Annotated in this window: 50 protein-coding genes, 1 pseudogene and 1 riboswitch (1 of these 52 only partly in view); of the genes and pseudogenes, 28 read left to right on the top strand and 23 right to left on the bottom strand. The window is 76.7% G+C overall.

What is annotated here, in order from left to right:
- The 13 genes from ACZ6O2_RS19585 to ACZ6O2_RS19525 form a co-directional block, all read right to left on the bottom strand.
- Positions 1-121 carry the 5' end (the start) of a phage tail protein gene (locus tag ACZ6O2_RS19585; RefSeq protein ID WP_357460080.1) on the bottom strand. Its footprint begins 395 nt before the window's first position, so the window shows 121 of its 516 coding nt (coding positions 1-121); its start codon is at positions 119-121; its stop codon lies off the left edge, out of view.
- On the bottom strand, positions 102-2,696 hold the full coding sequence (locus ACZ6O2_RS19580) for a putative baseplate assembly protein (protein ID WP_466023806.1): 2,595 nt from the start codon (positions 2,694-2,696) through the stop codon (positions 102-104). The genes ACZ6O2_RS19585 and ACZ6O2_RS19580 overlap by 20 nt, the downstream gene beginning before the upstream one ends.
- Positions 2,693-3,169 carry a GPW/gp25 family protein gene (locus ACZ6O2_RS19575; protein ID WP_466023805.1) on the bottom strand — a complete coding sequence of 159 codons (477 nt, stop codon included), beginning with the start codon at positions 3,167-3,169 and terminating at the stop codon, positions 2,693-2,695. The genes ACZ6O2_RS19580 and ACZ6O2_RS19575 overlap by 4 nt, the downstream gene beginning before the upstream one ends.
- Positions 3,166-3,504, bottom strand: coding sequence for a hypothetical protein (locus ACZ6O2_RS19570; RefSeq protein ID WP_350707374.1), 339 nt, complete (start codon positions 3,502-3,504; stop codon positions 3,166-3,168). The genes ACZ6O2_RS19575 and ACZ6O2_RS19570 overlap by 4 nt, the downstream gene beginning before the upstream one ends.
- Positions 3,504-5,093, bottom strand: coding sequence for a contractile injection system protein, VgrG/Pvc8 family (locus ACZ6O2_RS19565; RefSeq protein ID WP_466023804.1), 1,590 nt, complete (start codon positions 5,091-5,093; stop codon positions 3,504-3,506). Before ACZ6O2_RS19565 ends, ACZ6O2_RS19570 begins: the two co-directional genes overlap by 1 nt.
- Complete coding sequence (locus ACZ6O2_RS19560) at positions 5,090-5,833, bottom strand: CIS tube protein (protein ID WP_350707378.1); 744 nt, start codon at positions 5,831-5,833, stop codon at positions 5,090-5,092. The genes ACZ6O2_RS19565 and ACZ6O2_RS19560 overlap by 4 nt, the downstream gene beginning before the upstream one ends.
- A gap of 1,638 nt (positions 5,834-7,471) precedes the next feature.
- Positions 7,472-7,954 carry a phage tail protein gene (locus ACZ6O2_RS19555; protein WP_466023803.1) on the bottom strand — a complete coding sequence of 161 codons (483 nt, stop codon included), beginning with the start codon at positions 7,952-7,954 and terminating at the stop codon, positions 7,472-7,474.
- Position 7,955: 1 nt separating this feature from the next.
- Positions 7,956-9,233: a phage tail sheath family protein gene (locus tag ACZ6O2_RS19550; protein WP_466023802.1), complete on the bottom strand. Its 1,278-nt coding sequence runs from the start codon at positions 9,231-9,233 to the stop codon at positions 7,956-7,958.
- Positions 9,234-9,288: 55 nt separating this feature from the next.
- Positions 9,289-9,984, bottom strand: coding sequence for a carboxypeptidase-like regulatory domain-containing protein (locus tag ACZ6O2_RS19545; protein WP_466023801.1), 696 nt, complete (start codon positions 9,982-9,984; stop codon positions 9,289-9,291).
- A complete protein-coding gene (locus ACZ6O2_RS19540; RefSeq protein ID WP_466023800.1) occupies positions 9,981-10,589 on the bottom strand; it encodes a glycine zipper family protein in 609 nt (202 codons plus the stop codon). Before ACZ6O2_RS19540 ends, ACZ6O2_RS19545 begins: the two co-directional genes overlap by 4 nt.
- Before the next feature lie 11 nt (positions 10,590-10,600).
- Complete coding sequence (locus ACZ6O2_RS19535) at positions 10,601-10,945, bottom strand: hypothetical protein (RefSeq protein ID WP_350681930.1); 345 nt, start codon at positions 10,943-10,945, stop codon at positions 10,601-10,603.
- Positions 10,946-11,073: 128 nt separating this feature from the next.
- Positions 11,074-11,928, bottom strand: coding sequence for an LppM family (lipo)protein (locus ACZ6O2_RS19530; protein WP_466023799.1), 855 nt, complete (start codon positions 11,926-11,928; stop codon positions 11,074-11,076).
- Positions 11,929-12,083: 155 nt separating this feature from the next.
- Positions 12,084-13,016: an AraC family transcriptional regulator gene (locus ACZ6O2_RS19525; RefSeq protein WP_466023798.1), complete on the bottom strand. Its 933-nt coding sequence runs from the start codon at positions 13,014-13,016 to the stop codon at positions 12,084-12,086.
- Between the two features lie 255 nt (positions 13,017-13,271).
- On the opposite strand from ACZ6O2_RS19525, the gene ACZ6O2_RS19520 reads away from it, so the two are divergent.
- The gene (locus tag ACZ6O2_RS19520; protein ID WP_466023797.1) at positions 13,272-14,618 is read left to right on the top strand and encodes a multicopper oxidase family protein; all 1,347 of its coding nucleotides are present in this window, start codon (positions 13,272-13,274) and stop codon (positions 14,616-14,618) included.
- Between the two features lie 27 nt (positions 14,619-14,645).
- On the opposite strand, the gene ACZ6O2_RS19515 is transcribed toward ACZ6O2_RS19520, so the two are convergent.
- Both ACZ6O2_RS19515 and ACZ6O2_RS19510 read right to left on the bottom strand, forming a co-directional pair.
- Positions 14,646-15,350 carry an alpha/beta hydrolase gene (locus tag ACZ6O2_RS19515; RefSeq protein ID WP_466023796.1) on the bottom strand — a complete coding sequence of 235 codons (705 nt, stop codon included), beginning with the start codon at positions 15,348-15,350 and terminating at the stop codon, positions 14,646-14,648.
- A gap of 113 nt (positions 15,351-15,463) precedes the next feature.
- Entirely contained in the window at positions 15,464-16,450 is a 987-nt protein-coding gene (locus ACZ6O2_RS19510) for a LacI family DNA-binding transcriptional regulator (RefSeq protein ID WP_466023795.1), read from the bottom strand.
- A 157-nt stretch (positions 16,451-16,607) separates the two neighbouring features.
- Here ACZ6O2_RS19510 and ACZ6O2_RS19505 point away from each other — a divergent pair, with 157 nt between their 5' ends.
- Positions 16,608-17,828 carry an MFS transporter gene (locus ACZ6O2_RS19505; protein ID WP_350707396.1) on the top strand — a complete coding sequence of 407 codons (1,221 nt, stop codon included), beginning with the start codon at positions 16,608-16,610 and terminating at the stop codon, positions 17,826-17,828.
- 93 nt (positions 17,829-17,921) lie between these two features.
- The gene (locus ACZ6O2_RS19500) at positions 17,922-18,257 is read left to right on the top strand and encodes a hypothetical protein (RefSeq protein WP_350707398.1); all 336 of its coding nucleotides are present in this window, start codon (positions 17,922-17,924) and stop codon (positions 18,255-18,257) included.
- Positions 18,258-18,276: 19 nt separating this feature from the next.
- Here ACZ6O2_RS19500 and ACZ6O2_RS19495 read toward each other — a convergent pair whose 3' ends face one another.
- Both ACZ6O2_RS19495 and ACZ6O2_RS19490 read right to left on the bottom strand, forming a co-directional pair.
- Positions 18,277-19,026, bottom strand: a complete 750-nt coding sequence (locus tag ACZ6O2_RS19495) for an MBL fold metallo-hydrolase (RefSeq protein ID WP_466023794.1) — start codon at positions 19,024-19,026, stop codon at positions 18,277-18,279.
- A 39-nt stretch (positions 19,027-19,065) separates the two neighbouring features.
- Entirely contained in the window at positions 19,066-20,514 is a 1,449-nt protein-coding gene (locus ACZ6O2_RS19490; RefSeq protein ID WP_466023793.1) for a serine hydrolase domain-containing protein, read from the bottom strand.
- 108 nt (positions 20,515-20,622) lie between these two features.
- Between ACZ6O2_RS19490 and ACZ6O2_RS19485 the strand changes: the two genes are divergently transcribed.
- From ACZ6O2_RS19485 to cobA, 15 genes and pseudogenes are all read left to right on the top strand, one after another.
- Positions 20,623-21,774, top strand: a complete 1,152-nt coding sequence (locus tag ACZ6O2_RS19485) for a sensor histidine kinase (RefSeq protein WP_350707404.1) — start codon at positions 20,623-20,625, stop codon at positions 21,772-21,774.
- Positions 21,767-22,423, top strand: a complete 657-nt coding sequence (locus ACZ6O2_RS19480; RefSeq protein ID WP_350707406.1) for a response regulator transcription factor — start codon at positions 21,767-21,769, stop codon at positions 22,421-22,423. The genes ACZ6O2_RS19485 and ACZ6O2_RS19480 overlap by 8 nt, the downstream gene beginning before the upstream one ends.
- Before the next feature lie 111 nt (positions 22,424-22,534).
- Positions 22,535-22,664: riboswitch (cobalamin riboswitch) on the top strand.
- Between the two features lie 366 nt (positions 22,665-23,030).
- Positions 23,031-26,699: a cobaltochelatase subunit CobN gene (gene cobN, locus ACZ6O2_RS19475; protein ID WP_466023792.1), complete on the top strand. Its 3,669-nt coding sequence runs from the start codon at positions 23,031-23,033 to the stop codon at positions 26,697-26,699.
- Positions 26,696-28,882, top strand: coding sequence for a VWA domain-containing protein (locus tag ACZ6O2_RS19470; protein ID WP_466023791.1), 2,187 nt, complete (start codon positions 26,696-26,698; stop codon positions 28,880-28,882). Before cobN ends, ACZ6O2_RS19470 begins: the two co-directional genes overlap by 4 nt.
- Positions 28,882-29,493, top strand: a complete 612-nt coding sequence (cobO, locus tag ACZ6O2_RS19465) for a cob(I)yrinic acid a,c-diamide adenosyltransferase (protein ID WP_350707412.1) — start codon at positions 28,882-28,884, stop codon at positions 29,491-29,493. The genes ACZ6O2_RS19470 and cobO overlap by 1 nt, the downstream gene beginning before the upstream one ends.
- A complete protein-coding gene (locus ACZ6O2_RS19460; RefSeq protein WP_466023790.1) occupies positions 29,490-30,857 on the top strand; it encodes a cobyrinate a,c-diamide synthase in 1,368 nt (455 codons plus the stop codon). Before cobO ends, ACZ6O2_RS19460 begins: the two co-directional genes overlap by 4 nt.
- Positions 30,858-30,907: 50 nt before the next feature.
- Entirely contained in the window at positions 30,908-31,693 is a 786-nt protein-coding gene (cobI, locus tag ACZ6O2_RS19455) for a precorrin-2 C(20)-methyltransferase (protein WP_466023848.1), read from the top strand.
- Positions 31,690-32,571 carry a precorrin-4 C(11)-methyltransferase gene (cobM, locus tag ACZ6O2_RS19450; protein WP_466023789.1) on the top strand — a complete coding sequence of 294 codons (882 nt, stop codon included), beginning with the start codon at positions 31,690-31,692 and terminating at the stop codon, positions 32,569-32,571. Before cobI ends, cobM begins: the two co-directional genes overlap by 4 nt.
- Positions 32,568-33,713: a cobalt-precorrin-5B (C(1))-methyltransferase gene (locus ACZ6O2_RS19445; RefSeq protein ID WP_350707417.1), complete on the top strand. Its 1,146-nt coding sequence runs from the start codon at positions 32,568-32,570 to the stop codon at positions 33,711-33,713. The genes cobM and ACZ6O2_RS19445 overlap by 4 nt, the downstream gene beginning before the upstream one ends.
- The gene (gene cbiE, locus ACZ6O2_RS19440; protein WP_466023788.1) at positions 33,701-34,942 is read left to right on the top strand and encodes a precorrin-6y C5,15-methyltransferase (decarboxylating) subunit CbiE; all 1,242 of its coding nucleotides are present in this window, start codon (positions 33,701-33,703) and stop codon (positions 34,940-34,942) included. The genes ACZ6O2_RS19445 and cbiE overlap by 13 nt, the downstream gene beginning before the upstream one ends.
- On the top strand, positions 34,939-36,741 hold the full coding sequence (cobJ, locus tag ACZ6O2_RS19435; RefSeq protein ID WP_466023787.1) for a precorrin-3B C(17)-methyltransferase: 1,803 nt from the start codon (positions 34,939-34,941) through the stop codon (positions 36,739-36,741). The genes cbiE and cobJ overlap by 4 nt, the downstream gene beginning before the upstream one ends.
- Positions 36,729-36,952 (top strand): annotated as a pseudogene (locus ACZ6O2_RS19430) (DUF362 domain-containing protein); the annotation flags it as partial. The gene cobJ and the pseudogene ACZ6O2_RS19430, both read left to right, overlap by 13 nt.
- A gap of 48 nt (positions 36,953-37,000) precedes the next feature.
- Complete coding sequence (locus ACZ6O2_RS19425) at positions 37,001-38,008, top strand: HoxN/HupN/NixA family nickel/cobalt transporter (RefSeq protein ID WP_466023847.1); 1,008 nt, start codon at positions 37,001-37,003, stop codon at positions 38,006-38,008.
- Entirely contained in the window at positions 38,005-38,598 is a 594-nt protein-coding gene (locus ACZ6O2_RS19420; protein WP_466023786.1) for a precorrin-8X methylmutase, read from the top strand. Before ACZ6O2_RS19425 ends, ACZ6O2_RS19420 begins: the two co-directional genes overlap by 4 nt.
- The gene (gene cobA, locus ACZ6O2_RS19415; protein ID WP_466023785.1) at positions 38,595-40,304 is read left to right on the top strand and encodes a uroporphyrinogen-III C-methyltransferase; all 1,710 of its coding nucleotides are present in this window, start codon (positions 38,595-38,597) and stop codon (positions 40,302-40,304) included. The genes ACZ6O2_RS19420 and cobA overlap by 4 nt, the downstream gene beginning before the upstream one ends.
- Here the strand turns inward: cobA and crcB are convergent.
- The 3 genes from crcB to ACZ6O2_RS19400 all read right to left on the bottom strand — a co-directional run bounded on the left by crcB (position 40,274) and on the right by ACZ6O2_RS19400 (position 41,966).
- Positions 40,274-40,636: a fluoride efflux transporter CrcB gene (gene crcB / locus ACZ6O2_RS19410; RefSeq protein WP_350707431.1), complete on the bottom strand. Its 363-nt coding sequence runs from the start codon at positions 40,634-40,636 to the stop codon at positions 40,274-40,276. The genes cobA and crcB overlap by 31 nt on opposite strands.
- Positions 40,633-41,139, bottom strand: a complete 507-nt coding sequence (locus tag ACZ6O2_RS19405; protein WP_466023784.1) for a fluoride efflux transporter FluC — start codon at positions 41,137-41,139, stop codon at positions 40,633-40,635. The genes crcB and ACZ6O2_RS19405 overlap by 4 nt, the downstream gene beginning before the upstream one ends.
- A 68-nt stretch (positions 41,140-41,207) precedes the next feature.
- On the bottom strand, positions 41,208-41,966 hold the full coding sequence (locus ACZ6O2_RS19400) for a methyltransferase domain-containing protein (protein ID WP_466023783.1): 759 nt from the start codon (positions 41,964-41,966) through the stop codon (positions 41,208-41,210).
- Between the two features lie 55 nt (positions 41,967-42,021).
- Between ACZ6O2_RS19400 and ACZ6O2_RS19395 the strand changes: the two genes are divergently transcribed.
- The 7 genes from ACZ6O2_RS19395 (at position 42,022) to ACZ6O2_RS19365 (ending at position 47,733) form a co-directional block, all read left to right on the top strand.
- Positions 42,022-42,450, top strand: a complete 429-nt coding sequence (locus ACZ6O2_RS19395; protein WP_466023782.1) for a MarR family winged helix-turn-helix transcriptional regulator — start codon at positions 42,022-42,024, stop codon at positions 42,448-42,450.
- A gap of 99 nt (positions 42,451-42,549) precedes the next feature.
- Positions 42,550-42,990, top strand: a complete 441-nt coding sequence (locus ACZ6O2_RS19390) for a DUF6766 family protein (protein ID WP_466023781.1) — start codon at positions 42,550-42,552, stop codon at positions 42,988-42,990.
- A 58-nt stretch (positions 42,991-43,048) separates the two neighbouring features.
- Complete coding sequence (locus tag ACZ6O2_RS19385; RefSeq protein ID WP_466023780.1) at positions 43,049-44,047, top strand: zinc-binding dehydrogenase; 999 nt, start codon at positions 43,049-43,051, stop codon at positions 44,045-44,047.
- Positions 44,048-44,208: 161 nt separating this feature from the next.
- Positions 44,209-45,516 (top strand): phenylacetate--CoA ligase PaaK, encoded by a 1,308-nt coding sequence (paaK, locus tag ACZ6O2_RS19380; RefSeq protein ID WP_350707441.1) that lies wholly within the window; start codon positions 44,209-44,211, stop codon positions 45,514-45,516.
- A gap of 1 nt (position 45,517) precedes the next feature.
- Positions 45,518-45,925, top strand: a complete 408-nt coding sequence (gene paaI, locus ACZ6O2_RS19375) for a hydroxyphenylacetyl-CoA thioesterase PaaI (protein WP_466023779.1) — start codon at positions 45,518-45,520, stop codon at positions 45,923-45,925.
- Positions 45,926-45,998: 73 nt separating this feature from the next.
- The gene (locus ACZ6O2_RS19370; protein WP_466023778.1) at positions 45,999-47,108 is read left to right on the top strand and encodes a nucleotide disphospho-sugar-binding domain-containing protein; all 1,110 of its coding nucleotides are present in this window, start codon (positions 45,999-46,001) and stop codon (positions 47,106-47,108) included.
- Positions 47,109-47,166: 58 nt separating this feature from the next.
- Positions 47,167-47,733 (top strand): dienelactone hydrolase family protein, encoded by a 567-nt coding sequence (locus ACZ6O2_RS19365; protein WP_350707447.1) that lies wholly within the window; start codon positions 47,167-47,169, stop codon positions 47,731-47,733.
- Between the two features lie 157 nt (positions 47,734-47,890).
- On the opposite strand, the gene ACZ6O2_RS19360 is transcribed toward ACZ6O2_RS19365, so the two are convergent.
- The gene (locus ACZ6O2_RS19360; RefSeq protein ID WP_350707449.1) at positions 47,891-48,784 is read right to left on the bottom strand and encodes an aldo/keto reductase; all 894 of its coding nucleotides are present in this window, start codon (positions 48,782-48,784) and stop codon (positions 47,891-47,893) included.
- A gap of 110 nt (positions 48,785-48,894) precedes the next feature.
- Entirely contained in the window at positions 48,895-50,961 is a 2,067-nt protein-coding gene (locus ACZ6O2_RS19355; RefSeq protein ID WP_466023777.1) for an AAA family ATPase, read from the bottom strand.
- Between the two features lie 261 nt (positions 50,962-51,222).
- Here ACZ6O2_RS19355 and ACZ6O2_RS19350 point away from each other — a divergent pair, with 261 nt between their 5' ends.
- Together ACZ6O2_RS19350 and ACZ6O2_RS19345 are read left to right on the top strand one after the other, a co-directional pair.
- Positions 51,223-54,117, top strand: a complete 2,895-nt coding sequence (locus ACZ6O2_RS19350) for a helix-turn-helix transcriptional regulator (RefSeq protein ID WP_466023776.1) — start codon at positions 51,223-51,225, stop codon at positions 54,115-54,117.
- 106 nt (positions 54,118-54,223) lie between these two features.
- Complete coding sequence (locus ACZ6O2_RS19345; protein WP_350707455.1) at positions 54,224-54,994, top strand: DUF5995 family protein; 771 nt, start codon at positions 54,224-54,226, stop codon at positions 54,992-54,994.
- Positions 54,995-55,155: 161 nt separating this feature from the next.
- Here the strand turns inward: ACZ6O2_RS19345 and ACZ6O2_RS19340 are convergent, their stop codons facing one another.
- Entirely contained in the window at positions 55,156-55,704 is a 549-nt protein-coding gene (locus ACZ6O2_RS19340) for a CGNR zinc finger domain-containing protein (protein ID WP_466023775.1), read from the bottom strand.
- A 116-nt stretch (positions 55,705-55,820) separates the two neighbouring features.
- Between ACZ6O2_RS19340 and ACZ6O2_RS19335 the strand changes: the two genes are divergently transcribed.
- Positions 55,821-56,693 (top strand): alpha/beta hydrolase family protein, encoded by an 873-nt coding sequence (locus tag ACZ6O2_RS19335; RefSeq protein ID WP_466023774.1) that lies wholly within the window; start codon positions 55,821-55,823, stop codon positions 56,691-56,693.
- Positions 56,694-56,820: the final 127 nt, after the last annotated feature.

Below are 56,820 nucleotides of genomic sequence, written 5' to 3'. Positions count from 1 at the left end.
CCGCCTCGTCCGGGGCGTGCAGCGCCTCCATGACGTCCAGCAGCGCCCACAGCACGCTGCCCGGCACGCAGGCCCGCTGGTACGCCGCGGGCAGCAGCCGCTCAATCGCCGCGCGTCGCATCCTGCCGCACCACCTCGATGTCGTGCTCGCCGGAGCAGAGCAGCCACGTGTCGGGAACGGTCACCACGTCGGCGGTGGCCTGGTTGGCGCTGGCCGCCCAGTCGACCGCGTCGGTGCTGCGGTGCACCCCGCGCTCGCCGCCGGCCAGGATGAGCCGGTCCGGGCCGCCGGTCGCGGCGACGGCGTCCACCGGCACGAACCGGGTGCGGTCCCGCAGCGGCAGCCCGCAGTTGACCGACACCGGCGCCCACTGCGGCGCGGCGGCGAGGGTGTCCAGCCGCAGCACCCCGCCGCTCTGCGTCGCCGCGACCGCGAGCGGCCCGGAGAACGCGAGGTCCCGGCAGGTGCCGCCGATCCAGCCGGACTGCACCGCCTGCCACTGCACGTCGGACTCGAACAGCCGGGCCCGGCGGCAGCCCTGCCCGGGCTTCTTCGGGTCCGGCTCGCCCGCGCCGCTCCACAGCAGGGTGGCCGGGCCGTCGTACTGGACGGCGAGCACGCGGTTGTCGACGTTGGCCAGCCCGACGTGGGCGAAGCTGCCCGGGCGGCCGGCCTGGGTGGACAGGTAGACCCCGAACCCGGCCTGCGCGGCCACCGCCACGCCCGGCGCGCCCCGCTCGGAGACGAACGCGCGGACGGCGTAGAAGCCCCGGTCGGCGTCGCCGGGGTCGACCAGGATCTGCAACGGCACCGCGCCGGGCAGCAGGGAGACCTCGTACAGGCCGGTGTCGGTGGCGACCAGCAGCGCGCCCGCACCGTCCCGGTCGATCCAGGCCAGGTCGGACACCCGCGAGTCCAGGTCGGTCAGCATCGACCACGTCTCGCCGAGGTCGGTGCTCAGGTGCACCCGGGACCCGCCGTCGGCCCGGACGGTGGCGACCGCCACCGAGCCGGGCCGGGGCACGATGCCGGGGCGCACCGGGGCGGGGGCGGGCGTCACCCGCAGCACCGTCTCGCCGTCGGCGAACCGGCCGGCCGGCTCCCAGCCGGCGCCCGCGTTGGTGGAGCGGAACAGCACCGGCCCGCGCCCGGCGTACCAGGTCCGCGGCTGGTACTGGTCCACGGCGAGGGTACGCACCTGGGCGTCGGGCGCCTCGTTGACGACGAAGCGGACCGACTCGACGTAACGCACCCCCGGCTCGGCGTGCTCCAGCAGCCGGTACACGTTGGACGCGCGCAGCGGCTCGCCGAACGCCCAGCCGGCCGGGTTGAGCGGGGTCGGCAGCGGGCTGAGCGTGGAGTGCAGCCGGTCGTGGATGCGCCGTCGGACCGCCTCGACGTCCTCCTCCCGGCGCACCACCACCCGGGCGCGGACCGACACCGCCTTGTAGCGGGCCCAGGTCGCCCGGCAGGAGGTGCCCAGGGCGCGGCGGCGCTCCAGGTCCGCCTCGACCCGGGCCCGGGCCTGGTCCACCTCGTGCTCCCGCAGCACCGCCACCGGCAGCCGCCCACCCGGCCGGGCCGCCTCCGGCACGTACGGCACCAGCACCACCTCCACCTCGCCGGGCCGGGCGAAGCTGTAGACGGCGGCGCGGGTGAAGGCGCGCGCCCGGGCCACGGCCCCGGAGCCGGTGGCGAGCACCTCGAAGTCCCGCGCGGTGACCGCCCGCTGCTGGGCGAAGAACTCGTACGGGCCGCGCAGCAGCGCCGACTCCATGGACTCCATCTCCCGCCCGCCGGCCGCTGGCGCGGGGTTGTCGACGCGGACCCCGGGCAGCGGGTCGCGCAGGCTGGTCAGCGTGCCGACCGCCACGTTGCCCGCCGGCCCGCCGCCGGCCCGGTACCACAGCCGCACCTGCCGCCCGGCCGGCGGCACGGCGGCGACGGTCACCGGACCCGTCGCCGGGTCGGCGGGGTCGCGCACGTCCAGGGCGGGGGCGAAGGTGACCGTGCCGGAGCAGCGGTCGACGAGGTAGACCCTGTCCTGCGGGCCGAGCCCGGCGAAGCTGTCCACCGGCCGCCAGATCTCGAACGTGCGGCCCTCGTGCTCCCGCGCGGCGGCGCCCAGCTCCACCGTCCCGGCCGGCACCTCGACGCCGAGCAGCAGGTCCAGCGGCTCGGCGGTGCGCGCCAGCGGCGCCCGGGCGGCGCGCAGCACCTGACCGGGCTGGCCGGTGCCGACCCCGAGCAGTTCCGCCTCCACCGGCTCGCAGTGGTGCATCCGGACGGTGACCTCGCCCTGCCCGGCCGGCAGCAGCGCCGGCTCGGTGGTGACGAAGACGACCGGCCGGGGGTCGGCCCCGCGCGCGGCGGCCACCCGGATGCCGGCCGGGATCCGGACCGGCCCGCGGTCGCCGCCGGACCGGGTGAACCGGACGTCCGCCCAGGCCACCGTCGGGGCGTGCCGGGTCACCCCGAGCAGGTTCAGGAACGCCACGTACGCCTTCTCGGGCAACTGGTTGAGCCGGTAGATCATCACCTCGGTGAGGTGCGCGAACGCCTCCAGCAGCGCGATGCCCGGATCATGCGCGGACAGGTCCGTCCAGTCCGGGCAGGACTGCCGGATCCGCTCCCGGGCCTCGGTGACCAGGTCCAGGAAGGCACGGTCGTCCAGGTGCGGCACGGGCAGGGTCACGACGCTCCTCCCTCCGGTGGCACCCGGCCGTCGGCCGGGCGGTGACCGGCCTCCCGCTCCGGGTCGTCGGCGGGCAGCAGGTCGACGGAGAACACTAACTGCCCCGGCGCGAGGCTCGCCCGGATCCGGTAGTCGAGCCGGATCACCAGCCGCCACTCCTCGTCGGGGTCGGGGCCGGCGTCGACGTCGACGACCTCCACCCGGGGCTCCCACCGGGCGACAGCCGCCCGGACGTAGTGGATGGCCAGCCCGGCGGTGGTGTCGTCGTTCGGCGCGAAGACGAGGCGGTGCAGCCGGGAGCCGTACCCCGGACGCATCAGCCGCTCGCCCGGGGTCGTGGACAGCAGCAGGAACAACGCCTGGCGTACGGTCTCGTCACCCTCGGTCATGGCGAGGCCGCCGGCGGCGGTCAGCGCGAGCCCGCCGCCCCGCCCGGGCTCGAAGCCGGCGCCGACGAACCGGAAGGCCCTCACCGGTCCGCCCCCAGGAAGCCCTGCCGGGGGTCGCGTACCCGGTGGTGCACCAGACCGGGCGGGGTGCCGTCGGTGAACCCGTCGAGGTGGGACAGGACCACCCGCCGGCCGCCGACGCGCACCCAGTCGCTGTAGCCGACCCGCACCCGCAGGGTCCTCCCGCACGGCTTGATCGTCGGCCCGTAGTTCGGGCAGGCGGTGATCTCCCGGCCCTCCGGGTCGTCGTCCACCAGCACCGGCACGCCGGCGACGGTCACCCAGTCCTGCGAGGCCCGGTTGCCGACCCGCCCGTCGTGGTCGCACCTGATCACCGAGTCGCGATGGATCCAGCGCATCAGCCGCCTCCTTCGTGGTGGGCGCGGGCCAGCGTCCGGGCCCGCTGCGCGGCGGTCGCCGGATCCTCGGCCGCCTCCGCGTGCAGGAAGTCCACGCTGCGGGCGCGCACGACCATGGCCCGGCCGGGAGCGGAGAGCACCAGGTCGGTCGCGGCGTGCAGGGTGGCCAGTTCGGGGGTCAGCTCCAGCCAACTGCCGCCCTCGGTGGCCAGCCGCAGGCTCCGCGCGGCGTCGTCGACCACGATCGACTGGCCGCGCGCCGTCCGCAGCGACCAGCGCCGCGCCCGCCCGTCGTCGACCCCCGCGTCGTACGCGCCGGCGGCGCCGAACAGCGCGCCGAGCACGATCCCGGACGCCGGCTCGCCCCCGGGCAGCACCACCAGCACGGCGTCCTCGGGGTCGGGCAGCGCCACGAGGCCCTTGCCGGGGCCGGCACCCGGGCAGAGCACGGCCAGCCACCCGGCGTCGAGCCCCCCGTACGCGGGCAGCTCGACCCGGGCCCGGCCCAGCCCCTCGGGGTCGGCGACGTCGGTGACCCGGCCGAGGGTGACCACGGCCGGGGCGGGCGGCCCGGCCGGCGGGGCCGGGGGAGGGGCGGTGGAGAACCGGCTCAGCTGGCCGGCGGCGTCGACGGTGTGCACCACCTCGGTCAGCACGTACGTCCCCTCGACGGCGGCGGGCACGCCGGTGAGCGCGATCCGCCGGCCGGGCCGCAGCCCGGGGTCGACGTCGGCCACCCCCTCGGCGGTGACCAGGGCGGCGACCCGCGCGTCCAGCCGTGCCTGGGCGAGCGCGGCCAACTCGTCGTCGCCCCGCCCGGGCTGGTCCACGGCGGTCCGTACGCCGTCCGCGCCCACCTCGGCCGGGTCGGGGTCGGCGACGATCCGCCGGCCGCTGCGGGCCGTGCCCACCTGCTGGCTGATCGGCTCGGCCCGCTGCGGGTGCCAGCCCAGCGCGCTGCTCTCCCCGCCGGCCGTGTCGAGGTTGGTCGACAGCCGCAGCGAGTGCAGCCCCCGGCCCAGCTCCAGGCCGACCGGCTCGCCGTGGCCCTCCAGGGTCAGCAGACGCAGCCGGTCGCCGTCGGCGACCACGTGCAGGCCGGCCCGCCCGGTCACCTCCCGCAGCAGTTCCAGGTCGCTGTGCCGATGCTGCGACAGCCGCTCCAGCCGTGGGCCGTCGGCCTCGGCGTGCACGGTCAGCCCGACGTCCCCGCACAGCTCGCGGGCCAGGTCGGCGGCGGTCACCGCCTCGAACACCCGCAGCCGCTGCCGCCGGCGCAGCCGGTGCAGCGCGTCGTACGCCCGCACCCGCAGCAGCGCCGCGCCGTCGGCCGCGTACTCGACCTCGACGCAGGTGACCTCGCCGGCGAAGAGGGCGTCGGGATGACCGTCCAGGCGTAGCTCCAGGCTCGCCCCGGTGCGCACCGGTGGGGTGAGCGCGGCGGAGCCGGGCGCGGTGGTCAGCGCCACCTCGCACTGCGTCGGCTGGTCGAGCCGGGCCGCCACCCGGGCCGACACCAGCCGGCGGGCCGCCCCGTCCGGCAGCGGAGCCCCGTCGAGCAGCACGGCGAGCGCGCGCGGGGCGGTCACGGCGCACCCGCCGGGTGGGCGGCCGGGGCCGGCTGCGGCGGCACCGCCAGCGGCGTACCGGGTGGCACGGTGAGCGGGTCGGTGATCCGGTTGTGCTCGGCCAGCAGCCGCCACCGCAGCGGCGAGCCGAGCGCGTCGTGGGCGAGCAGGTCGAAGCGTACGCCCGAGTGGTCTGGCCCGGTCGCGCCGTCGCCGGCGGCCACCACGGCGCTGCCCGGCGCGGCGGTCGGGGTGCTCGCCGCGGCGAGTTCCTCCGCGAAGCCCTCCCGCGCCCGGTCGGCGTCCTCCGCGACCCGGACCAGCTTCAGCCGCAGCCAGGACCGGCGCGGCGAGCCGGTGGCGGTGAACGCGTCGAAGCGCTCGGCCACCGCGACGACGACGCCCGGCACGTTCCAGGTCTTGCCCCAGACCAGCCGTACCAGCGGCGGCCGGAGCCAGCCGTGCTCGGTGGCGGAGTTCTCGGCGAGCATCCACAGCGGGCGGGTGAGCGCCCGTACGTCGGTCGGTCGGACCTGACCCTCGGCGAAGTCCACGTCGAACAGCAGGTCCAGCACCAGCTCGGTGCGGCCCCCGCCGGTGAAGACCAGCGGGTCGTCGGCGAGCCCGGCCCCGGTGAGCTGCCCGCCCGCCGCGCCCCGGTGGCGCACCCCGGCCAGCCGGGTCACCTGCACCGTCTCCGGGTTGAGCAGGCAGTCCACCCGCTCGCCGGTGGCGTCGATGAGGAAGGCGACCCGTTCCATCAGCCACCCGCCTGTTCCCGGTCCAGCCGGCGGACGCGCTCGTCGTCGAGGGCGGGCGCGGGCACCGTCCACAGCAGCCGGTCGTCCGGCAGCGTCGGCCACGGCCCGTCGACCCGCTCCGACCCGCCGGCGCGCGCTGGTCCCGCACCGTCGGCGTCGGGCAGTGCCGGCCAGGGCGCGGTCCCGTCCGGCCGCTGGTGCGGACGCCCGGGCGCGGGTCCTGGCCGGTCGGCGCCCGGGCATCCCGTCCCGCCGCACGCCCCCGCTCCTGTTCCCGCCCCCGTTCGTGCTTCCGCTGCCGCTCCTGCTTTCGCTGCCGCTCCTGCTTTCGCTGCCGCTCCTGCTTCCGTCCCCGCTCCGGCCGCGCCGGGCCCGGCCGGTGGGTCCGCCCACGCCCCGCCCAGACCGCCCGGCCACGTCAACCCCGCCCCGGTCGCGCCGCCGGACGCCGCGGATCCTGGTACGTGACGGCTCCTCCAGCGCCCGTTCCGTACCAGGATCTCGGGCGACAGCTCGTCCGCGTCGCCTGACTGGGCGGTGCGGGGGTGGGACGGAGCGGCGGGTGCGGCCGTCGTGCGGTCAGGCGCGTCCGATCGCGGGTAGCCGGGCGGTGCCGTGTCCGTGGCGTTCGGCAGGGGCCGGCTCCCTGAGGTTTCCGCCGCGCGGACCGGTGTCACGCCCGCCGCGCCCGACGTCGTCCCCCGGTCGGGTGCCGCGCCCGTCGGGCCGTGGGCGTCCCGGTCGCCGGCCGACCACGGGCCCGTGCTGCCGACGGCGGGGCTGGTGGCGGCGGGGCTGGCGGCGGCCGGTGTGCCGGGGCGCGTCACCGCCCCGGGCGGGGGAACCGCCGGTCGGAGCACGGGCCGGTCGGCCACCGCCGACGGTCGGCCGACCGGTCCACCCCCTGGTCCACCTGCCCGGCCGCCGACTGCCGACGGGTCTCCCGGCCAGCCCTGCCCGCTCGACGGGACGCCTCGGCCCGGCCAGGGGTCTCCGCTCGACCGTCGGCCGCCGCTTCGCCGACTGCCCTCTGCCGGCCGGGCGTCCTCGTCCCGGCGGCCCGACGTCGACGGGTACGAGCGGGCAACGGTAGCCCGCGTCGAGCCCCACCCGGGTCCGGCGGCGGGCGGTCGTGGACCGGCCGTCCAGGGCGGCCCGTCGCCCGGCGGATCGTCAGCGGGGCGAGTCGCGCGGTGGCCCGCGCCGGCCGGGTGGCTCGCGCCGGGGTCGGCGTCAACGGGCCGGCTCGCGCCGGGGGCGGCGTCAACGGGGCGGCTCGGGCCGTGGTCCGGCCCAACGGTGCGGCTCGCGCCGTGGTCCGGCCCAACGGGGTGACTCGCGCCGTGGTCGGCGTCGACGGGCGGCAGGGGAGCGGGACCGGTCGGGCCGGGGTCCAGGTCGAGGTCGCGCAGCAGGCCGGGGGCGTGCGCGGACACCACCCGCAGCCAGTGCTCCGGGGGCTGGCCGGGTCGGCGTGCCGGCGCCGCCGTCCCCGTCGCCACGGCCGGCGACCGGCCGGGCGGGTACCGGTCATCGGGCGGGGGCGGCGGGCCGGATGCGGCCGGTCCGGCGGAGTCGACCAGCCGGGCCAGTTCGTCGACCGCCGTGGCCGTCGCGCGCAGCCGGGCGGCCAGCCAGCTACGCGGTGGTCGGCGCGGCGGCACCGCCGGTCTCCAGTTCGAGGCTCTCGTACCGCAGGGTGAGCGCCGCGATCGCCAGCTCCTGGCCGAGGGTGTTCAGGTGGGTGCCACGCCACCTCGTCGGCCAGGCGTTGATCAGGTTCCAGCGCAGCACCTCCGCCGTGCCGGCCGCGTCCAGCAGCACGATCGAGACGTTGCGCCGGCTCACCGTGCCCCGGGCCACCGCGTACGTCCAGTCCCACAGCTCCCGGGAGGCGGTGAGCCCGAAGTGCAGGGTCACCGGCGCGTACTCCACCTGGCCGGGGACCATCCGGATGCGGTCGTTGCCCTGTTCCCGGTACGGCACGCCGGGGATGGTCATCTCCAGACCGCTGACCTCGGTGAAGTGGCCGTTGGTCACGCCGTTGACGAGGAGCTTGAAGTTGTAGGCCCGGTACGGGTCGACCGGGGCGCCCGGCTGCGGGGTGGCGGTGGTCGGCATGTCAGCCTCCGATCGTCTCGGTCTCGGCGCCGCCGGCCCACTGGCTCAGCTTGAACACCACGAACTCCGCCGGCTTGACCACCGCGATGCCGATGTGGGCGACGACCATGCCCGCGTCGCGGACGTCCGCCGGGTTGGTCTCCTCGTCGCACTTGACGAAGAACGCCTCCTCGGGCGTACGCCCCAGCAGCGCGCCGTCGCGCCAGACCCGGGTGAGGAAGGCGCCGATGTCGCGGCGGATGGACCGCCAGAGGGTGAAGTCGTTCGGCTCGAAGACCATCCACCGGGTGCCGTTGGCGATCGCCTGCTCGATGGCGATGCAGAGCCGGCGGACGTTGAGGTAGCGCCATTCGCTGGCCTCGGCGGCGAGGGTGCGGGCGCCCCAGACCCGGATGCCCTCGCCCGGGAAGTAGCGGATCACGTTGACGCCCTTGGGGTTGAGCACGTCGTGCTCGGGCCGGGTGACCAGGTGGGCGAGGTCGACGGCGCCGCGTACGGGCTCGTTGGCCGGCGCCTTGTGGACCCCGCGCAGGGCGTCCGTGCGGGCCCAGATGCCGGCCATGTGCCCGCTCGGCGGGGTGAGCACCAGCTCGCCGTTGAGCGGGTCGCGTACCCGCAGCCAGGGATGGTAGAGCGCGCCGAAGTCGGACTGCCGGGGCCGGCACGCCGTCGGCGCCTCGTCCCCCGACGCGGACCCGCCGGAGCCGGACCCCGGGCCGCCGGAGCCCGCCGAGCCGGACCCACCGGATCCGCCGGAGTCCTCGGCCGGCTTGGGCGGCTTGCCGGTGGACGGTGTCGCCACCCTGGTCAGCGCCGAGATGTCCGTGACGTCCGGGGGCGGGTCGCAGATCGCCACCATCGTGCGCGTCCGCTCCGCCATGCTGAGCAGCGCCTCGTGTGAGACCGGGTCGTGGAAGCCGGGCGCGGCCAGGATGGAGACCTCGTCGACGGCCTCCAGCAGTTGCAGGCCGCCGCGCCGCTTCCCGGTGCCGGTGATCTCGCCGTCCGCGCCGACGTTGACGACCCAGCAGCGGCTGCCGCCGTTGTCGAGGAAGCCGAAGACGGCCCGGGCCAGTGGGGTGCTCTCCAGGCGGTCCCCGTTGGCGTAGAGCCGCAGGAACTCGGTCCAGTTGTTGACCGCGACGGCTCTGCCGAGCTGCGCGGCGGGGTCCGGGGCGACCCCGACGAAGGCGGCCGTGCTGGTGCTGGCCGGTCCGATCGGGCGGGCGCCGCCGGGGACCTCCTCAACGTAGATGCCGGGCGAGAAGTAGGTGGGCATCGGTCCTCCCGGTGCGGTTCGCGGCCGGCGGCGCGGGACGTCCGCCGGAACGGGGTCAGCGGGGCGGGGGTGCGCAGACGATGACGATGTCGGGCTCGGTCGGGTCGACCTCGGCGGTGAGGACCCGCCCCCGGCCGGTGAGCCGCAGCCGTACCGGACCGGGCTGGTCGGGGTCGTGCGGCACCCCGACGACGCGGAACCGGCCGGCGGGGTCGGTCGTGGTGGCGCACGCCGTGCCGACGACCTCGATCCGCACGGCCGCGAGGGGCTGCTGCTCGGGCCCGACCACCCGGCCGTCGAAGGCCAGCATCTCGAGCTGCCGCAGCCGCAGCGGCCGCAGCACCGGCGGCGCCGGCGGCGTCGGGTGGGTGACCTGGGCCGGCACGTCGATGAGCAGGGCCGGGCGGGGTCCGGTGCCGAACGCCGCCCAGAGCCGCGGGTCGCCGGCCTCCAGCACGACGGCGCGCTCCCCGCCGGCGGTCGCGGCGGCGAGCACCCGGTCCAACCCGGGCAGCGCCGCCGGCCCGCCGGCGCAGAGCAGGTAGCGGACGGTGAAGCGGTACGGCTCGCGGCCGCCGCTGCCCCGGGTCTGCCGGGCCGGGCGCAGCTCCATCGGCCAGAGCGTGAGCCGGGCGGGGTCGTCGTCGGGGCGCGGCGGACCGACCGGGACGGGTTCCCCCGCCGCCCCGGCCAGCCAGGCGGCCAGTTCGGCGGTGGCCGTCTCGATCGGGCCGCGCCCCGGCGTGGTCATCGCGGCGGCGTCCCCTGGACGCGGTACGCGATGGCCTCGTTCCACACGTGCGGGTAGACGCCGATCTCGAAGTACCGGGTGAACCGGTTGATGGGTGCGTTGGTGTGGTCGTGGTAGAGCAGCCAGACCGGGGCGATGGTGAACAGCACGTAGTTGGCGAGCACCAGCGGGATGTAGAGCGGGCCGAGGATGCGCGCCTGGAGGATGTGCACGTCCTCGTGCCGCTGGATGCCCGGCCCGGAGCCGGCGCAGACCGTGCCGATGGTGGTGGCGTACCGGGGGGAGACGCCCTCGACCACGTTGACCCGGCAGCTGTGCTGCGAGGTGGGCCGGTCCAGCGAGTGCCCGACGAGCACGTGCCCGGCCAGGTAGACCGCGCCGACGACGGTGTTGAGCAGGCTCCAGGTGTGGTCGACGACGAACAGGAGGACGCCCTTCGGGTCCGGGCCGTAGACCCGGGCCGAGGCGACCGCCCAGCCGAAGATCCCGCCGACGAGCAGGCCGGCGACCGCGCCGATCAGCAGCCCGACGGTGCCGCCGGCCAGTTGGCCGAGGACCGCGCCGGTGACCACGTGTGCGACGGTGCTGAGGATTCCGTAGATCATGACGGCTCACCTCATACCCACGAGCGGAGGATGCGGGGCTCGCGTCCCTGCGCGAGCTGGGTCGGCGACGCCTGGGTCGCCTGCCGGTTGCCGGGCGGGAGCTGGTTGATGCCCAGCGCGGCGGAGAAGATGACCAGCCCGTTGAAGAACGCGATGATCCACTTCTCGGCGCCGGCGTCCGTGGCGAACGCCGCGGTGAGGTAGGACAGCGCGAGCGCGATGCCCAGCGCGATCCACTTGCGGGCCTTGTCGCCGCTCGGGCCGATCAGCCCGCCGATGACGTTGGTGGCGAGCAGCGTCGCGGCGCTCGCGCCGGTGAGGCTGCCCAGGGCGGCCCAGGTGAAGAGATCGTTCATCGCCGATCTCCCTTCGGTTGTGCGGTGGTGCGACCGGGGTGTGGTGGTGGTGAGGCCGGCGGCTCCGGGGAGTCTCCGACGGGCCCGGTCCGCCGCCGGCGGGCGGCGGGCGGGAAGGGGTGGGGGCCTCAGGCGGGCCCCGGTGGGCCGGCCGCCGTCGGGTCACCGGGCGACTGGCCCGGCGCGGCCGTCGGGCCGGTCGTCTGGCCCGGCGCGGCCGTCGGGCCGGTCGCCTGGGTCGGCACGACCGGGCCGCCGGCCGCCGGCGCCGGCCGGCGCGTACGCCGCAGCAGCAGGACGACCACGACGGCGGCGAGCAGCAGGAGCGCTGCCGCGCCGGCGACCAGCAGCCAGGGGAACGCGCCGCCGCCGTCGTCGCCCGCCGCAGGGGAGGCCGACGGCCTCGGCGGGGCCTCCGCGACCGCCCGCAGTTCGGTCGGCTTCTCCTGGTTGCTGCCGACCTTCCAACTGACCGACCGGCCGTTGACCGTGCCGTTGGTGTCGAGGACCCGGCCGGGGAAGGTCACCGATATCTCGAACGACATCAACCGCATGAACGCCTGCTGATTCTGCGGATTCTGTTCCGCCACCTTCCCGCCGTATTTCTTCGGGTCGAGGGGAAGGGTGAAGCGGTAGAGATCGTCCTCCCGGACGAGCCGCACGCTCTCGCTGTTGAAATCGCGCAGCGGGGTGTTCCGATAGGTGATCTGGGAACCGAAGAGCTTGGCGTCCTCGTAGCGGGTCTCCTCGCCCGACGGCAGGGCGGGAATGTTCTTCCGCAGCTCGGCGAAGCCGGCCTCGACGGTGCGGTTGCCCGAGGTCAGCACGCTCTTCTGGGCGGTCAGCAGGAGTTGGCCGTCGACCGTGTCGTCGGCGTTGACGGTCAGTCCGAGATTCAGTTGCATGCAGCCGGTCAGCGCGGCCGCCAGAACGAGACACGCCGCGCCGCGGAGTGTCCTGCCGCGGATGAGTCCCGTATTCATGGGCATAGTGTGTGTGATCCAGATCACTACCATCAGTCAGCGATCAGTCACAACGAAGTCGCCGATCTTACCGGCCCGCTGTCCCCTTCGGCTGAGGTCGGAAATCGCCGAAATCGATATCCTGAAGGTTTGGCCCAGGCTGCCGTTTCTGCCGGTCAGGAGGTGGCGAGGCGGTGGTCGCGCGGGGTGACCCCGCGGACCCGGCGGAACGCCGTGCTCAGCGCGAACGGGCTGCCGTAGCCGACCTTGCGGGCGACCGCGCCCAGGGTGGCGTCCGGCTCGCGGAGCAGGTCGGCGGCGAGCGCCAGCCGCCACCCGGTCAGGAACGTCATCGGCGGCTCGCCGACCAGCTCCGTGAACCGGCGGGCCAGCGCCGCCCGGGAGACGCCCACCTCGGCCGCGAGGGAGGCGACCGTCCACGGCCGGGCCGGGTCGTTCTGGAGCAGCCGCAGCGCCGGGCCGACCACCGGATCGGCCGCGGCGACGTACCAGGCGGGCGCGGCCCCGGGCCGGGCGAACCAGGTGCGCAGCGCGGCGATCAGCACCAGGTCGAGCAGCCGGTCGAGGACCGCCTCCTGGCCTGGCGCGTCCCGGGTGACCTCCTCGGCGAGCAGGGGCACCAGCGGGCTGTGCCACTCCTCGCCCCCGACCACGAGCAGCGGCGGCAGGGCGGTGAGCAGCCGCCGGCTCAGCTCCCCGGGAAGCTGGTAGGTGCCGGTCAGCAGCACGGTCGCGCCGTCCGAGCCCGTGCCCCAGGTGCGTACGCCCAGCGACATCGTCTCGGCCAGCGGCTCCCCGCGCAGCGTGGTGCACCGCTGCCCGGGATGGATGACCACCTGCGGCGGGGTGGCCGGGTCGTCCGCCACGAGATAGCCGTCGGGCCCACGCAGCACCGCCACGTCGCCCGGCCCCAGCGCGGCGGGTGCGCCGTCGTCGGGCACCACCCAGGCCGCGCCGCGGACCAGGGCGACCACGGTCAGCGGGGCGCGGTCCTCGATGCGCAGCGCGAACGGGGGATCCAGCAGCGACCGGAGCAGGAAGGCGCCCCGGGCCCGCGGCCCGTCGAGCAGCCCGGTGAGCGGATCCATGCGGCCGAGCGTAGGCGAACGCTCGTGCCGGCTGACCGCCCGGCAAGGGTTTCCCCGGTCGATCTCTCCGGGTGTGGTCGGGGTCGGTCCCCGATGTCGCGCGGCGCAGCCGCAAGGATGATCGTCACCGTGAAGCGTCGTGATCTTCTTGTGCTCGCCGGTCTGGCCGCCCTGAGCGGATGTGGAAGCCCCGGTTCGGGGTCGAAGGGAAACTCCGGCACCCTGAGTTTCGCCAACCGGTTGAGGGTGCCGCCGTTGCTGGAACCGACCACGGCGAAGGACGGGACGAAGCAGTTCTCGTTGCGGATGCAGCAGGGGCAGGCCGAGCTGCTGCCCGGCAAGCGGACCACGACGTGGGGATTCAACGGCGCACTCCTCGGCCCGACAGTACGGGCGAAGCGGGGCGACCGCGTCGCGATGCGCGTGCACAACCAGCTCGGCGAAACGAGCACCGTGCACTGGCACGGCATGCGGCTGCCCGCCGTGATGGACGGCGGCCCCCACCAGATGATCGAGCCGGGCCGCACCTGGGCTCCGCATTGGACCATCGACCAGCCGGCCGCCACATCCTGGTACCACCCGCACCTGCACGGCAGCACCGCCAAGCACGTCTACCGCGGCCTGGCCGGCCTCTTTCTCGTCGACGACTCTGAGACGGCCGCACTGGGACTACCCTCGACCTACGGCGTCGACGACGTTCCGCTCATCCTCCAGGACAAGATCCTCGACCCGGGCGGCGCGCTGCTGGAGGACCCCAAGCCGACGTGGGGCTTCATCGGCGACCAGATCCTGGTCAACGGGGTCTACGACCCCTTCTTCGAGGTCACCACCACGTTGCTGCGGCTGCGCATCCTCAACGGCTCCAACGCCCGGATGTACAACGTCGAGTTCGCCGACCGGCGTCGCTTCCAGGTGATCGGCACCGACGCCGGGCTGCTGGCGGCGCCGGTGACGGTCGACCGCGTGCAGGTGAGCCCGGGCGAGCGGCTGGAGATCGTGGTCGAGTTCGCCCCGCGGGACCAGGTCGTGCTGCGCAGCGTCACCGGCGACCACGGCATCGACGAAGGAGACTACGACCTGCTGAAGTTCCTCGCGGCGGACACGCTCGCGCCGCGGCCGGCGGTGCCGCAGCGGCTGGCCATCACGCCGCCTGTCGAGGTGCCCGCCGGCGCCCGGGAGCGCAGGTTCCGGCTCAGCGGCAGCGACGAGATCAACGGGCGGGAGATGGACATGGCCCGCATCGACGAGGTCGTGCCCGCGGGGGCACGGGAGATCTGGCACGTCGAAAACACCGTGTACGCGCACAACTTCCACATCCACGAGGTGGCGTTCCGGATCCTGGACACCGACGGGAAGCAGCCGCCGGCGTACCTGCAGGGCCCGAAGGACACGGTGTTCGTCCCCGGCAAGTCGACGGTGCGGCTCGCTGTCCACTTCGGTCACTTCACCGATCCGAAGACGCCCTACATGTACCACTGCCACATCCTCCGGCACGAGGACGAGGGCATGATGGGCCAGTTCGTGATCGTGAAGCCCGGGACCGAGGCGTCAGTGGCCCGCACACTGCCGATTCAGCACGGCCATCACGGCCATCACGGCTGAGCCGCCGCTGTCGGCGGGAGGGGCGGCTCACTCGGTGATCGTCAGCCAGTCGGCGGCGCGGTGGCGGATGTCGCCGGGCACCTCGTGCGGGCCCGCGAACTCGTCGTAGGTCACGTCGTAGCCGAGCGAACGCAGCCGGGGCACCAGGCGGCGACTGCACACGTCGACCGGCAGGACCGGGTCGTCGGCGCCGTGCGAGACGTAGACGCGGGGGCGGCCGTGGGTGACCAGCGGCGCGGCGAAGCCGGGGGAGAAGGCCACCACCGCGTCGACCAGGTCGCCGTTGGTCAGGCCCAGCGAGAGGGCGTACGAGGCGCCGTCGGAGAACCCGCCGAACGCCACCTGCCCGACGGGGTAACCGGCGAAGGCCGTGGCCAGCAGCCCGTCGATCCGTCGGACGTCCACCCCGAAGCCCTCCACGATCAGGTCCCAGCTGCTCGACGCCGCCTGCGGGGCCACCAGCAGCAGTTGGTGCGCGTCGGCGACCGGCAGCAGCAGGTCCAGGCCCTGCCGGGCCGAGCCGCCGGCCCCGTGCAGCAGCAGCACCAGCCGGTACGGGCGGCCGTCGACCGGCTCCGGGGCGTACACCATCGCCAGCGGACCGCCGTCGGCGTCGGTCAGCGTCACCATGCCGGTGGCCGCCCGGGTGACGGGTGGCGCCGGACGCGCGGTGAGCCGGCCGTGCCGTGGGTTCTCCTCCGGCTGCCGGTGCGGCGCGGCGGGTTCGGCCACGGGATCACCGCTCCTCGTCCTCGGCGGGGGTGGGCGCCAGCGGTTACCCCGCTGCCCCGGGGTTAACCCTGCCGGGCCGCCTCCGGCGCGGTCAGCGGCCCTGCCGGGCCGGCTCACCCGCTGACCCGGCGGACCAGCCGGGACGGGAACACCGTCGCCGGCGGCACCGGCCGTCCGGCCAGCACGGCGGTCGCCGCCGCCGTGGCGATCCGCCCCACCGGGTGCGTCGCCGTGGTCAGCGCGGGGGTGGTCATCGCGGCGAGCGGGATGTCGTCGAAGCCGGTGACGGCGATGTCCCCGGGCACCTGGACGCCGTCGCCGCGCAGCCCGTCGATCACCCCGAGCGCGGTGGCGTCGCTGATCCCGACGATCGCGTCCGTGTCCGGCCAGCGCGCCAGCACCTCCCGGGCCGCCGCCCGGCCCCGGCCCGCGCTGAAGTCCCCCGGCACCAGCCGCACCGGCAGGCCCGCGTCGCGCACCACCCGGCGGTAGGCGCCCACCGACCGGCCGGCGCAGGACAGCCAGCGGGGGCCGGTCACCATCGCGATGCGGCGGCGGCCGGTGGCGTACAGGTGCCGCACCACGGCCTCCGTGCCGCCGCCGTTGTCCACGTCGAAGGCGGGTACGAGGGCGGAACCGATGCCGATCGAGGCCACCCGGCCGCGCAGCGCCGCCGGGACCGCCCGGAGCACCGCCTCGGTGGTGTTGACCAGGATGATCCCGCCGACGCTGCGGTCCTCGGCCAGCCGGCGCAGCCCGGCCGGCTCCCGCCTCGGGAGCCAGTGCAGCGCGACCCCGAGCCCGTACGGCGCGCAGACCCGGGCGGCCGCGCCGACCACCCGGTCGACGTACGGGTCGTCGAGGACGGTCGGGGCGACGCCGCACACCGCGACCACCAGCCGCACACCGGTGCCCCGGACCAGCGCGCGGGCGGCCAGGTTCGGTGCGTACCCGAGCCGGTCGGCGGCGGCGGTGACCCGGTCGCGGGCGGTGGGCGAGGCGTAGCCGGTGCCGGCGATCACCCGCGAGGCGGTGGCCCGGGAGACGCCCGCCGCCCGGGCGACGTCGTCGAGTGTGGGCGGTCGGCCAGCCGTCGTCATACCTGTCCTCCCCGTGGTCGCCGTCCCGGCGCGGACGGTCGACGCGCATCATCTCCCTCGCGCGTCGGCGACGGTAAGGGGTGGCAGGCGATTGTCCTGGCAGCGCTCTCAGGTGTGGGATCGTGCGGCAGACCGCCCGAGGCGAGAGGACGCCACCGTGAGCCGCACCACCGCCCCGCCCGCCGCGCCGACCCCGGCCGTACCCCGGGCGGTGCTGGCCGCCCGCACCGGCGTGGCGGTCGTGTTCGCGCTCAACGGCTTGGCCGTCGCCACCTGGTTCTCCCGGGTGCCCGCCGTCCGGGACGCGCTGGGGCTCAGCGCGGGCCGGCTCGGGCTGCTCCTGCTCGCCATGTCCGTCGGCGCGCTGCTCGCGATGCCCACCGCCGGCCTGGTGGCCCAGCGGCTCGGGGCGGCCCGCACGGTGGCCCTCGGCTGCCTGCTCGTCGCGGCCGGCCTGACCGTGGCCGGGGTCGCCGCCCCGGCCGGTTCCCTGGTCGGGGTCGCGGTCGGGTTGTGCGCTCTCGGCTACGGCTCCGGCATCTGCGACGTCGCCATGAACGTCGAGGGTGCGGCGGTCGAGCGGCGGCTCGGACGCACGATCATGCCGCGCTTCCACGCCGCGTGGAGCCTCGGCTCCGTGGCCGGCGCCGGGCTCGGCGCGGGGGCGGCCCGCCTCGGCCTGCCGGTCGCGGCGCACCTCGCCGCGCTGGCGGCGGTGGTGCTCTGCGGCACGCTGCTGGCCGTCCGGTCGTTCCTGCCGGCGGCCGAGAGCGGCACCGCCTCCGCGTCGGCGGCCCCGGCCGAGCGCCGCCGCGACCTGCTCGCCGCCTGGCGGGAGCCGCGCACGCTGCTCATCGGCCTGCTGGTGCTGGTGTCGGCGTTCGCCGAGGGCAGCGCCAACGACTGGCTCGCCGTCGCCTTCATCGACGGACACGGCCTCAGCGAGGCGGCCGGGGCGGCCGTGTTCGGGGTCTTCGTCGTCGGCATGACCCTGGGCCGCACGGCGGGCACCGTCGCGCTGGACCGGTGGGGCCGGGTGCCCGTCCTGTCCGGCACGATCCTGCTCGCCACCGTCGGCGCGGGCGTGGCGGTGCTCGCCGGCTCCGGGCCGGTGGCGGTTGCCGGCGTCGCGCTCTGGGGGATCGGCGCGTCGCTCGGCTTCCCGGTCGGGATGAGCGCGGCGGCCGACGACGAGCGGCGGGCGCCGGCCCGGGTCAGCGTGGTCGCCGTGATCGGCTACACGGCGTTCCTCGCCGGCCCGCCGCTGCTCGGCCTGCTCGGCGACCGGGTCGGCACGCTGCCCGCCCTGCTCGTGGTGCCGGTGCTGCTGCTGCCCACCCTCGCCCTGGTGCCGGCCACCCGCCCGCCGGCCCGCTGACGCGGCACCTCCGCAGGGCACTCACACCCGGCTCGCAGCCGCGTCCCAGGAAACGGTGCTGCACTGGGAGGACGCCGAGGAGAGGAGCGGGGGATGGGCTGGTTCAGTCGACGGCCGCGCGGCACCGACGCGGCCCCCACGAAGCTCGACCGCGAGGCCACCCGCGAGGACCTGGCCGCGCTGGAGGCGTTCGTCACCAGCCGCCGGGGCGTGGAGTTCTACCTGGAGCCGGAGACCACGGCGACCGACACCACCGTGGTGGCGATCGCCCACGACGGCGAGTGGATCCGCCGCCGCACCGGCTCGCCGCGCGCCGCCGGGTCGATCGCCCGCAAGCACGCGGTGCCGCTGTACGAGGCCGCCCGCACCGGCTACCCGGAGCGGATGCGGGCCTGGAACCGGGCCCACCCGGAGCGCCGCGTCCGCTGAGCGTGGCGCCGCCGCGGCGTCACCGGGCGGCGGCGACCGCCGCGCGTGCCTCGTCCAGCGTCATCGGCGGCTGGTGGCTCGCGACGTACCAGTGGACGTCGTCGGCCAGCAGCCGGCGTACCAGGGCGAGGTCGGGCTGGTCCTCGGGGGTGCGCAGGTGCGCCGGCGGCGGATAGAAGCAGTCGCCGAGCAGCAGCACGCCCGAGTCCGGCACCGCCACCACCGTCGAGTCCGGCGCGTGGGCGCCCCCGACGTGCCGCACCCGTACGCCGACCGGCAGCTCCAACTCGTCGGTGAAGGTCCGGGTCGGCGGCAGCACCGCGAAGCCGTCCCACGAGTCGACCGCCAGCGCCCGGGCCCGGAAACTCGGGCCGAGCCGCGGGTTCGCCCGCACCTGCTCCCGCAGGTACCGGTGGCTCCACGGCCGGGCCGCCTCCTCGCGCAGCAGCCGTTCGCCGGCGACGTGGCCGACGATCTCCACGTCGGGCCAGGCGCAGGCGCCCCACACGTGGTCCCAGTGGTGGTGCGTGTAGACCAGCCAGCGGGGCGGGGGCAACCCGGCGGCGGCCAGCGCGGACCGGATCTCCCGGGCGTGCGCGGGGCTCTGCCCCGCGTCGACCAGCACGCTGCCCCGCTCGTCGGCGACCAGCGCGACGCCGGCCTGCACGCTGGCCGGATCCGGGTCCCCGGGGCAGATCCAGACACGCCCGGCGAGGTGCTGAAACGCCATGTCGATGATGACGTGCTCCTCTCCGTCGATGGTGGACATCCGCCCGCCGCCGTAGATCGTAGACCGGAGGCGCTGTCGTCAGCCGCGCCTGCTACGTCCGAGTCCGACGAGCCGGGCCACGAGGACGGCGGCGCAGCCGAGCGTCGCGGTGACCAGCAGCACCATGAACGTCGGATAGATGTACGCCACCTGGATCCAGGCGACGTCACGACCCCGGTAGAGCCAACCGACCACCCGGTGGATCGAGGCGAGCAGCGGCAGCGGCGCGAGCAGCGGAAGCAGCCGCACCAGCGTCCAGGGGCGTACCGGCCGGCCGGTGGCCCAGCGGCGTGACCGGAGCACGCCCAGGCCGGCGAGTGCGGCGGAGGCGACCGCCAGCACCAGCAGCACGGCGTCGACGACCACGAGCGGCGTGCCCGCCGAGGACGCCGGCGTTCCCTCGATCAGCGCGATGAGCCGCTCGGCGAGGGCCGACGCGTGGCCGTACGCCAGTCCGGTGTTCGCCATGACCGCGACCCCGTAGCCGGACGCGGGCAGCAGCGCCTGGTACGCCGTCGAGGTGAACAGGTCGCCGCTGTGCGCGATCATCGGCGCCCCCGACCCGGTCTTCTCCACGAACCAGCCGAGGGCGTAGGCGTCGGAGACCGCGGACGGGCGGTGCAGCGTGGCGAGGCCCGCCGGGGAGACGACCGCCGTGCCCTCCGGACCGCGGCCCTGGTTGCCCTGCGCGATCAGCCACGCCGCCATGTCGTGCGCCGAGCTGAGCACCCCGCCGGAGCCGTTGCCGAAGGCCGGCGGCTCGGGCAGGGCGACCGGCCTGCCGAGGATCATGAGGTGGCCGCGCGCGCTCGACGGCAGGTCGGCGGCCACGTCGAGGGTGCGACTGTCGGTCATGCCGAGCGGGGCGAAGACCCGCGTCCGCAGGTACTCGTCGAACGGCAGCCCGCTGACCACCTCGACCAGTCGCGCGGCCACCTGGAAGTTCGGGTTGTGGTACTCCCACCTCGTGCCGGGGACGGCGGCCAACCGGGCCGTACGCATCCCCGCGACGGCCTCCCGCAGCGAACCCGGCTGCCGCCTGCTGAACGCGGGGAACGTCGTGTCCGACATCCCGGAGGTCTGGTCGAGCAGCTGCCGCACGGTGATCCGGGCCGCCCGGGGGTCGTCCATCGTGAACTCCGGCAGGTGCCGGTGGACCGGGCCGTCGAGTTCCACCCGGCCCGCCTCGACCAGCTGCATCACGGCGAGGGCGGTGAACGACTTGCTCACCGACGCCACGGCCATCGGGGTGCGCGCCGTGATCGGGTCGCCGGCGGGGGTGCGGCCGTACCCGGCGGCGTGCACCACCTCGGTCCCCCGGGTGACGGCCACCGCGGCGCCGGGCAGCCCGGTGGCGTCGCGGTACTGGCGGACGGCGGCGTCGACGGCGGCGGCGCCGATCCCGGCCGGGGGCGCGGCCGGGGCCGCCGGGGCGGGCGGCGCGGCGAGCGCCACCGCACCGGCCAGGACGAGGAGTCGCGTGATCATGGTCGGAGTTTCGGCCGGTCGGGGACCCCGCACATCGGATCGTGGTCCGAACCCGGGATCGGACCGTGGTCCGACGCCCGGCGGCCGGCCGGTGGATACGGTGGTCCGGTGGTCACCTCGGGGCGGCTCGGGCTGCGGCAGTTGATGGCGTTCGACGCGCTGGTGGGCGTCGCCCTCGTGCTCCTCACGGTGTTCCGGACGCCCGGCGCCCCGGCGCTCGCCGGTGGCCTGGCGGTGCTGTTCGGGGCTCCGCTCGCCGTCCGCCGGCGCTGGCCGGCGCCGGTGCTCGCCGTCGTGGTGCTGGCGGGGGCGGTGGCGGTCGCCGTCGGGGTGGCCGGCGACGCGGTGGTGTTCGCGGTCGCGTTCGCGCTCTACCCGGTCGCGCTGGCCACCTCCACCCGGGACGGCGTGTCGGCGCTCGTCGTGGTGCTGGCCGCCCTCACGGGCGCGGGGCTGGCGGGCGGCACGGTCCCCGGGCTGCCGATCGTCCCGACCCGGGCGGGGGAGGAGTCGTTCGCCGCCACGCCGGTTCCGGTCCTGCTCTACGCCGCGACCGTCGTCGCCGCTTCGTGGGCGCTCGCCCGCGCGGTGCGCGCCCGTCGACGTCACGTCGCCCAACTCGCCGCGTCGCGTGCCGACCAGGCGGTGGCCGAGGAACGGTTGCGCATCGCCCGGGACATCCACGACGTGGTCGGGCACAGCCTCAGCCTGATCGCCATGAAGGCGGCCGTCGCCAACCACCTGGCGGACAGCCATCCCGAGCAGGGCCGGGCCGCCCTGGGCACGATCGAGCGGGTCAGCCGGAGCGCGCTCGACGACATCCGGGTCGTGCTCGGCGCGCTGCGCGACCCGGCCGACACCGCGCCGAGCTTCGCCGAACTCGACCGGCTGGTCGAGGCCGTCCGGTCCGCCGGTGTCACCGTCGACGTCGACGGGGCGGCCGACCTGACCCGGGTGCCCGCGGCCGTGCAGGCCTCGGCGTACCGCATCGTGCAGGAGGCGCTCACCAACGTGCTGCGCCACGCCGGCCCGACCCGCTGTCGGCTCGCCGTGGCGGTCGAGCCCGGGGTGCTGGCGGTCGCCGTCGTCGACGACGGGGGGTCGGGGCGCGCCGTCGGGCCGCCCGGCCACGGGCTGCGGGGCATGCGCGAGCGTGCCGTGATGCACGGCGGTGCCCTGGAGGCCGGCGTCGAGCCCGGCGGCGGCTTCGCCGTGCGCGCCCGGCTGCCGTTCACTCCGGCGGTGTCGGACGATGGGTGAGCCCGTACGCGTGCTCCTGGCCGACGACGACGTGCTGCTGCGCGGCACCCTCCGGCTGCTGGTCGACGCCACCCCGGGAATGACCGTGGTGGCCGAGGCGGGCACCGGCCGGGCGGCCGTCGAACTCGCGGGGACGTACGCGCCCGAGGTGGTGCTGATGGACGTCCGGATGCCCGAGATGGACGGCATCACCGCCACCGAGCAGGTCACCGCCGGCCGGGACGCGCCCCGGGTGCTCGTCCTCACCACCTTCGACCTCGACGATCACGTGTACCGGGCGCTGCGGGCCGGGGCGAGCGGCTTCCTGCTCAAGGACACGTCCCCCGTCCGGCTGCTCGACGCGATCAGGGTGGTCGCCGCGGGCGAGGCGCTGCTGGCCCCCAGCGTCACCCGTCGGCTCATCGCCGAGTTCACCCGGATGCCGGCGGCCCGACGGGTGCCGGGACGGCTCGACGGGGTGACCCCGCGGGAGCGGGAGGTGTTGACGTTGATCACCCGTGGGATGTCCAACACCGAGATCGAGCAGCACCTGCACCTCAGCCGGGGCACCGTCAAGACGCACATCGGCCGGTTGCTGACGAAGCTGGGCGTCCGCGACCGGGCGCAACTGGTGATCGCGGGCTACGAGTCGGGGCTCGCCGACCGGTGAGGTGACGTCGACCGTCGCGCACGCCGCGCCGGCCCGGCGGGTCGGCGTCCGATCCCGTCGCGTTGACCTGGGGACCGGGGGTGTGGCAGCATTCGCGGCCTGACGGCAGTGAAGGAAGCCGGTGCGATTCCGGCGCGGTCCCGCCACTGTCACCGGGGAGCGATCCCCCCTCGTGAGTCACGGCCGTGCGTGCGCGGTTGGAAGACCGGGGGTGAGCGTCGATCCGGGAGCCAGGATACTTCGGCCGTCGGGAGTGACCCCAGGGCGTGGACACCCGAGGAGGACCCGATGACGCACCGCGTCTCCGCCATCGACGATCATCGTCGCATCGTGCCCGGCCGCGCCAGCGCGCCGGCGAGCAGCCGCGTTTCCGCAGCCCCGTCCGGCCGCCGCGCCGCGCGTCCGGCCGGCCGTGGTGTGCCCGCCCCCGGCCGCCCCGCAGCGGTCGGACGCGTCGCCCGTCCCTGACGCCCGCACCGCGCCGCCCGACCCCGCCGGCCCGCCGGTGAGCCGCTTCCCGGCCCGCCGTACCCGCTGAACCGCGCCCACCCCTCGTACCGCCCGATCGTCCTCGCGTCGATCCGGGCGTCACTCTCCGGAGCCGTCCGTGCGCATCCTGCTGCTGTCCACCGCCGACACCGACCTGCTCGCCGCCCGCGCCAGCGGCGCCGACTACCGCCTCGCCAACCCCGCCCGGGTCGCCGCCGACGCCGTGCCCGCGCTGCTCGACGGCGTGGACCTCGCGGTCGTACGCCTGCTCGGCGGCCGGCAGGCGTGGCCGGACGGGCTCGCCACGGTGCTGGCCTCCGGCGTGCCCACGGTCGTGCTCAGCGGCGAGGCCCTGCCGGACGCGGAACTGATGGCGGCCTCCACCGTCCCCGCCGGGGTGGCCACCCAGGCGCTGGCCTACCTGGTCGAGGGCGGCCCCGGGAACCTCGCCCAGCTCGCCCGGTTCCTCTCCGACACGGTGCTGCTCACCGGCGAGGGGTTCGCCCCGCCCGCGCCGACCCCGACGTACGGCGTCCACGGTGACCGTCCCGTGCGGCCCGACCGGCCGACCGTCGGGATCGTCTTCTACCGGGCGCACGCCCTCGCCGGCAACACCGGCTTCGTCGACGCCCTCGCCGACGCCGTCGACGCGGCCGGCGGCAACCCGCTACCGATCTTCTGCGGCTCGCTGCGCGGCCTCACCGCCGGCGCGGGACCGCTCGGGCTCTTCGGCCGCTGCGACGCCCTGCTGGTCACCGTGCTCGCCGCCGGCGGCACGGTCGCCGCCGACGCCTCCGGCGGGGGCGACGAGGACGCCTGGGACGTGGGGGCGCTCGCCGCCCTCGACGTGCCGGTGATCCAGGCGCTCTGCCTCACCAGCACCCGCGAGCAGTGGGCCGGCAGCGACGCCGGACTGTCCCCGCTGGACGCCGCGATGCAGGTGGCCATCCCCGAGTTCGACGGCCGGATCGTCACCGTGCCGTTCTCGTTCAAGCGGATCGACGCCGACGGGCTCTCCGGCTACGTCGCCGACCCGGAGCGGGCCGCCCGGGTGGCCGGCATCGCCGTGCGGCACGCCCGGCTGCGGCACGTGCCCAACGCCGACAAGCGGCTCGCGGTCGTGCTCAGCTCCTACCCGACGAAGCACTCCCGGGTCGGCAACGCCGTCGGCCTGGACACCCCGGCCTCGGCGGTCCGGCTGCTGGCCGCCCTCGCCGAGGCCGGCTACCACCTCGGCGACGCCCCGGTGCCCGACGACGGGGACGCGCTCATCCACGCCCTCATCGCCGCCGGGGGACACGACGTCGAGTGGCTCACCCCGGAACAGCTCGCCGCCGCCGAGGCGCGGGTGCCCGGGGGGACGTACCGGCGCTGGTTCGACCAGGCGCCGGCGGAGCTGCGGGAGCGGATGCTCGCCCACTGGGGGGAGCCGCCCGGCGGGCTCTACACCGACGGCGGGGACATCGTGCTGGCCGGGCTGCGCTTCGGCAACGTGGTGCTGCTGATCCAGCCGCCGCGCGGCTTCGGCGAGAACCCGATCGCCATCTACCACGACCCGGACCTGCCGCCCAGCCACCACTACCTGGCCGCGTACCGCTGGCTGGCCGCGCCCGCCACCGACGGCGGCTTCGGCGCGGACGCGGTGGTGCACCTGGGCAAGCACGGCACCCTGGAGTGGCTGCCCGGCAAGGGTCTCGGGCTGGCCGCCGACTGCGCCCCCGACGCCGTCCTCGGCGACCTGCCGCTGGTCTACCCGTTCATCGTCAACGACCCCGGCGAGGGCACCCAGGCCAAGCGCCGCGCGCACGCCGTCGTCGTCGACCACCTGGTGCCGCCGATGGCCCGCGCCGAGACGTACGGCGACCTGGCGAAGCTGGAGCAACTCCTCGACGAGTACGCCACCGTGCAGGCGCTCGACCCCGCCAAGGTGCCCACCGTGCAGGCGCAGATCTGGGCCCTGGTGCGCGCCGCCGAGCTGCACCACGACCTGCACGCCGAGGACATGCCGGCCGCCGAGGACTTCGACGACTTCGTGCTGCACCTCGACGGGTACCTCTGCGAGGTCAAGGACGTGCAGATCCGCGACGGCCTGCACATCCTCGCCGCCGCGCCCACCGGCGAGCCCCGGGTCAACCTCGTCCTCGCTGTGCTGCGCGCCCCGCAGGTCTGGGGCGGCGCCCGCGCCCTGCCCGGCCTGCGCCAGGCCCTCGCCGCCGCGTACGGCCTCGACGAGCAGGCGCTGCTCGCCGCGCCGGGCCAGCGGCTGGCGCTGCCCGAGGCGCTGACCGACACCGTCGACGGGCCGGCCGGCACCGCCGCCGACGCCGTCGACCTGATCGAGGCCCTCGCGCGCCGGCTGGTCGTCGGCATGGAGACCCTCGGCTGGGACACCGACAAGGTCGACGCCGTGGTCGAGGAGGTCACCGGCCGGGCCGTCCCGGACGCCGCCGCCGTGCTCCGCTTCGCCGCCACCGAGCTGGTGCCCCGGCTGGACCGCACGACCGACGAGATCGACCGGGTGGTGGGCGCGCTCGACGGGCGCTTCGTGCCGCCCGGCCCGTCCGGCTCGCCCACCCGGGGCCTGGTCAACGTGCTCCCCACCGGCCGGAACTTCTACTCCGTCGACCCCAAGGCGATCCCCAGCCGCAACGCCTGGGACGTCGGGGTGGCCCTGGCCGACTCGCTGCTCGCCCGGCACCTCGCCGACACCGGCGAGTACCCGCGCTCCGTCGGCCTGACCGTCTGGGGCACCAGCGCCATGCGCACCCAGGGTGACGACGTCGCCGAGGTGCTCGCGCTGCTCGGCTGCCGCCCCACCTGGGACGACCGCTCCCGCCGGGTCACCGGCGTCGAGGTGGTGCCGCCGGCCGAGCTGGGCCGCCCCCGCGTCGACGTCACCGTGCGGATCTCCGGCTTCTTCCGGGACGCCTTCCCGCACGTGGTCGCGCTCATCGACGACGCGGTGCGGCTGGTCGCCGCCCTGGACGAGCCGGCCGAGCAGAACTTCGTCCGCGCACACGTCGCCGCCGACCTCGCCGAGCACGGCGACGAGCGGCGGGCCACCGCCCGCGTCTTCGGCTCCAAGCCGGGCGCGTACGGGGCCGGGCTGCTGCCGCTGATCGACTCCCGCAACTGGCGCAGCGACGCCGATCTCGCCGAGGTGTACGCCGTCTGGGGCGGCTACGCCTACGGCCGGGGGCTGGACGGGCGGGAGGCGCGCGCCGACATGGAACGCTCCTTCGCCCGGATCGCGGTGGCGGTGAAGAACCAGGACACCCGCGAGCACGACATCGTCGACTCCGACGACTACTTCCAGTACCACGGCGGGATGGTGGCGATGGTCCGTCACCTCACCGGCGCCGCCCCGGCCGCGTACGTGGGGGACTCGGCGATGCCGCACGACGTGCGCACCCGCACCCTCGGCGAGGAGACCCGGCGGGTGTTCCGGGCCCGGGTGGTCAACCCGAAGTGGATCGCCGCGATGCGCCGGCACGGCTACAAGGGCGCGTTCGAGCTGGCCGCGACCGTGGACTACCTGTTCGGCTACGACGCCACCGCCGGCGTCGTCGACGACTGGATGTACGAGCACCTCGCCGCCGCGTACGTCTTCGACGAGACCACCCGGGAGTTCCTGGAGCAGTCGAACCCGTGGGCGCTGCGCGGCATCACCGAGCGGCTCCTCGAGGCGGCCGACCGGGGCCTGTGGGCCGCGCCCGAGCCGACCACCCTGGACCGGCTCCGCGAGACGTACCTGGCCAGCGAGGGCGACCTGGAGGAACGCTCATGACCACCTACCCGTTCAGCGCGGTGCTGGGCATGGACGACATGCGGCTCGCCCTGCTGCTCAACGCGGTCTCCCCGGCGATCGGCGGGGTGCTCGTCCGCGGCGAGAAGGGCACCGCCAAGTCGACGGCCGTGCGGGCCCTGGCCGCGCTGCTGCCGCCCGTGGACCGGGTGGCCGGCTGCCGCTTCGCCTGCGACCCCGCCGCCCCCGACCCGTCCTGCCCGGACGGCCCGCACCCCGACGGGCCGGCCGCCGAGCGGCGTCCCGCCCGGCTGGTGGAGCTGCCGGTCGGCGCGGCCGAGGACCGGGTGGTCGGCTCGCTCGACCTGGAGAAGGCGCTCGGCGAGGGCGTCCGCGCCTTCGAGCCGGGCCTGCTCGCCGCCGCCCACCGCGGCGTGCTCTACGTCGACGAGGTCAACCTGCTCCACGACCACCTGGTGGACCTGCTCCTCGACGCCGCGGCGATGGGCCGTTGCCACGTGGAGCGGGAGGGCGTCTCGGTCAGCCACGCGTCCCGGTTCCTGCTGGTCGGCACGATGAACCCGGAGGAGGGGGAGCTGCGCCCGCAGCTGCTGGACCGGTTCGGGCTGACCGTGGAGGTCGGGGCCAGCCGCGACCCGGCCGTACGCGTCGAGGTGGTCCGCCGCCGGCTCGCCGCCGACGCCGACCCGGCCGGCTTCGCCGCCCGCTGGGCCGACGCCGACGCGCAGGTCGCCCGCCGGGTCGCCGCCGCCCGGCAGCGGCTGGAGCGGGTGCTGCTGCCCGACGCCGCACTGCGCCGGATCGCCGAGGTGTGCGCGGCGTTCGACGTGGACGGCATGCGCGCCGACATCGTCACCGCCCGTACCGCGCTGGCGCACGCCGCCTGGCACGGCCGGGACGTGGTCACGGTGGAGGACGTCCGGGTCGCCGCCCGGCTGGCGCTGCCGCACCGCCGCCGCCGCGACCCGTTCGACACGCCCGGACTGGACGAGAAGCGCCTCGACGAGGCCCTGGACCGGGCCGGCGACGACGATCCCGACGACCCGGGCGGCCCCGGCGGTCCCGGCGACGGCCCGTCCGGCGGACCCGGCGGTCCCGGCCCGCACGGCGGCCCAGGCGGCGCCGGCGGCACCCCGGACGACGGCGGCTCCGGCGGGACACCGCCGGCCGGTCGCGACGAGCCGGGCCCCGGGCACGGCGATGCCGCCGGCCCGCACGGTGGCGAAGGCCCGGTGCCCGACAGCGGCGACCCGGCGCATGGCCGGTACGACGACGACCCGCCCGGCCCGGCCGACGGAGGCCCGGTCGACGGCGGCGGTCCCGGGCCGACCGGCTCGGCGGACGGCCGGCCCGGCGCCGGCGGGCAGGCGGTGGCCGTACCCCGGCAGGGGCTCAAGGCGCGGCTGCTCACCGCGCCCGGGATCGGCGACGGGGTGCCCGGCCGACGCTCCCGCGCCCGCACCGGGCGGGGGCGCACCACCGGGGCGCGCACGCCGGCCGGCCGGGCCGGCGTGCTGCACCTGCCGGCGACCCTGCGGGCCGCCGCCCCGCACCAGCACGCCAGGGGCCGCGTCGCCGGGCCGCTGCGACTGCGCCCCGACGACGTCCGCGAGGCCGTCCGCGAGGGACGCGAGGGAAACCTGGTGCTCTTCGTGGTCGACGCCAGCGGCTCGATGGGCGCCCGGGCGCGGATGGCCGCCGTCAAGGGCGCCGTGCTCGCCCTGCTCACCGACGCCTACCAGCGCCGGGACAAGGTCGCGGTGGTCGCCTTCCGGGGAGCCGCCGCACAGACCCTGCTGCCGGCCACCTCCTCGGTGCTCGCGGCCTCGACGCGGCTGGCCGAGCTGCCCACCGGCGGGCGTACGCCGCTGGCCGAGGGGCTGCTCGCCGCCGCCGACCTGCTGCAGGTGGAGCGGCTGCGCGATCCGCGCCGCCGCCCCCTGGTGCTGGTCGTCACCGACGGCCGCGCCACCGCCGGGGAGCGCCCGCTCGACCGGTCGGCCCGCGCGGCGGCCGTGCTCGCCGCCACCGGCGCCCCCTGCGTCGTCGTGGACTGCGAGAGCGGCCCCGTCCGCCTCGGCCTGGCCCGCCGCCTCGCCGCCCAACTCGGCGCCGACCACCACCGGCTCGACGAGGTCGCCACCGCCCCCCTCACCGATCTCGCCGCCGCCACCGCCGTGGCGCAGAACAGGAGTGTTGCCTGATGCCGCAGGGGAAGCCGTCCCACGTGCCCGCCGACGGGTTGACCACGCGGCAGCGACGCAACCGGCCGCTGCTGCTGGTCCACACCGGACAGATGAAGGGGAAGTCGACCGCCGCGTTCGGGCTGGCGCTGCGCGCCTGGACCGCCGGGCTGCCGATCGGGGTGTTCCAGTTCGTCAAGAGCGCCAAGTGGCGGGTGGGCGAGGAGAACGCCTTCCGCGCCCTCGGCGAGGTGCACGAGCGCACCGGGCAGGGCGCCCCGGTGGCCTGGCACAAGATGGGCGAGGGCTGGTCCTGGATCCAGCGTGGCGGCGAGGCCGACCACGCCGCCGACGCCCTGGAGGGCTGGCGGCAGATCCAGCGCGACCTGGCCGCCGAGCGCTACGGCCTGTACGTGCTCGACGAGTTCACCTACCCGATGAAATGGGGCTGGGTGGACGTCGACGAGGTGGTCGACACCCTCGTGAACCGCCCCGGGTTCCAGCACGTCGTCGTCACCGGCCGCGACGCCGACCCGCGCCTGGTCGACGCCGCCGACCTGGTCGCCGAGCTGACGAAGGTCAAGCACCCGATGGACGCCGGCCAGAAGGGCCAGAAGGGCATCGAGTGGTGACGGTCGAGCCGGGGGCGCCGTGGGCGCTGCCCCGGGTGGTGGTCGCCGCACCCGCCAGCGGGCACGGCAAGACCACCGTCGCCACCGGGCTGCTCGCCGCGCTGCGCCGCCGTGGCCTGGCCGTCAGCCCGCACAAGGTCGGCCCGGACTACATCGACCCCGGCTACCACGCGCTCGCCGCCGGTCGCCCCGGCCGCAACCTCGACCCGTGGCTGGTCGGCGAGGAGCGGATCGCGCCGCTGCTGCGGCACGGCGCCGCCACCCCGACGCCCGCCGACATCGCCGTGGTCGAGGGGGTGATGGGGCTGCACGACGGCGCGGTCGGCCGCCGCGGGTACGCCTCCACCGCGCACGTCGCCCGGCTCGTCGACGCGCCGGTGCTGCTGGTGCTGGACACCACCGCGCAGGGCCGTTCCGCCGCCGCGCTCGCCCTGGGCATGGCCGCGTTCGACCCCGGCGTGCGGATCGGCGGGGTGATCCTCAACCGGGTCGGCTCTTCCCGGCACGAGTCCCTGCTGCGCGACGCCCTCGCCGAGGTGGGCGTGCCGGTGCTCGGGGCGGTCAGCCGCGCCGCCGAGGTCGCCGCCCCGGCGCGCCACCTCGGGCTGGTGCCCGTCGCCGAGCGGGCGCCGGAGTCGCTGGCCATCGTGGCCGCCCTCGCCGACCTGGTGGCGTCCACCGTGGACCTCGACGCGGTGCTCGACCTGGCCCGCACCGCCGGGCCGCTGACCGCGCCCGCCTGGGACCCGGCCGCCGCCGTCGGCGGCCCCGCCGGCGGCGAGCGCCCGGTGGTCGCGGTCGCCGGTGGGCCCGCCTTCACCTTCTCCTACGCCGAGACCGCCGAGCTGCTCGCCGCCGCCGGCGCCGCCGTCGTCCCCTTCGACCCGCTGCGCGACGCCGGCCTGCCTGCCGGCACCCGCGCGGTGGTCGTCGGCGGCGGCTTCCCCGAGGCGTACGCGCCGCAGCTCGCCGACAACGCCACGCTCCGCGCCGAGCTGGCCGCCTTCGACGGACCGGTCGTCGCCGAGTGCGCCGGGCTGCTCTACCTCGGCCGGTCCCTCGACGGCGTGCCCATGTGCGGCCGGCTCGACCTCACCGCCCGGATGACCGACCGGCTCACCCTCGGCTACCGGGACGCCGTCGCCGTCACCGGCTCCCCGCTGCACCGCCCCGGCGACCCGGTACGCGGCCACGAGTTCCACCGCACCGCCACCGACCCGGGGCACGGCGACCGGCCGGCGTGGCGCTGGGACGGCGCCGACCACGGCTTCGTCGCCGGCCGGGTGCACGCCTCCTACCTGCACACCCACTGGGCCGGGCACCCGCGCGCCGCCCGCCGCCTGGTCGAGGCGGCGAGCCGGTGACCGCGCAGGAGCACGGCGAGCGGGTGGCCGGGCACGACGGCGGCGAGCCGGTGAGCGCGCGCAGCGGGACGCCGGGCGGGGACGGCTGCACCGCGACGCTGACCGGGGTGGGGGTCGGTCCCGGCGACCCGGAACTGCTCACCCTCCGGGCGGTCCGGGTGCTGGCCGAGGCCGACCTCGTGTTCGTACCGGTGATGGACCGTCTCGCCGCGGACGGCGACGCGCCGCCCGGGCGGGCCGAGACCACCGTGGCCGCGCACGTCGCGCCGGACCGGCTGCGCCGGCTGCCGTTCGCCCTCGACGACCGGGGCGGGGTGACCGCGCGCCGGGAACGGGCGTGGGACGAGGCCGCGCGGGCCGTGGTGGAGGCGGTCGACGGCGGCGCCCGCGCCATCGCCTTCGCCACCATCGGCGACCCGAACGTCTACTCCACCTTCGGCTACCTGGCGCAGACCGTCCGCGCCCGCCGCCCGGCGGTCGAGGTGCGCACGGTTCCCGGGATCACCGCCATGCAGGACCTGGCGGCGCGCAGCGGCGTCCCGCTCTGCGAGGGACGGGAGCCGCTGACCCTGCTGCCGGCCACCGCCGGGCTGGCGCTCTTCGCCGACGCGCTCGCCGGCCCCGGCACCGTCGTGGCCTACAAGGGCTGGCGGCGGCACGCCGAGCTGGTCGCCGAGCTGCGCCGGCAGGGCCGCCTGGGCGATGCCGTGCTGGGCCGGGGCCTCGGGCTGCCCGACGAGCGGATCGGCCCCGTCGCCGACGCCGCCGACGACCTGCCGTACCTGTCGACGCTGCTGGTCCCCGCCCGCCGGGACCGTAGGGGAGGAAAGCTGTGACCACCGAGCCGATCACGGACCGCGCCGACGACGGCGGGCCGACCAGCACGGGCAAGGTGTGGTTCGTCGGGGCCGGCCCCGGCGCGGCCGACCTGATGACCCTGCGCGCCGCCCGGGTGATCGGCGCGGCCGACGTGGTGGTCTGGGCGGCCAGCCTGGTGCACGCCGACGTGCTCGCCCACGCCCGCCCCGACGCGGAGATCGTCGACTCGTCGCGGCTGCCGATCGAGGGGGTGCTGCCGCTCTACCGGCGGGCCGCCGCCGAGGGGCTGACCGTGGCGCGGATCCACTCCGGCGACCCGGCGCTGTGGGGCGCGGTGCAGGAGCAGCTCGACCTGTGCCGGGCGCTCGGGCTGGCCGTCGAGATCGTCCCGGGCGTCTCGTCGTTCACCGCCGTCGCGGCGATCGTCGGCCGGGAGCTCACCATCCCCGAGGTCGCCCAGTCGGTGATCCTGACCCGGCTGGAGGGCGGCAAGACCCCGATGCCGCCGGGCGAGCGGGTCCGCGAGTTCGCCCGGCACGGCACCACCATGGCGCTGTTCCTCTCCGCCGCCCGCTCCGGGCAGGCGCAGGCCGAGCTGCTGGCCGGCGGCTACCCGCCCGACACCCCGGTCGTGGTGGCGTACCAGGCGACCTGGCCGGACGAGTTGGTGGTGCGGTGCGCCCTCGGCGACCTGGAGGCCACGGTCAAGGAGCACAAGCTCTGGAAGCACACCCTCTTCCTGGTCGGCCCGGCGCTCGCCGCCGCCGGCACCCGCTCGCACCTCTACCACCCCGGCCACTTCCACACGTTCCGGCGGGCCGAGCCGGCCGCCCGCGCCGACCTGCGCCGCGCCCGGGCCACCGGCGGGACGGCGGGGGACGGACACGCCGGATGACGTACGCCGAGCCGCCGCTGCGCGAGCCGGACCTGCCGCGTACGGCGAAGGTCCGGCCCACCGCGCTGCGCACGGGCTGGACCACCGGCGCCTGCGCGACGGCGGCGGCGAAGGCGGCGGTGACCGCCCTGGTCACCGGCGTGCCGCAGCGGGAGGTGGAGATCGGGCTGCCCGCCGGCCGCCGGGTCCGCTTCCCGGTGGCCCGCTGCGAGGTCCACGCCGGCACGTCGGCGGAGGCCGTGGTGGTCAAGGACGCCGGCGACGACCCCGACGTCACGCACGGCGCCGAGCTGACCGTCACCGTCGGCTGGCGGGACGTGCCCGGGCTGCGGCTCGACGGCGGGCCGGGCGTCGGCACGGTCACGAAGCCGGGTCTCGGGCTGCCCGTCGGCGGGCCGGCGATCAACGAGACCCCGCGCCGGATGATCGGCCAGGCCGTCGCCGAGGTGGTCGACCTGGCCGAGGTGGGCGTCCGGGTGGTGGTCAGCGTGCCGCGCGGCGAGATCATGGCCCGCAAGACCACCAACCGGCGGCTCGGCATCCTCGGCGGCATCTCCATCCTCGGCACCACCGGCATCGTGCGGCCGTTCTCCACCGCCTCCTGGCGGGCGAGCGTGGTGCAGGCGGTGCACGTGATGGCCGCCCAGGGGGAGCGGACGGTGGTGCTGTGCACCGGCGGGCGTACCGAGCGGGCCGCCCGCGCGCTGCTGCCGGAGCTGCCCGAGGTGTGCTTCGTCGAGGTCGGCGACTTCACCGGCGCGGCGGTCACCGCCGCCGTCGGCGACCGGATGACCGGGGTGGTCTTCGTCGGGATGGCCGGCAAGCTGGCGAAGCTCGCCGCCGGCATCCTGATGACCCACTACACCCGGTCCAAGGTGGACCTGTCCCTGCTCGGCGACGTCACCGCCGAGGCGGGCGGCGACCCCGACCTGGTGGCGGCGGTCGCCGCGGCGAACACCGGGCGGCACGCGTACGAGCTGTGGGAGGCCGCCGGGTTGCTCGATGCCGCCGGTGACCTGCTCTGCCGGCGGGTACGCCAGGTGCTGCTCCGGTTCGCCGGGAACGCCGTCACCGTCGACGTGGCGATGGTGGACTTCGCGGGCGACCGGGTCGTCGCCTCGTCGGGCCGGTGGGCGGCGTGACCGGAAGCCCGCCCGCCGGGGGCACCGGGCCGGCCGTGACCGTGGTGGGGATCGACGCCGGAGGGGGGCCGCCGCACCCCGCCGCCGCGCCCGCGCTCGCCGGGGCCCGGCTGGTGGTGGGCGCGGCCCGGCACCTGGCCGCCGTACGCCTGCCGGCCGGCGCCGACACCGTCGCCCTCGGGCCGCTCGCGCCGGCGCTGGACCGGCTGGCCGCCGCCGTCGCCGCCGGAACGGACGCGGTCGTGCTGGCCAGCGGGGATCCCGGGCTGTTCGGCGTCGTCCGGCGGCTGCGGGCGGCCGGGCTGCCGCTGCGGGTGCTGCCGGCCGTGTCCAGCGTGGCCGCCGCGTTCGCCCGCGCCGGGCTGCCCTGGGACGGCGCGGCCGTGGTCACCGCCCACGGCCGGGACCCGCGACCGGCGCTGAACGCCTGCCGGGCGCTGCCCGCCGTCGCGGTGCTCACCGCCCCCGGCGCCGGGGCCGCCGAGCTGGGCGCCGGTCTGGTCGGCTGGGCCCGCCGGCTGGTCGTCGCCGAGCACCTCGGCACCGACGCCGAGCGGCTCACCGAGACCACCCCCGAGATGGCCGCCGCCCGCGCCTGGGCCGACCCGCACGTGCTGCTCAGCCTCGCCGGGGAGCCCGGGGCCGCCGGGATGCGGGCGGACAACCAGCCGGCCGCCGCGCCGGCCGGCGGGTGGGCGCTGTCCGAATCCGCCTACGCGCACCGCGACTCGATGATCACCAAGTCGGAGGTACGCGCCCTCGCCGTGGCCCGGCTGCGCCCCCGCCTCGGCCGGCTGGTCTGGGACGTCGGCGCGGGCAGCGGCTCGGTCGGCATCGAGTGTGCCCTGCTCGGCGCGGCCGTGGTCGCCGTCGACCGCGACCCGGCGGCGCCGGTCCGCGCCAACGCCGCCCGGCACGGCGTCGACGTCAGGGTGGTGGTCGGCGCCGCCCCCGGGGCGCTGCACGGGCTGCCCGACCCGGACGCCGTCTTCGTCGGGGGTGGCGGCACCGACGTGCTCGCCGCCGTGGCGCACCGCCGGCCGGACCGGGTGGTGGTGACCCTCGCCGCCGTCGATCGGGTCGCCCCGGCGGTCGGGCTGCTGCGCGCCGGCGGCTACGCCGTGGAGGGCGTCCAGCTCTCCGCCGCCCGCCTCGCCGACCTGCCCGGCGGATCCATTCGACTCGCGGCCACCAACCCGGTGGTCGTCCTCACCGGGGAGCGCCCGTGAACCATCCGTCCACCACCACGGACCAGCCGACCCGGATCGGCCTGGTCGCCGCCACCGCCGCCGGGCGGCGGCACGCCCGTACCCTCGCCGACGCCTGGCCGCACGCCCGACTGGTCACGGCGGACACCGTCGCGGACGCGCTGCGCGCCGCCTGGGCCGAGTGCGACGCGGTGGTGGCGTTTTTGGCCACCGGGGCGGTGGTGCGCATCCTCGCGCCGCTGCTCGGCGACAAGCGCACCGACCCGGCCGTGGTGGTGGTCGACGAGGCGGCCCGGCACGCGGTCGCGCTGCTCGGCGGCCACGCCGGGGGCGCCAACGACCTCGCCGGGCGGGTCGGCGCGGTGCTCGACGCGCGGCCGGTGGTCACCACCGCCAGCGACGCCGTCGGCCTGCCCGGGCTGGACACGCTCGGCTGGCCCGTCGAGGGCGCCGTCGCCGCCGTCGGCCGCGCCATCCTCGACGGCGAGCGGGTCACCCTCGTCGCCGACGCCGCCTGGCCGCTGCCCGCCCTGCCCGACAACGTGCGCCCCGCCCCGACGCCGGTCGCGCCCGCCGACCCGGCCCCGCCGGCCGCCCCGCCCGGCCCCGGTGCGTCGGTCGGCCCGGCCGGGTCAGGGGAGGCGGCCGGCGGCGGGTACCGCCTGCTGGTCACCGACCGGGTGGTGCCGCTCGACGACCGAACGGCCGTGCTGCGGCCCCCGTCGCTGGTCGCCGGGGTGGGGGCCAGCCGGGGCGTGCCCGCCGCCGAGGTGCGCGGCCTGCTCGACCGGGTGCTCGCCGAGGCCGGCCTCAGCCCGGCCAGCCTGCGGCACCTGGCCAGCGCCGACATCAAGGCCGACGAGGCGGGCATCCGGGCGACCGCCGACGCGCTCGGCGTACCCCTGGTGACGCATCCGGCGGCGGAGCTGGCGGCGGTCGACGTGCCGCACCCCAGCGAGGTGGTCCGCGCCGCCGTCGGCACCCCCAGCGTCGCCGAGGCGGCGGCGCTGCTCGGCGGCGACGCCGCGCTGCTGGTGCCGAAGACCGCGACGGCGATGGCCACCGTGGCGGTCGCCCGGCACGCCCCGCGCGGCCGGCTGGCGATCGTCGGCCTCGGGCCCGGCGCGCCCGACCTGCGCACCGCCCGCGCGGTGGCCGAGCTGCGCCGCGCCGCCGTGGTCGTCGGCCTCGACCAGTACGTCGACCAGGTCCGCGACCTGCTCCGCCCCGGCACCCGGGTGCTCGCCAGCGGCCTGGGCGCCGAGGAGGAACGGGCCCGGGCCGCCGTCGCCGAGGCCGTGGCGGGTCACGCCGTCGCGCTGGTCGGCTCCGGCGACGCTGGCGTGTACGCGATGGCCAGCCCCGCCCTGGAGTACGCCGACGAGCGGATCGACGTGGTCGGGGTGCCCGGGGTGACGGCCGCCCTCGCCGCCGGCGCCCTGCTCGGCGCGCCGCTCGGCCACGACCACGCCTACCTGAGCCTGTCCGACCTGCACACCCCGTGGGAGGTCATCGCGCGCCGGGTGGCCGCCGCGGCCGAGGGCGACTTCGTGGCGCTGCTCTACAACCCGCGCAGCCGCGCCCGCGACTGGCAGCTCGGCGCGGCGCTGGAGGTCTTCGCCGCGCACCGGCCGCCGGACACCCCGGTCGGGGTGGTGCGCAACGCCAGCCGACCCGACGAGCGGGTGCACCTGGCCACCCTGGCCGACCTCGACCCGGCGCTGGTCGACATGTACAGCGTCGTGGTGGTGGGCAGCAGCCAGACCCGGGTGGTCGCCGGCCGGATGGTCACCCCTCGGGGGTACCGGTGGCGGCGGTGACCATCGGCGCCTGCCAGGGCTGCGGCGCCTGCCTGCTCACCTGCCCGACGCACGCCATCCGGCCGGTGCCCGGCGGCCTCGCCGTCCGCGCGGACCGCTGCACCGGCTGCCTGGAATGCCTGGAGATCTGCCCGGTGGACGCCATCCGCGCCACCGGCACCGACGAACGTGGAGGAAGCCGATGAGTTCGACCGCGGTCAGCGCCGCACCCCCGGCCGGCCGGTGGAGCCGCGCCGAGCGGGTACGCCTCGGCGGCATCGTGCTCGCCGTCGCCGTGCTGCACGTCGCCGGCTGGAGCCTCTACCTGTACTGGAACAACCAGCCCGCCGCGGCCGGCGGCCTCGCCGGGGCCGGCACGCTGGCGTACCTGCTCGGGGTGCGGCACGCCTTCGACGCCGACCATATCGCGGCGATCGACGACACCACCCGGCTGATGCTGCTGCGCGGTCGGCGCCCGGTCGGCGTCGGCTTCTTCTTCGCCCTCGGGCACAGCGGGGTGGTGCTGCTGCTGGCGCTGGTCGTCGGCCTCGCCTCGGCCAACCTCGCCGGCCCCGGGCTGGCCGAGGCCCGCGAGGTGGGCGCGACCGTCGCGGTCCTCACCGCCACGCTGTTCCTCGCCCTGGTCGCGGTGCTCAACGCGGCGGTGCTGGCCGGCCTGGCGCGGCTGTGGCGGCGGCTGCGCCACGGCGACCTGGACGAGCGCGAGCTGGACCTGCACCTGCTCAACCGGGGGCTGGTGCAGCGGGTGCTCGGCTCCCGGGCCCGCGCGCTGGTGCGCTCCTCCTGGCACATGGCGCCGGTCGGGTTCCTCTTCGGTCTCGGCCTGGAGACCGCCAGCGAGGTGACCCTGCTCGCCCTGTCGGCGAGCACCGCCGCCGCCGGCGGGCTGCCCGTGCTCGCCCTGCTCACCCTGCCGCTGCTCTTCGCCGCCGGGATGTCCGCCATGGACACCGCCGACAGCCTGCTGATGAGCCGCGCCTACTCGTGGGCGTACCGGCACCCGGCCCGGCGCCTCTACTACAACCTGGCCACCACGGCGGTGACCGTGCTGGTCGGCGGCCTGGTCGCCAGCGTCTACGCCGCCGGCCTGCTGGTCGACCACCTCGGGCTGTCGGCGCTGTCCTGGTACGCGGGGATCGCCGACCACTTCGAGCAGCTCGGGTACGCCGTCGTGGCGCTCTTCGTCTTCGCCTGGGCCGGCGCGGTGGCGCTGTGGAAGCTGCGCCGCTACGACGAGCGCTACGGTGCCGGGGCGGTGCGGCCGTGAGCCGGGTCGTGCACCCCATCGAGCGGGAGTCGTACCGGATCCTGCGCTCCCGGGTGGACCTCGCGCACCTGCCGCCGCTGACCCGGGCCGTCACCGAGCGGGTGGTGCACGCCAGCGCCGACCTCGACTACGTCACCGACCTGGTCTGCGACGAGGCGGCCCTGGCCGGCGGGCTGGCCGCCCTGCGCGCGGGCGCGCCGGTGGTCACCGACGTGGCGATGGTGGCCGCCGGCATCACCGGTCGGCAGACGGTCTGCCCGGTCGCCGAGCCGGCCGCCGCCGACCTGGCCCGCACGGCCGGGATCACCCGGTCGGCGGCGGCGGTGCGGCTCGCCCTGGAGCGGGTCGGCCCCGGCGCGGTGTGGGTGGTCGGCTGCGCACCGACCGCGCTGGAGGAACTGATCACCCTGGACGCCCGGCCGGCGCTGGTCGTCGGGTTGCCGGTGGGCTTCGTGGGCGCCGCCGAGTCGAAGGCGGCGCTGCGGGCCAGCGGCCTGCCCGGGGTGTCCAACCGGGGCGAGAAGGGCGGCTCGGCGGTCGCCGCCGCCGCCCTCAACGCCCTGCTGTACGTGGAGGAGGAGGAGCAGTGACCGCTCTGGTCATCGTCGGGCACGGCACGCGCAGCGCGGCCGGGGTCGACCAGTTCGTGGCGTTCGTGGAGCGGGTCCGCCGGCGCGCTGCCGGCGCGGTCGGCGACGTCGAGGGCGGCTTCATCGAGCTGTCCCGGCCGCCGCTGACCGACGCGGTGGGCGCGCTCGTCGACCGGGGACACCGGTCGCTGGTGGCGCTGCCGCTGGTGCTGACCGCCGCCGGCCACGGCAAGGGCGACATCCCCGCCGCGCTGGCCCGCGAGCGGCAGCGCCACCCCGGGCTCAGCTACGCCTACGGCCGGCCGCTGGGCCCGCACCCGCTGCTGCACACCGCCCTGGAGCAGCGCATCGACGCCGCGCTGGCGGGCGCCGACCGGGCCGGCACCTGGGTGGCGCTGATCGGGCGCGGCTCCACCGACCCGGACGCCAACGCCGAGGTGGCAAAGGTGGCCCGGCTGCTCTGGGAGGGGCGCGGCTACGCCGGCGTCGAGCCGGGCTTCATCTCGCTCGCGGAGCCGTCGGTGCCGGCGGTGCTGGACCGGCTGCGCCGGCTCGGCGCGCGGCGCATCGTCGTCGCGCCGTACTTCCTCTTCGCCGGCGTGCTGCCCGACCGGATCGTCGCCCAGTCGGCCGACTTCGCCGCCGCCCACCCCGAGCTGGACGTGCGGGTGGCCGACCTGATCGGCGACTGCGACGCCCTCGCCGACCTCGTCCTCGAACGGCACGCCGAGGCGCGCCGCGGCGACATCCGGATGAACTGCGACACCTGCGCGTACCGGGTGCTGATGCCGGGCTTCGCCGACAAGGTGGGCCGGCCGCAGACCCCGCACGACCACCCCGACGACCCGGTCGACGGCCACGGCCACCACCATCACGGGGACCACCACCACGGTGGCGGTCACCACCACCACCACCACGACCAGCGGCCCGGCCTGCGCCCGGGACAGGTCGCGGTGGTGGGCGGCGGCCCCGGCCCCGACGACCTGATCACCGTACGGGGGAAGGCCCTGCTGGACAGCGCCGACGTGGTGGTCGCCGACCGGCTCGCCCCGCAGGGGCTGCTCACCGGGCTGCGCCCGGACGTGGTGGTGGTCGACGCCGCCAAGGTGCCGCGCGGGCCGTCGATGCCGCAGGACACCATCAACGACACCCTGATCGCGTACGCCCGCGCGGGCAAGCGGGTGGTCCGGCTCAAGGGTGGCGACCCGTACGTCTTCGGCCGGGGCCACGAGGAGGTCCAGGCGTGCGCCGCGGCCGGGGTCGAGACCGTGCTGGTACCCGGGGTGAGCAGCGCGGTGGCCGTGCCGGCCCTGGCCGGCGTCCCGGTGACCCACCGGGGCGTCGCCCACGACGTCACCGTCGTCTCCGGGCACCTGCCGCCGGGGCACCCCGACTCCCTGGTGGACTGGGTGGCGCTGGGCCGGTCCCGGGGCACCGTGGTGCTGTTGATGGCGGTGGACACCATCGCCAAGATCGCGGCGGTGCTGGTGGAGCACGGCCGCGCCCCGGACACTCCCGTGCTCGTCGTCGCCGACGGCGGCCAGCCGGGGCAGCGCACCTGGTCGTCGCGGCTGGACGAGGTGGGCGGGTTGGCCGCGCGCGAGGACGTCCGGCCGCCGGCGGTGTTCGTGCTCGGACCGGTAGTGCGGCTGCGGGAGACCGGCCCGGCGGCCGGTCAGCCGGTGGCCGCGCGGGCGAGGGCGTAGCCGGCGGTGGCCGCGGCGAGGCCGGCGGCGACGCTGAGGGCCATGTTGGCCAGCGCGGCGTGCCGCCGTCCCGCCCGGGCCAGCCGCAGCGTCTCGTAGCTCAGGGTGGACCAGGTGGTCAGCGCCCCGCAGAAGCCGGTGCCGACCAGCGCCGTGAGCGCGGGGTCCGCCGGCAGGCCGGTGACCGCGCCGAGCAGCAGCGACCCGAGTACGTTGACCGTCAGCGTGCCCCACGGGAACCCGGTGCCGAAGCGGGCCTGCACGGCCCGGTCGGTGAGGTAGCGCAGCGGGGCGCCGAGCGCCGCGCCGAGCGCCACGAGCAGGGCGGTCACCGGCCGCTCCGGGCGAGCAGCCGCCCGGTGGCGGCCTCGCCGGCCCAGACCGCGAGCAGCGCGCCGACCAGCGTGGCGCCGAGGGCGGCCAGCGCGGTGCCGGGGGCGCCGGCGAGCAGCGCCTGGTGCGCGTCGACGGCGTAGGTGGAGAAGGTCGTGTACCCGCCGAGCACGCCCACGCCGAGGAACGGGCGGGCCAGCGGTCGGCCGCCGCCGGCGTGGGCGAGCACCGCCATCAGGCCACCGATCAGCAGGCATCCGCTCACGTTGACGCCGAAGGTGGCCCAGCCGAACGTGGCGGGGGAGTGCGGGACGGCGGCCTGCAGGCCGGCCCGGGCCAGCGCGCCGAGCGCACCCCCGGCGGAGACGGCGGCGAGCACCGCCGCCGGGTGAGCGGTGAGTTCGTCGCGGTCGGCCGGGACCCGCAGGTCGACGTCCGGGTCGACGCGCGACGGCTCGGACGGGCCGGTCACGTCTCCTCCCACGGTGCCGTCGGCCGCCATCCGGCCGTCGCCGCAGCATAACGCCGGGTCGGCCGCGGACGGCCGACCCGTGCCGTGGTGCGCCAGCGTCAGCGCACCCCCGCGACGGCGGCGTCGGCGCCGCCGCGCCAGACCACGCCGGCCTCGGTGAAGCCGGCGTCGGTCAGCGCCGCCAGGTGCCAGGAGGCCGGCGGGTTCCACTCCGGGCTGTGCCCGGTCGGGTAGATCTCGCGCCGCCGTTCCACCAGTGGGGCGAGTGCCGGGTCGGCCGCCGCCCGTTCCCACCAGTCCGACCAGGAGAGCGCGGCGCCGCTGGCGTACCGGGCCTCGCGCCGGGTCCGCGCGCTGTCCAGCAGGCGTTTGGTCAGCTCCGGCAGCGCGTCGTCGGGCATGTGGTCGGCGTTGAGCAGGATCCCGCCCGGGCGCAGCACGCCGTGCAGCTCGGCGTAGAGGCGGGCCAGCCGCTCGCCCGGCAGCCAGTGCAGCGCGGTGGCGGTGAGCACCGCGTCGTACTCCCGCACCGGCAGCGCGGCCGTCCACTCCGGCTGCCCGAGGTCGGCCTCGACCACGGTGACCCGGTCGCCGAACGTCGACCTGGCGATGGCCAGCAGCGCGGGATCGAGGTCGACCAGGGTGATCTCGGCGTCGGGGAAGCGGCGCAGCGCCCGGGCCGAGATGGTGCCGGTGCCGCCGGCCAGGTCGAGCAGGCGGGGTCGCCCGCCGTCGAGGACCGCCTCGACCGCGTCGAGCATCGCGGTGAACCGGTGCTCCCGGTCCGGCAGGTACGCCTCCTGCTGCCGGTCCCAGCTCTCCTGCCAGGCGGCGACGTTGCTGATGTAAGGACTCATGGTGATGAGGCTAGTTACCGTCCCGGAGCGCTGTCCAGACCTTGTTGCCAATAATTTGCAACAGCGAGAAGATCGCAAGCGCACCCTCGCCGCGCTGCACGGCCTCATCGAGGCGTCCCTGGAACGCGCGCTCCAGGCCGGGCACCAGCTCTCCGTGGTCGAGTACACGGTGCTCGACGCGCTCTCCCGTCAGGACGGCTGGCACATGCGGATGCGGCAGTTGGCCCGGGCCGCCGCGCTCTCCGACAGCGCCACCACCCGGCTGGTCACCCGCCTGGAGGACCGCGGCCTGCTCACCCGGGTCCTCTGCGCCGACGACCGGCGCGGCATCTACACCGAGCTCACCCCCTCCGGGTGTGAGCTGCTCGCCCAGGCCCGGCCCACCCACGACCGGGTGCTGGCCGAGGCGCTGGCCGAGGCCGAGGCCGCACCGGAGCTCGCCCCGCTGGTCGACGCGCTGCACCGGCTCCCGGCGTCCCGCTGACCCGCCGCACGCCACGCCGACCCGCCACGCCGACCCGCCGTTTCGGCAGCGCCGAGCCGGGGCACATGCCCGACAGGGGATTGTCGAGAGGGGGTCGTGATGGCGGATACGACGACGCCAGCCCACGTGCGTCCGGCCGGTCCAGCGCCCGACGGGGGAGGTCCGCGCCGCAACGCCGGGCGGGCCGGGGGGCCGCCGTTCCGCAAGCCGCGCTGGCCCCGGGCGTACGCGTTCGCGCTGGTGACCGGGGCGCTGTTCCTGTTCTCCTGGATCGGCCAGTTCGTCTTCCAGGCGGTGGCGGAGGGCAACGAGGCGAGCCAGCACGGCCAGTCCTTCGCCTGGGCGGACTTCCTGCCGCAGTTCCTCGCCTCCACCTTTGAGAACTGGCAGTCCGAGTTCCTCCAGCTGATCTGGCAGGCCGCCGGCCTGGCCCTGTTCTACTACTGGGGCTCCTCCCAGTCCCGCGAGTCCGACGAGCGGATCGAAGCCAAGCCGGACGCGCTGCTGCGCGAGCGCGACCTGGACCCGGAGAACCCGTGACGTGTGGGCGGCGCCACGACGCCGCCCGTTGACCTCAACCCGGCTTCACCTCAGAGGCTTGACCACGTCGGCGAGCGATGTGGAGGGTGACGTGCGGGTGATCGAGGTGGCGACGTTCGGCGGGCCGGAGGTGCTGGCCCTGACCGAGGCCCCGGAGCCGGTGCCCGGCCCGGACGAGGTCGTGGTCGAGGTGTCCGTCGCGGACGTGCTCTGGGTGGAGACGATGATCCGGCGCGGGCGGGGCGGCGAGTATTTCCCCGTCCGGCCGCCGTACCGGCCGGGGGTCGGGGTCGCCGGCACCGTCGGCGCGGTCGGCGCGGGGGTCGACCCGGGCTGGACCGGCCGGCGGGTGGTCACCAGGACCGACGAGCGGGGCGGCTACCTGGAACGCGCCGTGGTGCCCGCCGAGGGGCTGGTGCCGGTGCCCGACGGGGTCTCCCTGCCGGACGCGGCGGCGCTGCTGCACGACGGGACGACCACGTTCGGCCTGCTCGACCTGGTGCCGGTCCGTCCCGGGGACCACGTGCTGGTCACCGCCGCCGCCGGCGGCCTCGGCGTGCTGCTCGTACAGGAGGTCCGCGCCCGGGGCGGGTTCGTCGTCGCGGCGGCCCGGGGCGCGGCCAAGCTCGACGCGCTGCGCCGGCTGGGCGCCGACGTCGTGGTGGACTACGCCGAGCCGGACTGGACGCTGCGGGTCCGGGCCGCGACGGACGGCCTGCACGTCGTCTTCGACGGCGCCGGCGGCGACTACGGCCGGACGGCGTTCGACCTGGTGCGCGACGGCGGCCGGTTCTCCGCGCACGGCACCCCGGCCGGGGAGTTCGCGGTGCCCGCCGCCGAGGCCGCGCGCGCCCGGGGCATCACCGTCACCGGCATCGGCGACGTCCAGTTCACCCCCGAGCAGGCGCGCCGGCACCTGCGGGCCGCGCTCGACGCCACGTCGGCGGGGCGGATCGCGCCCCTGGTCGGCCAGACCTTCCCGTTGCACCGGGCCGCCGACGCCCATCGGGCGATCGAGGAGCGTGCCGCGATCGGCAAGACGCTGCTCACCGTCTGACCGCCGGGCCCGCCGGCCGTCCCCGGCCGCCGGTGGTGCCGCGCCGCCGACCGGCGTACGGTACCAAGATCGGCGGGCGGGGCGGCCCGGTTCCGGGGCGATCCGGACGTGTCGGTACGCGACCCCCGCCGCCGCGCCAGCGTGACGTGCAGGAGGCACCGATGCAGGACCGCACCCCGCGCCCCGAGGACCTGGAGCCGATCGAGCGGGCGAGCGTCGACGAGCTGCGGGCGGTGCAGCGGGAGCGGCTGCGCTGGTCGCTGCGGCACGCGTACGACAACGTGCCGCACTACCGCCGCGCCTTCGACGCCGCCGGGGTGCACCCCGACGACTGCCGGGACCTGGCCGACCTGGCCCGCTTCCCGTTCACCGGCAAGGCGGAACTACGGGAGAACTACCCGTTCGGCATGTTCGCCGTGCCGCGCGAACGCATCGCCCGGCTGCACGCCTCCTCCGGCACCACCGGCCGGCCGACGGTGGTCGGCTACACCGCCGACGACCTGCGGACCTGGGCCCGGCTGATGGCCCGGTCGATCCGGGCCGCCGGCGGCCGCCCCGGCGACCGCGTGCACGTCGCGTACGGCTACGGGCTGTTCACCGGCGGGCTCGGCGCGCACTACGGCGCGGAGGAACTGGGCTGCACCGTCATCCCCGTCTCCGGCGGGATGACCGAACGTCAGGTGATGCTGATCCGGGACTTCGAGCCGGAGGTCATCATGGTGACCCCCAGCTACATGCTCGCGATCGTGGACGAGATGGAGCGGCAGGGGATCGACCCGCGCGCCACCTCGCTCCAGGTCGGTGTCTTCGGCGCGGAGCCGTGGACCGAGGACATGCGCCGGGAGATGGAACAGCGCCTCGACATGCACGCCGTGGACGTCTACGGCCTCTCCGAGATGATGGGCCCGGGCGTGGCCAACGAGTGCGTGGAGACCAAGGACGGGCCGCACCTGTGGGAGGACCACTTCTATCCGGAGATCGTCGACCCGGTCACCGGGGAGGTGCTCCCCGACGGCGAGCGCGGCGAGTTGGTGCTCACCTCGCTCACGAGGGAGGCCATGCCGGTCGTCCGCTACCGGACCCGCGACCTGACCCGGCTGCTGCCCGGTACCGCCCGCCCGATGCGCCGGATCGAGAAGATCACCGGGCGCAGCGACGACATGATGATCGTGCGCGGGGTGAACGTCTTCCCCACCCAGATCGAGGAGCTGATCCTGCGTACGCCGCAGCTCTCGCCGCACTTCCAGTGCGTCCTCGGGCGGGAGGGGCGGATGGACACGCTGACCGTCCGGGTGGAGCGGCGGGCGGGGGTGGCCGTCGAGGCCGCCGAGCGGGCCGGCGGGGCGCTGGTCGGGCTGGTCAAGAACACGATCGGAGTGAGCGTGGCGGTCGAGGTGGTCGCCCCGGACGGGGTGGAGCGGTCGATGGGCAAGATGCGGCGGATCGTCGACCAGCGGCGGGGCGGCTGACATGGCGGGGCGCAACGCCGCGTACGACATGTTCGACGCCGACGCGGCGTCGAAGGGGCTCGGCATCGAGCTGGTGGACGCCGCCGACGGGGCGGCGGTGGCCCGGATGCGGGTGACCGGCGCGATGGTCAACGGCCACGCGATCGCCCACGGGGGGTTCGTCTTCCTGCTCGCCGACACCGCCTTCGCGCTGGCCTGCAACAGCCACGGTCCGGTCACCGTCGCGGCCGGCGGCGAGATCACCTTCGTCCGTCCCGCCCGCGAGGGCGACCTGCTGACCGCCCGCGCCACCGAGCGCACCCGCTACGGCCGCAGCGGCATCTACGACGTCACCGTCACCCGCGACGGCGGCGAGGTGGTCGCCGAGTTCCGGGGCCGCAGCCGCACCCTGCCGCCGCCCGTCGGCTGAGCATCGCGCCGGCGCCGATGCGCCCGACCTCGCCGCCCCCACGGGCGTTACCGGCGCGGCTAGCATCGGGGCGGTGCGAGTGCTGGTGGTCTCCGCGCCGTTGATCGGGCACGTCTTCCCCCTGCTGCCGCTGGCCGCCGCGCTGCGCGACGCCGGGCACGAGGTGCTCGTCGCCACCGCCGCCGACGGCCTGCGGGCGGAGCAGTCCGGGCTGCCGGTGCGCGATGTCGCGCCGGCGTTCGACTTCGGCCGGATCGCCCGGGGCGTCATGCTGCGCCATCCGCTGATCGCCCGGGCCGAGCTGGCCGGCACGGCCGGCACCCGGGGCGCGGCACTGCTCTTCGGCGCGGTCAACGACCAGATCGCCGACGGGGTGGTCGCCGTCGCCGCGCGGTGGAAGCCCGACCTGGTGATCCACGAGCCGTTCGCGGTGGCCGGGGCGCTCGCCGCCGCGACGCGCGGCGTGCCCGCCGTACGCCAGGAGAACGCCCTCTTCGACGGCCGGGAGCTGGTCCGGGTCACCCTCGCGCGACTCGGTCCCGCCCTGCGCCGGCACGGCCTGACGGAGCTGCCGCCCCCGGCCGCCGCGATCGCCGTCGCCCCGCCCGGCGTGCGGCACCAGGACGGCTGGCCCATGCGCTACGCCGCCCACGCCGGCGGCGGCGACTTGCCGGGCTGGCTGCGCGAGCCGGGGGAGCGCCCGCGGGTGCTGGTCAGCCGCAGCACCGTCGCCGGCCCCGGCAGCGCCGGGCCGATGCCGGCGGTCGTCGCCGCCGCCGACCGGGTCGACGCCGAGTTCGTCCTGGTCCGCCCGGACGCGCGGCTGGCCCGCCGGGCGCTGCCCGGCAACGTGCGCACCGTCGACTGGATCCCGCTCGCCGAGGCCCTGCCGGCGAGCGCGGCGCTGGTCCACCACGGCGGCGCGGGCAGCGTCTTCACCGCGCTGACCGCGGGGGTGCCGCAGCTGGCCACCGTCGGGCCCGGCGACCGGCGGCACAACGCCGAGCTGGTGGCGGCGCGCGGCGCAGGAATCGCGGTCCGGGCCCGCGACATCACCGCCGACACCCTGACCCGGCTGGTCGGCGATCCGGCGCTGCGCGACGCGGCGAGGCAGGTCAGCGCCGAGATCGCCGCGATGCCGGGGCCGGCGGAGCTGGTGCGGCGGCTGGAGTCGCTGGTCTGACGCCGTCCCGCCCGCGCGGCGGCCCGTTCCGGTCGGGGGCGTGGGGCAGGATGCCGCCATGGGACATGTCGTGCTGTTTCACTCCGTCTACGGGCTGCGGCCGGCCGTGCTGACCGCCGCCGACCGGCTGCGCGCCGCCGGGCACACGGTCGTCACGCCCGACCTCTACGGCGCGCCGGCCGCGGACACGGTGGAGGACGGCTTCGCCCTGCTCCGCAAGATCGGCCAGGAGGCCGTGCTGGACCGGGCCCGGGAGGCCCTGCGCGGGGCGCCGGCCGACGCGGTGCTGGCCGGCTTCTCGATGGGCGCGGGGGTGGCCGGCGCGATGCTCGCCGAGCGCCCCGACGCGGCGGCGCTGCTGCTGCTCTCCGGCGTCGGCGGCGAGCCGGAGTCGGTCCGGCCGGGCCTGCCGGTGCAACTGCACCTCGGCGACCCGGACGACTACGACGCGGAGCCGGAGGTCGCGCAGTGGCGGCGGGCGATGACCGACGCCGGCGCGGAGCTGTCCGTCCACCGTTATCCCGGCGTCGGGCACCTCTACACCGACCCGTACCTGCCCGACCACGACGCGACGGCCGCCGCGCAGACCTGGGAGCGGGCCATCGCCTTCCTCGCCGACCGCTGACCGGACTCCTGCGGGGCGGGGCCGCCGGCCCGCTGAGTCGCCCCGGGCACGGGCCAGGCCGGTCCGCCCAACCGAGGCGGGCCGGGCCGACGGGGCCGTTCAGCCGGACCGGGCCGGCCGGGCCCTTCAGCCGGGCCGGGCCGCGCCGGCCGGGCCCTCAGCCGAGGCGGGCCAGGTCGTCGGCGGAGAGCCGGATCGCGCCGGCCGCCACGTTCTGCGCCAGGTGCTCCGGGTCGCCGGTGCCGGGGATGGCCAGCACGTGCCGCCCCCGGTGCAGCGTCCAGGCCAGGCGGACCTGATGCGGGGTCACCCCGTGGGCGCGGGCCACCGCGCGCACCGCGTCGTCGTGCTCGCCGGTCGCGCCCGCCTCCCGCCCGGCGCCCGCGATCGCGAAGAACGGCACGAAGGCCACCCCGCGCTCGCCGCAGACCCGCAGCAGGTCGTCGGCCCACCGGTTCGCGTCGAGGGCGTACGCGTTCTGCACGCAGACCACCGGCGCGACGGCCTGCGCCTCGTCCAGGTGGTCCACCCGCACGTTGGACAGGCCGAGGTGCCGGATCAGCCCGGCGTCGCGCAGTTCGGCGAGGGCGGCGAAGCGCTCCGCCACCGAGTCCCGCCCCTCGCGCCGGACGATCCGCAGGTTGACCACGTCCAGGTGGTCCCGGCCGAGGCGGCGCAGGTTCTCCTCCACCTCCCGGCGCAGCTCGGCCGGGGTCAGCTCCCGGTGCCGGTTCGCCGCGTCGAACGACGGCCCGACCTTCGTGGTGATGACCAGGTCGTCCGGGTATGGCGCGAGCGCCTCCCGGATGAGTTCGGTGGCGTACCGGCGCGGGCCGGTGCCGACGCCGAGCGGCCCGCCCGGCGAGACGTAGAAGGCGGCGGTGTCGATGTGGTTGACGCCCAGCTCGACCGCCCGGCGCAGGACGCGCACGGCGCGCGCCCGGTCCGGGTCGACGGTCAGCCGCATCGACCCGAAGCCCATCCGGTGCACGGTGCGGTCGCCCAGGGTCCAGGTGCCGGCGGCGGAGGCGGTGATCTCTTCGACAGGCATCGGACGAAGCTAGCCAAGGGGACCCGGCCCGCGCATTCGGTCAGCCGCCCGATACCGCCCGGGGCCGGCACCGGCTTAATGTGGATCGTGGGGGAGAGACGGCCCCTCCGTCACGCCGCCGCCGGCGCCCCGCGCGGCAGCCCCCACGCCGACCTCCATTCGCGGCGCTTCCGCCAGTCCGACCGTGCCGGCCCGGCCGACGGGGCGCGGTCGCGTCCGACGGGCGCGCCAGGGTCGGCCGCACACCCGGAAGGGTCCACCACCCGGACGGCCCCGGAACGTCCCGCCCGGTCCGTCCGCGCGCGTGCGTGGGCCAAGCCCGACCCGGTCGGCCGGGGGGCGCCGGAGGTGGTGGCGGGGCCGGCGAGCGGCTGCCGACCGACGGCGCGCGCGCCGACCGGGCCGACGGGCGCGGCGGAGGACGGGGCGGCCTCCGACGCGGGTACGGCCGCCGCGGCGAGCCGGCGAGCCGGCGCCACCGCATCCGACGGCTGCCCGGCCCACCCGGCGATCGCGGCCCGCACCGCCCTCGGCAGCCGGGCGTACGCGACCTCGCGCAGGACCGGGTCGGCGACCGCGTACCCGCCGCCGGCGCGGCCGACCAGCAGGCCCGAGGCGGCGAGGGCCCGCAGCTCCGGCGCCGCCCGGGCGGGCGACCAGCCGAGCAGGCGCCCCACCGCCGACGCGGTGACCCCCGCGCCGAGGGCCGCGACGCCGAGGGCCGCCACCGCCGTCAGCGCCGCCCGCCGGACGCCGTCGAGGCGGTCCAGCCGGGCGTCCACCTCCCGGCGCACCGACTCGGGCACCGGCAGCAACGCGGTCGGCGCCACGTCGAGCGATGCCACGTCGAGCGACGCCACGTACGCGGCGGCCCGGCCGGGGTTGCCCTCGACCAGCGGCAGCAGGCGCGCGGCCTCCGCCGCCGGCCGGTCGGCCCGGCGCAGCAGGTGACGCAGCAGCCGGCCGGTCTCCACCGGGCGCAGCGGCGGCACGTCCAGCCGGTGCCGGCGGTCCCGGGCCCCGGGCAGCACGTCCGCCCACTCGGGACGGTGCAGCGCCACGACCGCCAGCGGCAGGGAGCGGGCGGTGGCCGCCGCGAAGAGCCGGTGCAGGAAGCGGTGCAGCTCCCCGGTGGCCCGGTCGAGGTCGTCCACCGCCACCACCAGCGGCTCCCGGGCGGCGAGCGACAGCAGCACCTCCCGCGCCACCTCGGCGCCCCGCGCGGCCTCGCGGGTGGCGTCCGGGCTTGCCAGGAGTCCTTCCAGCGCGGACACCGCCTCGGTCAGGCCGGCGGGCGGCACCAGGCCCGCGAGGGCGGCGGCGAGCCGACGGCGTACGACCGCAGGTGGGTCGTTCGCGCGGAGGCCGGCGGCCCCACGCACCAGGTCGGCGACGGGCGCCAGGGCCTCCGGGCACGGCGGGCAGTGCGCGACGCACCAGCGCACCGGCACGTCGTCCACGGTCGGGACGGCGCGCCGCAGCTCGTGCAGCAGCCGGCTGCGCCCGCTGCCGGCGGGACCGACCAGCGACAGCCAGCGCGGGCTGCGGTCCCGCACGGCGCGGACGATCAGGTCCCGGGCGGTCGCCAGTTCCCGCCGTCGCCCGACCAGCGGGCCCTCGTGCGGGGTCGGGGCCGGCCGGGTGGCGCCGGTGGCGTGCCACACGTCCACCGGCAGCGCCTTGCCGGCGAGGGCCACCGGCGGCACGCGGCGCTGGTCGATCAGCCCCACGGTGGCCCGGTGGGTGGCCGCGCAGAGCGCCACGCCGCCCGGCGGGGCGTACTCCTGCAACCGGGCGGCGGTGGTGGTCACCGCGCCGCTGGCCGCGCCGTGCCCGCCGTCGTGTGTCGCGGCGAGGTCCACCAGCGCCTCGCCCGTGGCCACCCCGACCCGGACCCGCAGCCGCGGCGCGCCGGGCACGGGACGCCGGTCGAGGGCCCGCTGGATGTCCAGCGCCGCCCGCACCGCCCGGTACGCGTCGAACCCGTCGGACTCGCGCGCCCCGAACAGCGCCATGACCGCGTCGCCGACGTACTTCTCGACCACCCCGTGCCACCGGCGCAGCACCCCGGCGACGGTGGCGAAGTAGGCGCGCTGCAGGGCCCGTACGTCCTCGGGGTCGAGCCGGTCGACGAGCGCGGTCGACCCGACGATGTCGGCGAACAGCACGGTGACCATGCGTCTCTCCTCCGGCACCGGCCAGCCTGCCGACGCGACACGTTGCGGACCGGCGACGATGGTGAGCATGGGCATCGCACCCGCCTTTCCCCCCGTTGCCTGCCGACGCCTCGGAGACTGTCACCTGTGGGCCGACGGGGGATCTGCAGAACGACGTATGTCGGCCGGCCGCAACCTCCGGTCGCAATGTCGACGCGACGAGTGCCACAGGGGCGGAAGACCCGTAGAACGGTGCGCGGACGGGTGACTAGGCTGCGTGCCATGGCCAGCGATGTGGACGCCGCACCGCTCGTCGGCCGGGCCGACCTGGTGACGACGGTACGGTCCGCGCTGCTCGACGAGGTCGCGCAGGGGCACACCGCCGCCGTCTTCCTCACCGGCGAGAGCGGCGTGGGCAAGACCCGGCTGCTGCGCGAGGTGGGCGCCCGGCTGCGCGACGCGGGCGCCCTGGTGCTCACCGGCTCCTGTCTGGACATCGGCGACGCGTCGCCGCTGCACCCGCTGCTGCAGGCGTTGCGCCGCTTCGACGCCGAGCTGACCGGCTCCCACGCCCGGACGTCCTCGGCCGTCCGTGACCTCCTGCAGATGTTCGCCGACGAGACCGCCGGCCCGGACGGCGCCGGGGCGCTGCTGGAGCGGGTCTCCCGGGGGCTGCACCTGATCGCCGAGGGGCGTCCGCTGGTGCTCGTGCTGGACGACCTCCAGTGGGTCGACCGCAGCACCCGGCAGCTGCTGCTCTATCTGCTCGCCGGCCTCGGCGACCTCCAGTTGTCCGTGCTCGCCGCGGTGCGGGCCGAGTCGTTGCAGGGCGCGCACCCGCTGCGCCGGGTGCTCACCGAGCTGCGTCGGCTGCGCTCGGTGCGGGTGCTCGACCTGGTTCCGTTGGACCGGGCCGGCACCGACCAGCTCGCCGCCGCCGTGGTCGGCCGACCGCTCGCCCCTGAGGCGGCGGAGCTGGTGTGGCGGCGCAGCGGCGGCAACCCGTTCGTGGTGGAGGAGTTGGCCCGCGACCTGCGCGACGGCCGGGACGGCCTCTCCGACACGCTGCGCGAGATCTTCCTGGCCCGGGTCGACGCGCTGCCCCAGCACGCGCACGCCGTGGTGCACGCGGTCGCGGCCGGCGTCGAGCCGGTGGAGCACTGGCTGCTGGCGCGGGTGACGCGGCTGCCCGAGGACGAGCTGATCGAGGCGGTCCGCGCGGCCGTCGCGCACCGGCTGCTGGTGGGCGCGGACGACGGCTACCGGCTGCGGCACCGGCTGGTCGCCGAGGTGCTGGAGCACGAGCTGCTGCCCGCCGAACGGGCCGCCCTGCACCGCCGCTACGCCGAGGCGCTCACCTCGGCCCCGGCGGAGCTGCACCAGGCCCGCCTGGCGCACCACTGGCGACTGGCCGGTGAGCCGGCGCGGGCGCTGCCGGCGGCGACGGCGGCGGCCCGGGAGGCCGAGCGGCTGCACGGCTGGGCCGAGGCGCACCGGCACTGGTCGGTGGCGTTGCAGCTGGCCGGCTCGCCCGGCATGGGTCCGCTGGACGTGGACCGGGTGACCCTGCTGGAGCGCGCCGCCGAAGCCGCCCACCACTGCGGCGAGCACGCCCGCGCGCTGACCCTGATCGAGGAGTTGGCCGGCTCCGGCGCCGACCGGTCGACCTGTGCGCTGCACATCCGGCGGGCCCGCTACCTGGCCGCCGCCGGCCGGTCGGCGCTCGCCGAGGCGGAAAACCGGCGGGCCCTGGAGGCCGCCGACTGCACGCCCCGGGAACGCGCCACCGCCGCCGCCCACCTGGCCGAGCTGCTGCTGCACCTCGGCCGGTACGCCGACGCCGGCCGGCGGGCCCGGGAGGCGCTGAAGCTGTCCGCCGCGGTCGAGGGCTCCACGTCGGAGGTCGTGCTGGCCAGCGCGGCCCTCGGGTTCTCCGAGGCGTACCTGGAGGATCCGGACGCCGGGCTGGCGGTGATGCGCCGGGCGCTGGAGACCGCCGAGCGCTCCGGCCGCCCCGAGGACGTGGCCTGCGCGTACCTGCACCTGGCCGAGCTGTTGACCGGGCCGTTGAACGTGCTGGAGGAGGGCGTCGTCGTCGCCCGCCGGGGTGCCGAGCGGGTGGCCGAGCTGGGCCTCGGCCGCACCTGGGAGACCCGGCTGCTGGCCATCGCCACCAACGGGCTGTTCCGCGTGGGCCAGTGGGCGGAGGCCGAGAAGGTCGTCGCGGCGGCGCTGCGGCACCGCCCCTCCGGCGCGGACGCGGTCGAGCTGCTGCTGGCCCGCTGCCGGCTGTCGGTGGGCTACGGCGACATCGCGGCCGCCGACCGCGACCTGGACGCCGTGGCCACGGTGCTCGCCGGCGGCGGGGCGCGGCACGTGATCCCGTTGCTCACGCTGCGGGCGGGGCTGGCCATGTGGCAGGGCCGGCACGACCTCGCCCGGCAGGCGGTGCAGCGCGGCCTGACCGAGAGCCGCTCCGACGACGTGGGCATCCTCGCCGCGCTGGTGTGGCACGGCCTGCGGGCCGAGGCGGAGGCGCACGCCAGCCGGACGATCGCGGTGGACGAGACCGCGGTGCGGCGGCTGCGGGAGGTGGCCGACCGGGTGGCTCGCAAGAGCGAGCACGCGGCCCGCCCGGTGCGCGACGTGGTCGACGGGTTCCTGGCGTTGTGCGCCGCCGAGGTGAGCCGCCTGGAGAGCAGCGATCCGGAGCTGTGGGCCCGGTCCGTGGCGCAGTGGGACCGGCGCCTCCACCCCTACCCGGCGGCCTACTCGCGGCTGCGGCAGGCCGAGGCGCTGCTGGCCCGGCGCAAGCGCAGCGCCACGGCGGGCAAGCTGCTGCGGCAGGCGTACCAGGTGGCGCAGGGGCTCGGCGCGGTGCCGCTGACCTCGGAGATCCGGACCCTCGCGGGCCGGGCCCGGGTGGCGCTGGAGGACCGGCCGGTCGCGGGCGAGCCGACCGCCGGCCCGGACGGCGACGAGTTGGCGGCGCTGACCGCGCGGGAGCGGGAGGTGCTCGCCGCCGTCGCCGAGGGGCTGACGAACCGGGAGATCGGCCAGCGGCTGTTCATCAGCGAGCGGACCATCGGCGTGCACGTCTCGCACATCTTCGACAAGCTCCAGGTCCGCACCCGGGTGCAGGCCAGCGCCATCTTCCTGCGTAACCGGCCCGCCTGACGCGCGTACGGATACGTCGTTCTACTGATCCGGCCGACGGTCGTCGGCTGGCAGGCTGTGCAGCGTCGCCGACGGCACGGGGTGCCGGGAACACTGTGGAGGAGAGATGACGGAACCGGTGTGGGGCCCGGTGCATCGGGACGTCGTCGACCTGCTCGCCGACCACCCCGCCGACGTGCCGGCGGTGGTCGACCACCTCACCAAGCTCCAGGACCTGCTGGTCCGGCTGCCTCCGTTGGAGGCGAGCTGCCCGCTGGCCGACTTCAACAAGCTCTATCTGACGATCACCGAGAGCGTGCTGAACGGGCTCTACGACGACCGGTTCTCCGACCCGGTGTTCCTGTCGCGGCTCGACGTGGAGTTCGCCGCGCGCTACTTCGACGCGATGCGGCTGTGGACCGACTCCAGCCCGGGCACGCCGAAGGCCTGGACGTGCCTGTTCGAACGGATGCGCGGGCCGGACGCCCGTCCGCTGCCGTCGGCGGCCGCCGGGGTGAACGCGCACATCAACTTCGACCTGCCGTTCGCGCTGGTGACCACGTTCGACAGCCTGGAGTCGGAGCCGGTCGACGGCACCGAGCAGCACCGCGACTACCTCGAGATCAACAACATCTTCGCGGACAAGATCCCCGGCCTGCGGCGCGGCTACCTGGAGCGGTGGCAGCTGCTCATCGACATGCTCAACGGTGACATCGACGACTGGTACCAGGGGGAACTGGTCGAATACACCCGCGACGTCGCCTGGCGCAACGCGCAGAAGATCTGGCGGTGCCGGCACGACCCGGCCGCCCACGAGTGTGAGCGCGCGCGGTTGGACGACACCGCCGCGGCGCTCGGCCGGCTGCTGCTCTCGCCCCTCGGGGCGTTCCTGCAGTAGCCGGGACGGGGGGTCCCCGCGCTCCGCACCGGCACACGGCGGAGCGCGGGGACGCGTCCGCGCCGCCGGTCGCTCCGCCCCGCGTGCACGGCCGCCCGTCGCCGCCCGCCATCCGCCGAGGCCGGTCGGGCGCGCGCCGCCGGCCGCGCCGGGTGGCGCGGTCAGGGGCGTTTCGACCTGCTGCGGTACGCCGCGGCGGCTGCCCGGTTGGTGCACAGCTCGCAGCAGAATCGCTGCCGGGCCGACCTGGTCCGGTCCAGGTAGGGCGCTCCGCACCCGGGCGCCGCGCACACGCCGAACCGGTCGGCGCCGCCGGTGACCAGGGCACGGGCCAGCGCCCCGGTGACCAGGGCGGCGAACGGCCCGACCGGCACCGGAGCGGGCGTCGGCGCGACGCGCAGCCCGCCGTCGGCGTCCCCCTCGACGGTCATGCCGCCGCTGACCTCGCCCAGCACCGCGTTGAGCGTCGCCACGCGGGCGGCCGGGTCGGGCGCGGCGAACACCGCGTGGAGCCGGTCCCGCAGCGCCCGCAGGTGCGGCAGGTCGTCGTCGCGCAGGCTCGCCGCGACCTCCGGGAAGCCCAGCTCGCGGGCGGTGGCCCGGGTGGCCGGGACGGTCAGCCGGTCGGCCGGCTCCTGGAGCACCCAGTGGCTGTGCAGCAGCGAGATCGCCAGCCGCAGCGCCGGCTCCAGGGGCGGGACCGGGCTCACCGCCCGCTCCGTCGCGTCGCCACCATGCCCGCCGCACCTCCACCTTGACCGATCGCCCGTCCGCATCCTAACGTCGTCAGGTGTAAAGATGATTTAACAACTGACGGAGGTGGCGTGTGCGACGACTGTCCGCACTCCTGTCGACGGCCCTGCTGCTGGCCGCCGGGGCGGCCACCGGCGCCTCGGGCGCCCGCGCCGGCGATCCCGCCGACGCCCCGGACGCCGCCGTCCCGGCCGCCCGGGGCGTGCTGATCCGGGACGTCGAGATCGCGGTGCCCGGGCAGCGGCCCGTCCGGGCGTACGTGGTCCGGCCGGCCGGCCCGGCCCGCCCGGGCTCGCTCGCCGGCGTGCTGCACCTGCACTGGTACGCGCCGGGCGCGGCCAACCAGGACCGCACCGAGTTCCTCGCCGAGGCGACCGCGCTGGCCGGCCGCGGCGCGGTGGCCGTGCTGCCCCAGTTGACCTTCCCGTGGACCGCCGACCCGGTCGGCGACGCCCGGGACCGGGTGTCGGTCGCCGCGCAGGTCGACGCGGTGCGGCGCGCGTACGCCCGGCTGCTCGCCGAGCCGGGGGTGGACCGCGACCGGACGGCGGTGGCCGGCCACGACTACGGCGCGATGTACGCCCTCGCCCTGACGGCGCGGGAGCCGGGGCTGCGCGCGGCGGTGCTGGTGGCGCCCGACGCCACCTGGGCGAACTGGTTCGACACCTACTGGCTCGACCTGCCCGAGGGGGAGAAGGCCGGCTACCGGGCGGTGTTCGCCGGGCTGGACCCGGTGGAGCTGGTGGGGCGGCTGGGCGACGGCGTGTACCTCCAGTTCGCCGGCGCGGACCGGTTCGTCGGCCCGGCGACCCGCGCCGCGTTCGCGGCGGCCGCGCCGGGGGCCCGGGTGTCGCTCTACGAGGGTGCGCGGCACGACCTCGGTGGCGCCGACACCCGGGACGACCGGGCGGCCTGGCTGGCCGGGCGGCTGGCACTGGCCGGCTGAGGACGGCGCCGACGGCGGCCGGGCCCGGGGGTGCCCGGCCGAAGTGGTCGCGCGGGGGGGGGGGGGGGGGGGGGGGAGAGATTCAGTAGCTATACCCCCGGACGGGCAAAACTAAGAAAGACAAAAC

This window comes from Micromonospora sp. NPDC048040 (assembly GCF_055587185.1).
The sequence above is the reverse complement of the archived record's forward strand: the minus strand, read 5'-3'. Positions and strand labels throughout refer to the sequence as shown.

Bases quoted from the DNA above. Each gene is read 5' to 3' on its own strand.
- ACZ6O2_RS19405 (WP_466023784.1), bottom strand. From the start codon at position 41,139: ATGGCGGCCGACGGCACCGTGGGAGGAGACGTGACCGGCCCGTCCGAG.
- ACZ6O2_RS19350 (WP_466023776.1), top strand. From the start codon at position 51,223: ATGGCCAGCGATGTGGACGCCGCACCGCTCGTCGGCCGGGCCGACCTG.
- ACZ6O2_RS19525 (WP_466023798.1), bottom strand. From the start codon at position 13,016: ATGGATCCGCTCACCGGGCTGCTCGACGGGCCGCGGGCCCGGGGCGCC.
- ACZ6O2_RS19540 (WP_466023800.1), bottom strand. From the start codon at position 10,589: ATGATCTACGGAATCCTCAGCACCGTCGCACACGTGGTCACCGGCGCG.
- ACZ6O2_RS19495 (WP_466023794.1), bottom strand. From the start codon at position 19,026: ATGTCCACCATCGACGGAGAGGAGCACGTCATCATCGACATGGCGTTT.
- paaI (WP_466023779.1), top strand. From the start codon at position 45,518: ATGGCGGGGCGCAACGCCGCGTACGACATGTTCGACGCCGACGCGGCG.
- ACZ6O2_RS19555 (WP_466023803.1), bottom strand. From the start codon at position 7,954: ATGCCGACCACCGCCACCCCGCAGCCGGGCGCCCCGGTCGACCCGTAC.
- ACZ6O2_RS19400 (WP_466023783.1), bottom strand. From the start codon at position 41,966: ATGAGTCCTTACATCAGCAACGTCGCCGCCTGGCAGGAGAGCTGGGAC.
- ACZ6O2_RS19365 (WP_350707447.1), top strand. From the start codon at position 47,167: ATGGGACATGTCGTGCTGTTTCACTCCGTCTACGGGCTGCGGCCGGCC.
- ACZ6O2_RS19560 (WP_350707378.1), bottom strand. From the start codon at position 5,833: ATGGAACGGGTCGCCTTCCTCATCGACGCCACCGGCGAGCGGGTGGAC.
- ACZ6O2_RS19470 (WP_466023791.1), top strand. From the start codon at position 26,696: ATGACCACCTACCCGTTCAGCGCGGTGCTGGGCATGGACGACATGCGG.
- paaK (WP_350707441.1), top strand. From the start codon at position 44,209: ATGCAGGACCGCACCCCGCGCCCCGAGGACCTGGAGCCGATCGAGCGG.
- ACZ6O2_RS19355 (WP_466023777.1), bottom strand. From the start codon at position 50,961: ATGGTCACCGTGCTGTTCGCCGACATCGTCGGGTCGACCGCGCTCGTC.
- ACZ6O2_RS19570 (WP_350707374.1), bottom strand. From the start codon at position 3,504: ATGCGCTGGATCCATCGCGACTCGGTGATCAGGTGCGACCACGACGGG.
- ACZ6O2_RS19390 (WP_466023781.1), top strand. From the start codon at position 42,550: ATGGCGGATACGACGACGCCAGCCCACGTGCGTCCGGCCGGTCCAGCG.
- cobO (WP_350707412.1), top strand. From the start codon at position 28,882: ATGCCGCAGGGGAAGCCGTCCCACGTGCCCGCCGACGGGTTGACCACG.
- ACZ6O2_RS19510 (WP_466023795.1), bottom strand. From the start codon at position 16,450: ATGACGACGGCTGGCCGACCGCCCACACTCGACGACGTCGCCCGGGCG.
- ACZ6O2_RS19345 (WP_350707455.1), top strand. From the start codon at position 54,224: ATGACGGAACCGGTGTGGGGCCCGGTGCATCGGGACGTCGTCGACCTG.
- ACZ6O2_RS19550 (WP_466023802.1), bottom strand. From the start codon at position 9,233: ATGCCCACCTACTTCTCGCCCGGCATCTACGTTGAGGAGGTCCCCGGC.
- ACZ6O2_RS19480 (WP_350707406.1), top strand. From the start codon at position 21,767: ATGGGTGAGCCCGTACGCGTGCTCCTGGCCGACGACGACGTGCTGCTG.
- ACZ6O2_RS19500 (WP_350707398.1), top strand. From the start codon at position 17,922: ATGGGCTGGTTCAGTCGACGGCCGCGCGGCACCGACGCGGCCCCCACG.
- ACZ6O2_RS19545 (WP_466023801.1), bottom strand. From the start codon at position 9,984: ATGACCACGCCGGGGCGCGGCCCGATCGAGACGGCCACCGCCGAACTG.
- ACZ6O2_RS19530 (WP_466023799.1), bottom strand. From the start codon at position 11,928: ATGAATACGGGACTCATCCGCGGCAGGACACTCCGCGGCGCGGCGTGT.
- ACZ6O2_RS19535 (WP_350681930.1), bottom strand. From the start codon at position 10,945: ATGAACGATCTCTTCACCTGGGCCGCCCTGGGCAGCCTCACCGGCGCG.
- ACZ6O2_RS19490 (WP_466023793.1), bottom strand. From the start codon at position 20,514: ATGATCACGCGACTCCTCGTCCTGGCCGGTGCGGTGGCGCTCGCCGCG.
- ACZ6O2_RS19360 (WP_350707449.1), bottom strand. From the start codon at position 48,784: ATGCCTGTCGAAGAGATCACCGCCTCCGCCGCCGGCACCTGGACCCTG.
- ACZ6O2_RS19445 (WP_350707417.1), top strand. From the start codon at position 32,568: ATGACGTACGCCGAGCCGCCGCTGCGCGAGCCGGACCTGCCGCGTACG.